At 68.7% G+C, this 57,671-nt stretch carries 43 protein-coding genes and 1 pseudogene (1 of these 44 running past the window's edge); 15 read left to right on the forward strand and 29 right to left on the reverse strand.

The window, feature by feature from the left end:
• The first annotated feature begins 359 nt into the window (after positions 1-359).
• Together AC5Y5V_RS23680 and AC5Y5V_RS23685 are read left to right on the forward strand one after the other, a co-directional pair.
• Positions 360-527, forward strand: coding sequence for a hypothetical protein (locus tag AC5Y5V_RS23680; protein ID WP_499940360.1), 168 nt, complete (start codon positions 360-362; stop codon positions 525-527).
• Positions 528-686: 159 nt separating this feature from the next.
• Complete coding sequence (locus tag AC5Y5V_RS23685; RefSeq protein ID WP_499940361.1) at positions 687-1,133, forward strand: lipoprotein LpqH; 447 nt, start codon at positions 687-689, stop codon at positions 1,131-1,133.
• Here AC5Y5V_RS23685 and AC5Y5V_RS23690 read toward each other — a convergent pair.
• From AC5Y5V_RS23690 to AC5Y5V_RS23775, 18 genes are all read right to left on the reverse strand, one after another.
• On the reverse strand, positions 1,120-2,223 hold the full coding sequence (locus AC5Y5V_RS23690; RefSeq protein WP_499940362.1) for a glycosyltransferase family 4 protein: 1,104 nt from the start codon (positions 2,221-2,223) through the stop codon (positions 1,120-1,122). The two genes, AC5Y5V_RS23685 and AC5Y5V_RS23690, sit on opposite strands and share 14 nt — an antisense overlap.
• Positions 2,220-3,686 carry an O-antigen ligase family protein gene (locus tag AC5Y5V_RS23695; protein ID WP_499940363.1) on the reverse strand — a complete coding sequence of 489 codons (1,467 nt, stop codon included), beginning with the start codon at positions 3,684-3,686 and terminating at the stop codon, positions 2,220-2,222. The genes AC5Y5V_RS23690 and AC5Y5V_RS23695 overlap by 4 nt, the downstream gene beginning before the upstream one ends.
• Positions 3,683-5,185 carry a tyrosine-protein kinase domain-containing protein gene (locus AC5Y5V_RS23700; RefSeq protein ID WP_499940364.1) on the reverse strand — a complete coding sequence of 501 codons (1,503 nt, stop codon included), beginning with the start codon at positions 5,183-5,185 and terminating at the stop codon, positions 3,683-3,685. Before AC5Y5V_RS23700 ends, AC5Y5V_RS23695 begins: the two co-directional genes overlap by 4 nt.
• 40 nt (positions 5,186-5,225) lie before the next feature.
• Positions 5,226-6,404, reverse strand: coding sequence for an acyltransferase family protein (locus AC5Y5V_RS23705; RefSeq protein ID WP_499940365.1), 1,179 nt, complete (start codon positions 6,402-6,404; stop codon positions 5,226-5,228).
• Positions 6,401-7,456, reverse strand: a complete 1,056-nt coding sequence (locus AC5Y5V_RS23710; RefSeq protein WP_499940415.1) for a glycosyltransferase family 4 protein — start codon at positions 7,454-7,456, stop codon at positions 6,401-6,403. Before AC5Y5V_RS23710 ends, AC5Y5V_RS23705 begins: the two co-directional genes overlap by 4 nt.
• A 226-nt stretch (positions 7,457-7,682) precedes the next feature.
• The gene (locus AC5Y5V_RS23715; protein ID WP_499940366.1) at positions 7,683-8,522 is read right to left on the reverse strand and encodes a class I SAM-dependent methyltransferase; all 840 of its coding nucleotides are present in this window, start codon (positions 8,520-8,522) and stop codon (positions 7,683-7,685) included.
• Between the two features lie 7 nt (positions 8,523-8,529).
• Positions 8,530-9,615, reverse strand: coding sequence for a class I SAM-dependent methyltransferase (locus AC5Y5V_RS23720; protein WP_499940367.1), 1,086 nt, complete (start codon positions 9,613-9,615; stop codon positions 8,530-8,532).
• Positions 9,612-10,841 carry a methyltransferase domain-containing protein gene (locus AC5Y5V_RS23725; protein WP_499940416.1) on the reverse strand — a complete coding sequence of 410 codons (1,230 nt, stop codon included), beginning with the start codon at positions 10,839-10,841 and terminating at the stop codon, positions 9,612-9,614. The genes AC5Y5V_RS23720 and AC5Y5V_RS23725 overlap by 4 nt, the downstream gene beginning before the upstream one ends.
• A gap of 62 nt (positions 10,842-10,903) precedes the next feature.
• Positions 10,904-12,898 (reverse strand): glycosyltransferase, encoded by a 1,995-nt coding sequence (locus tag AC5Y5V_RS23730; RefSeq protein WP_499940368.1) that lies wholly within the window; start codon positions 12,896-12,898, stop codon positions 10,904-10,906.
• On the reverse strand, positions 12,895-14,370 hold the full coding sequence (locus AC5Y5V_RS23735) for an oligosaccharide flippase family protein (RefSeq protein ID WP_499940369.1): 1,476 nt from the start codon (positions 14,368-14,370) through the stop codon (positions 12,895-12,897). Before AC5Y5V_RS23735 ends, AC5Y5V_RS23730 begins: the two co-directional genes overlap by 4 nt.
• A 12-nt stretch (positions 14,371-14,382) precedes the next feature.
• Positions 14,383-15,888 (reverse strand): sugar transferase, encoded by a 1,506-nt coding sequence (locus AC5Y5V_RS23740; protein WP_499940370.1) that lies wholly within the window; start codon positions 15,886-15,888, stop codon positions 14,383-14,385.
• A 17-nt stretch (positions 15,889-15,905) separates the two neighbouring features.
• Complete coding sequence (locus tag AC5Y5V_RS23745) at positions 15,906-16,748, reverse strand: WecB/TagA/CpsF family glycosyltransferase (RefSeq protein ID WP_499940371.1); 843 nt, start codon at positions 16,746-16,748, stop codon at positions 15,906-15,908.
• On the reverse strand, positions 16,745-17,332 hold the full coding sequence (rfbC, locus tag AC5Y5V_RS23750) for a dTDP-4-dehydrorhamnose 3,5-epimerase (protein ID WP_499940372.1): 588 nt from the start codon (positions 17,330-17,332) through the stop codon (positions 16,745-16,747). The genes AC5Y5V_RS23745 and rfbC overlap by 4 nt, the downstream gene beginning before the upstream one ends.
• On the reverse strand, positions 17,329-18,375 hold the full coding sequence (locus AC5Y5V_RS23755) for an NAD-dependent epimerase/dehydratase family protein (protein WP_499940373.1): 1,047 nt from the start codon (positions 18,373-18,375) through the stop codon (positions 17,329-17,331). Before AC5Y5V_RS23755 ends, rfbC begins: the two co-directional genes overlap by 4 nt.
• A 46-nt stretch (positions 18,376-18,421) precedes the next feature.
• Entirely contained in the window at positions 18,422-19,084 is a 663-nt protein-coding gene (locus tag AC5Y5V_RS23760) for a PIG-L deacetylase family protein (RefSeq protein ID WP_499940374.1), read from the reverse strand.
• The gene (locus AC5Y5V_RS23765; protein WP_499940375.1) at positions 19,081-19,875 is read right to left on the reverse strand and encodes a glycosyltransferase family protein; all 795 of its coding nucleotides are present in this window, start codon (positions 19,873-19,875) and stop codon (positions 19,081-19,083) included. Before AC5Y5V_RS23765 ends, AC5Y5V_RS23760 begins: the two co-directional genes overlap by 4 nt.
• Positions 19,876-20,051: 176 nt before the next feature.
• Positions 20,052-21,269: a PPE family protein gene (locus tag AC5Y5V_RS23770; protein ID WP_499940417.1), complete on the reverse strand. Its 1,218-nt coding sequence runs from the start codon at positions 21,267-21,269 to the stop codon at positions 20,052-20,054.
• A gap of 22 nt (positions 21,270-21,291) precedes the next feature.
• Positions 21,292-21,591 (reverse strand): PE family protein, encoded by a 300-nt coding sequence (locus AC5Y5V_RS23775; RefSeq protein WP_499940376.1) that lies wholly within the window; start codon positions 21,589-21,591, stop codon positions 21,292-21,294.
• A 376-nt stretch (positions 21,592-21,967) separates the two neighbouring features.
• Here AC5Y5V_RS23775 and AC5Y5V_RS23780 point away from each other — a divergent pair, with 376 nt between their 5' ends.
• Complete coding sequence (locus AC5Y5V_RS23780) at positions 21,968-22,645, forward strand: TetR family transcriptional regulator (RefSeq protein ID WP_499940377.1); 678 nt, start codon at positions 21,968-21,970, stop codon at positions 22,643-22,645.
• Between the two features lie 127 nt (positions 22,646-22,772).
• Positions 22,773-23,480, forward strand: a complete 708-nt coding sequence (locus tag AC5Y5V_RS23785) for a TetR family transcriptional regulator (protein WP_499940378.1) — start codon at positions 22,773-22,775, stop codon at positions 23,478-23,480.
• A gap of 84 nt (positions 23,481-23,564) precedes the next feature.
• Here the strand turns inward: AC5Y5V_RS23785 and AC5Y5V_RS23790 are convergent, their stop codons facing one another.
• A complete protein-coding gene (locus tag AC5Y5V_RS23790) occupies positions 23,565-23,927 on the reverse strand; it encodes a PAS domain S-box protein (protein ID WP_499940418.1) in 363 nt (120 codons plus the stop codon).
• A 359-nt stretch (positions 23,928-24,286) separates the two neighbouring features.
• Entirely contained in the window at positions 24,287-25,843 is a 1,557-nt protein-coding gene (gene metG / locus AC5Y5V_RS23795) for a methionine--tRNA ligase (RefSeq protein ID WP_499940379.1), read from the reverse strand.
• A gap of 25 nt (positions 25,844-25,868) precedes the next feature.
• Here metG and AC5Y5V_RS23800 point away from each other — a divergent pair, with 25 nt between their 5' ends.
• The 5 genes from AC5Y5V_RS23800 (at position 25,869) to AC5Y5V_RS23820 (ending at position 31,809) form a co-directional block, all read left to right on the forward strand.
• Complete coding sequence (locus AC5Y5V_RS23800; RefSeq protein WP_499940380.1) at positions 25,869-26,711, forward strand: TatD family hydrolase; 843 nt, start codon at positions 25,869-25,871, stop codon at positions 26,709-26,711.
• A gap of 160 nt (positions 26,712-26,871) precedes the next feature.
• Complete coding sequence (locus AC5Y5V_RS23805; protein ID WP_499940419.1) at positions 26,872-27,999, forward strand: resuscitation-promoting factor; 1,128 nt, start codon at positions 26,872-26,874, stop codon at positions 27,997-27,999.
• Complete coding sequence (rsmA, locus tag AC5Y5V_RS23810) at positions 27,963-28,895, forward strand: 16S rRNA (adenine(1518)-N(6)/adenine(1519)-N(6))-dimethyltransferase RsmA (RefSeq protein ID WP_499940381.1); 933 nt, start codon at positions 27,963-27,965, stop codon at positions 28,893-28,895. Before AC5Y5V_RS23805 ends, rsmA begins: the two co-directional genes overlap by 37 nt.
• A 62-nt stretch (positions 28,896-28,957) precedes the next feature.
• Complete coding sequence (locus AC5Y5V_RS23815; protein WP_499940382.1) at positions 28,958-29,914, forward strand: 4-(cytidine 5'-diphospho)-2-C-methyl-D-erythritol kinase; 957 nt, start codon at positions 28,958-28,960, stop codon at positions 29,912-29,914.
• Positions 29,915-30,174: 260 nt separating this feature from the next.
• A complete protein-coding gene (locus tag AC5Y5V_RS23820; protein ID WP_499940383.1) occupies positions 30,175-31,809 on the forward strand; it encodes a fatty acyl-AMP ligase in 1,635 nt (544 codons plus the stop codon).
• 70 nt (positions 31,810-31,879) lie between these two features.
• On the opposite strand, the gene pth is transcribed toward AC5Y5V_RS23820, so the two are convergent.
• The 4 genes from pth to AC5Y5V_RS23840 form a co-directional block, all read right to left on the reverse strand.
• Positions 31,880-32,455, reverse strand: coding sequence for an aminoacyl-tRNA hydrolase (pth, locus tag AC5Y5V_RS23825; RefSeq protein ID WP_499940384.1), 576 nt, complete (start codon positions 32,453-32,455; stop codon positions 31,880-31,882).
• 23 nt (positions 32,456-32,478) lie between these two features.
• Positions 32,479-33,144 carry a 50S ribosomal protein L25/general stress protein Ctc gene (locus tag AC5Y5V_RS23830; RefSeq protein WP_499940385.1) on the reverse strand — a complete coding sequence of 222 codons (666 nt, stop codon included), beginning with the start codon at positions 33,142-33,144 and terminating at the stop codon, positions 32,479-32,481.
• A 276-nt stretch (positions 33,145-33,420) separates the two neighbouring features.
• On the reverse strand, positions 33,421-34,290 hold the full coding sequence (locus AC5Y5V_RS23835; protein ID WP_499940386.1) for an oxidoreductase: 870 nt from the start codon (positions 34,288-34,290) through the stop codon (positions 33,421-33,423).
• A gap of 67 nt (positions 34,291-34,357) precedes the next feature.
• Entirely contained in the window at positions 34,358-35,590 is a 1,233-nt protein-coding gene (locus AC5Y5V_RS23840) for a cytochrome P450 (protein WP_499940387.1), read from the reverse strand.
• Between the two features lie 138 nt (positions 35,591-35,728).
• Here AC5Y5V_RS23840 and AC5Y5V_RS23845 point away from each other — a divergent pair.
• Positions 35,729-36,310, forward strand: a pseudogene (locus AC5Y5V_RS23845) (adenylate/guanylate cyclase domain-containing protein); the annotation flags it as partial.
• Between the two features lie 239 nt (positions 36,311-36,549).
• Positions 36,550-36,717 (forward strand): response regulator transcription factor, encoded by a 168-nt coding sequence (locus AC5Y5V_RS23850; protein WP_499940388.1) that lies wholly within the window; start codon positions 36,550-36,552, stop codon positions 36,715-36,717.
• Positions 36,718-36,785: 68 nt separating this feature from the next.
• Here the strand turns inward: AC5Y5V_RS23850 and AC5Y5V_RS23855 are convergent, their stop codons facing one another.
• The gene (locus tag AC5Y5V_RS23855) at positions 36,786-47,855 is read right to left on the reverse strand and encodes an SDR family NAD(P)-dependent oxidoreductase (RefSeq protein WP_499940389.1); all 11,070 of its coding nucleotides are present in this window, start codon (positions 47,853-47,855) and stop codon (positions 36,786-36,788) included.
• Between the two features lie 215 nt (positions 47,856-48,070).
• Between AC5Y5V_RS23855 and AC5Y5V_RS23860 the strand changes: the two genes are divergently transcribed.
• Genes AC5Y5V_RS23860 through AC5Y5V_RS23875 form a run of 4 tightly spaced genes read left to right on the forward strand, consistent with a single transcriptional unit; the run spans position 48,071 to position 55,492 of the window.
• Positions 48,071-49,492, forward strand: coding sequence for a condensation domain-containing protein (locus AC5Y5V_RS23860; RefSeq protein WP_499940390.1), 1,422 nt, complete (start codon positions 48,071-48,073; stop codon positions 49,490-49,492).
• Between the two features lie 54 nt (positions 49,493-49,546).
• Entirely contained in the window at positions 49,547-52,549 is a 3,003-nt protein-coding gene (locus AC5Y5V_RS23865) for an MMPL/RND family transporter (protein WP_499940391.1), read from the forward strand.
• Positions 52,550-52,588: 39 nt separating this feature from the next.
• Positions 52,589-53,722: an acyltransferase PE gene (gene pe / locus AC5Y5V_RS23870; RefSeq protein ID WP_499940420.1), complete on the forward strand. Its 1,134-nt coding sequence runs from the start codon at positions 52,589-52,591 to the stop codon at positions 53,720-53,722.
• Between the two features lie 15 nt (positions 53,723-53,737).
• Positions 53,738-55,492 carry an AMP-binding protein gene (locus AC5Y5V_RS23875; RefSeq protein ID WP_499940392.1) on the forward strand — a complete coding sequence of 585 codons (1,755 nt, stop codon included), beginning with the start codon at positions 53,738-53,740 and terminating at the stop codon, positions 55,490-55,492.
• Positions 55,493-55,501: 9 nt separating this feature from the next.
• On the opposite strand, the gene AC5Y5V_RS23880 is transcribed toward AC5Y5V_RS23875, so the two are convergent.
• From AC5Y5V_RS23880 to glmU, 4 genes are all read right to left on the reverse strand, one after another.
• Positions 55,502-56,161, reverse strand: coding sequence for an LpqN/LpqT family lipoprotein (locus AC5Y5V_RS23880; RefSeq protein ID WP_499940393.1), 660 nt, complete (start codon positions 56,159-56,161; stop codon positions 55,502-55,504).
• Positions 56,158-56,511 (reverse strand): arsenate reductase (glutaredoxin), encoded by a 354-nt coding sequence (arsC, locus tag AC5Y5V_RS23885; RefSeq protein WP_499940394.1) that lies wholly within the window; start codon positions 56,509-56,511, stop codon positions 56,158-56,160. Before arsC ends, AC5Y5V_RS23880 begins: the two co-directional genes overlap by 4 nt.
• Complete coding sequence (locus tag AC5Y5V_RS23890; protein ID WP_499940421.1) at positions 56,512-57,492, reverse strand: ribose-phosphate diphosphokinase; 981 nt, start codon at positions 57,490-57,492, stop codon at positions 56,512-56,514. It lies immediately after the preceding gene.
• Between the two features lie 70 nt (positions 57,493-57,562).
• Positions 57,563-57,671: the 3' end of a bifunctional UDP-N-acetylglucosamine diphosphorylase/glucosamine-1-phosphate N-acetyltransferase GlmU gene (gene glmU, locus AC5Y5V_RS23895; RefSeq protein ID WP_499940395.1), read on the reverse strand. It continues 1,376 nt past the right edge of the window; only the last 109 of its 1,485 coding nucleotides appear in the window; its start codon lies beyond the right edge, outside the window; the stop codon is at positions 57,563-57,565.

Raw genomic sequence — 57,671 nt, forward strand, 5'->3', positions numbered from 1 at the left:
CAGCGTGCCGCCGTACATCGGCGCACACTCGCGGGCGCGCGACCGCGGGCATGGGGCGGTTTGCCCGCCTTCGCGCGACACGTTGTCGCTGCGAGGCGGGCAAGACTCCCTATGCCGATTTTCTTGTGACGCCTGGGACTCGCGAGCGGCCCCAAATTCGCGGCCCCACCCGCAATGTCACGCAAATTTGAGCGCCCTCGCGGGCCAGCGGCGGGCTGGCGGGCGGCCATCCGGGTCCCCGCGACGGTGCACGACATGCCGGCCAGCGCAGCGTGCCGCCGTACGTCTGCGCGCACACCCGCGGGCACGCGACACGTTGTCGCTACGAGGCGGGCAAAAGGCCATATGCCAATTTCCTTGTGACGCCGCGACCGTTCGAGCCCGACGCGGCGGGCAACGGCACCACCATCGGCGGCACCGCCGACGATCTGATCGTCATCGATAGCACCGGACACACCCTGGGCAATGGCTCCCTCGCCCGACCGCCCAACGGGCAACCAAACTCGCTCGCGCGATCCGACCGATGAACCGAGTTGGGCGCGGTGGCGATCGTCGACGTGCTCGGCAGTGTGCAGGCAGCTCGGTCCTCCAAGATTTTTCCAAGTCGCGCGCCGCAATCTCCCGGACGACGGGCGACTCACTCCTGATCGCTCGACCACCCCTGATCAAGGATAGGAACCGGGAACATGAGGAATGTAACTCGCGTCGCAGCAACGGCCGTCACCGCGATGGCGGTGGCCAGTTTGGTTGGCTGCTCTAGCAATACGTCCGGCGCCAGCAGTGGCCCGGCAATTCCGAAAGTCACCGTCAATGGCCAGTGGCAGACCATCCAAGGCCCAGCGGTCTGCAAGCCGATACGAGGCGGAAGCGGATTCGAAGTCTCCATCGCCACCGACAAGGGCTCCCAGGACATCGGTGTCGAGCTGGCCAAGGATGCTTCGGCGGTATGGTTCGTTCGCATCAGCCATTTCGAGGGCACCAAGGAGTTGCACTGGCTGGAACATGTCACGACCGCCGGACACGCCTCCGCCGTCAAGACGGGCAACAGCTACAAGGTCACCGGCGACATCGCGCCCGCCTACGGCATTCGCGGCCGCACCTATCCCTTCGAGATCGACTTCACCTGCGCGTAGCGGCGCAGCGCCGCCCGGCCCCGGTCAGGTCGGTCCAGAGTCCCGTAAGGCGCTCATACCAGCGCTCCAGCGCGAAGTCGCCGGCACGGTCGCGGGCGGCAACCGCCAGCCGTACCCGCAACCCCTCGTCCACGACCAGCGCGGTCAGGGCGGCAGCGATCTCGTCGGGCCGGCCCGGGCTTACCACCAGCCCGTTGACTCCGTCGCTGACGGCCTCGCCGATGCTGCCGACCGTCGTCGTCACGGGCACCAGGCCGTGGGCCATCGCCTCCAGCAGCGCCATCGGCAGGCCCTCGTCGTAGCTGGGCAGCACGAAAACCTGTGCGGAGGAGAGCAATTCGTCGCGGGACGACGGGTCGAGCCAGCCCGCCACCCGGATCGTCGAATCCAGCCCGGCGGCGGTGACCGCGGCGCGCACCTCGTCCACCTCGCCGTCGCCGGCGAACGTCACGCGCAGCCGCCCACGGACAGCCACGTCCAGCGCCTCGACCGCCGCCAGAACGTCGTAACTGCCCTTGCGCGCGCCCAGGCGGCCGAGCGCGACGGCGTGCACAGGCAACGCACGGGTCTGGGCCACCGGAGCGGCTGGCATGCGTACTGCGTTGTGTAGCACGCTGATCCGCGCAGGCGGGACACCGAGCCGGCTGGCGTACTCGTCGACGTGACCCGTGCCGAGCACCACCCAGTGGTCGGCGACCAGCAGCCGTCGCACCAACGCCTGCACCACCGGAGGCTGGCGGTCGGACCAGCCGCCGAAGTCGTAGCTGTGCGCGTGCACCAGCGCGGGCACGCCGGCCAGCCGCGCCGCCCACAGCGGCACCGACTTGCGCAGCACGCTGCCGCCGTGCGCCAGGTGGACGTGCAGCACGTCGGCGTGGCTGCGCAGCAGCAGCCAGGCGGCGCGCAGCATCCCGCCGATGCCGATCAGTAGACGCTGCACCCGCGAGCCGTCCACGTAGGTCGGCACCACGGTGATGCCGATCCGATCGTCGGGGTGCGCGGCCATCAGGGCGGCTACCGTGGCCATGCCGCCGCGGCTGAGGGGACCGGCCGGCGCGGGACCGACCACCAGCACCCGCAGGCGACTCATGCCGCGACCTCCGCCGGTTCGGGCTCGAGGGCCTCCTCGTCCAACTCGTCGGCCTGCCGCGCGCGCTGCAGGCTGGCGTACGCCATCGCGGCGCCCAGCACCAGGCCGAGCGTCAGGCCGTTGGGCGACTCTTCGGGCAGCGGGTCGACGTTGCACATCACCAGCAGGCCGATGGCGACGGCGGCGCTGATCTTGGCCGGCGCCGATCCACACCGCAGCGCCCGGACCAGCGGCACCATCGCGAACACGATGAATGCCGCCATGCCCACCGCCCCGGCCTTGACCAGCCACCACAAGTAGAAGTTGTGCGCATAGGTCGTGCCCAGCGTCTCGGTGAATCCCGTCGGGTCGTTGCCGAACGGCAGCTGATACGCGTACCCCAGCCCGTGGCCGAATATCGGCGCCTTGGTGAAAGCCGGTATCAGATGGTCGTTTTCGGCCAACCTGTCCAGCGTCGACTGGTCCACCGCGAGCTTGCTGGCCGTCACACCGCCGAGCACCCGGTGGCTGTAGGCGGTGAGCTGCAAGCCCAGCCACGTCCCGGCCGCCGAACGCTGCAGCAGGAACAGCGCCCCGGGCAGCGTCACCGCCAGGATTCCGATGCCGATCGCGATGAAGCCGAACATGCGCCGGATGGCCGACCAGCCCAGGTTGGCCAGGAACGCGACGACGCCGGCGATCGTCGCCGCGATCAGCGTGTTCCGCGAAAATGCCAGCAGCGCAACGATCAACGCGGGCACACCCAGCATGAGATACGTCGAGCCCTTGACCCGCCCGACGACCGTCGCGGCCACCAGTGCGGTGAGCACGGCCACCGCGGGCGTCAGGGCGGTGGTGATGACGCGGGTCGCTGCGTCACCAGTCTCGACGGTTTCCTCGCGGCCGGCCAACCGGATGCCGCTCGCCGAACTCATCACGGCCATGCCCGCCGAAAACCACAGCATCGCCGCGATCGCGCCCATGGCGCCTTTAAGATAATCGCCGCTCACGATCAGCAGCGCCAACACGAACCCGATGACCATCTCCAGCAGGAACGTTGCCTCGCGGACCACGGCCACCGGGGCGTGCCCGGTCTCGAAGCCGACCGCGGTGAAGTACAGCACCACGAAGACGAACATCGCCGGCAGCAGGAAGTCCGTAAACCGCGGTCGCACAAAGGGAATGAGGTAGGCGATGGCCAGCAGCAGCGTCACGTGGTAGGCGTAGATCGACACCGGGCCGAACACCTTGCCGACGTGCAGGCCCTGCGGCAGCGACGCCATCGCGAGGAAGAGCGCGACCCACAGCATCGCCTCCGGCCGCGCCCAGTAGACGACCAGGCAGAATGTCGCGCCGACCAGCAGCGTGCCGTAGACGGTGGTGCGCACCGACATCACGCCGAACAGGAAGCACCCGAACAGGAACAGCCCCAGGATGGCCCCGTTCATGGCCAACCGCTGGCGGCTGCGGAAGTACAGGATCACGTCGAGCCGCTGACCTTGGACCGGTAGGTGCGGGCCGCGGCCTTGGTGTGGCGGGCGACCCGCGCGTCGGTCAGCACGGTCCCGACGATGTTGGCCCCGGCGGCGCGCAGCGCGATCAACGCGTCGGCGAGTTCGTCCTCGGTGGTGCGTCCCGCCCGTACGACCAGCACCGTGGCGTGCACGGCGCCGGCCAGCAGCCCCGAGTCGGCGGTGGCCAGCACCGGCGGCCCGTCGACCACCGTGCGGTCGAAGTGGGTGGAGACCTCCTGCAGCGCGCGGTCCAGGACCTCGGGCAGGTATGCGCTGACGGGCAGGGTCTCCCGGCGGGCCGCGCGCGCCGCCAGCACGAACAGCTTCGCGATCGGAGTGGACTTGACGGCGTCGTCGGCGATCTCCGGGTTGGCCAGCGCGTTGCCCAGGCCCTCGCCGGACTCGACCTTCAGCAGACCGGCGATCACGGGCCGTCGGGTGTCGCCCTCGACGAGCACCACGTCCTCGCCGAGTTCGGTGAACGCCCGGCTCAGGTTCAGCGCGGTCGTCGTCGTTCCCTCCCCGCCGAACGGCGCGACCAGCAGCACCCGACGGGCGTCGGGCCCCATCGCGCGCAGCAGTCGCGCGCGCAGGCCGCGCACCGCGTCGTCGAAGGAGATGTCAGTGCCGTAGCGCGGCGCGCTGCCGCGGTGTCCGGGCAGCTCGGCCAAAGTCCGCAGGCCCGAAAGCTCTTCGACCTTCTGGCGCGTGCGCAGGGTTCGGTCCATGGCCTCGCGGGTCAGCGTCACCCCGATGCCGAGCAGCACGCCGGCGACCAACCCCATCGCCATGTTGCGCATCGGCACCGGCTTGAACGGCGCATCGGGCACCCCGGCCTGCTCCACCACCGTTGCCCGGGCGATCGGCAGCGGCTGGGTCGCCGGCGTCGCGGGCTGGTTCGGGTCGCCGGTCGGCGTCGGGGTGGCAACCACCGTGGTTTCACCCGGCTGGCCTTCCGGGCTCGCCGGCTGGGACGTCTGCGTCGTCGGCGGCGCGCTCGTCTGCGCGCTCGGGCCGCCGGGTCCCTTCTGCTGACCGCCCAGCGTCCCGACGATCATGGTGAACTGCTCGGCCATCGCCTGCGCAAGCGCCGCAGCGCGTTTGGGGTCGGTGTCGGTGACGGTGATGGTGAACAGGGTCGACTTCGGGGTGAAGGTCACCTGGGTCTGGCTCGCGACGACGTCCGGGCTGATGGACAGGTGCAGCTGCTTGACGGCGCGCTCGGCGACGGCATGCCCGCCGGCCACGGCGGCGTACGACGACAACCGCTCCTGTGCGGCCTGGGTGCCCTGGAACACCTGGGTGAGGTCGGTTTCACCGGAGAACGAGATGAGCACGGTCGCCGACGACTGGTAGCTCTTGGTCTGGAACGCGGTGACCGCCGCGGCGCCGATCAGACAGGCCAGCAACGCACTGACGAACAGCTTCCAGTGCGACGCCAGGGTGCGGGCAAAAGTCCGGAAATCCACTAAAAGACCTCTCTAAGACGTCTTTGTGCGCGACTGCACATTATGACGCACGGCGGGACGAGGGCCGTGACGACAGCGCCGCGATGCGCGACAACTCGTCGCCGTCGTGCTCGGCGCTGGTCTCAAACCGGCGCTTGAGCTTCAGCACGGGCGTCTCGAAGAACCGGAAGCTGAGGTAGGCGGCGAGGACCACGACGACGAGGGTGACCGCGAAGAGCAGCAGGCCCTCATGCTCGTGGGTGGCGGCACGACCGACGTTGGCGCACAGGTTGTGCAGCAGGTAGACCCCGTAACTGATCACCCCGACGAACGCCAGCGGCCGCCAGCGCAGGATCGGGTGCAGCGGGGTCCAGTCGACGATGCAGGTGGCCACCACCAACACGACCATCAGCACTTCGACGACCTGCAGCGGGGTGTCCGCGACGATCGCGGCCGCCAACAGCACCGCGGCGACCGGGGCCGACCAGACGCGCCCGACGACCGGGCTGGCCACGACGAAGCCGCGCGCGGTGCTCAGCGTCAGCGCCGCGGCGGCACCCAGCAGGATCGGCAGCGACAGGCTCGCCATGATCCGCCACGGCAACACCTCGGCGTCGGCGACCAGACCGATGCCCTGCGAGACCGCGATCAACACCGCCAGTACGGCCAGTGACGGCCAGATCCGCTTGCCGCCGGTGATCATCAGCGTCGCCACCAGCAGCGGCGGCCACAACAGGTAGAACTGCTCCTCGGTCGCCAGCGACCAGGCGAAGTCGAACGTCTCCTGATGCCCGGACACGGAGAACCAGTTGAACGTGTAGGTCGCGAAGGCAGGCAGGTGATGGAAGAACTCGCTGCCCTCCGCGCTGTGCCGCCGGGTCACTGCGATCAGTGCGATGTAGGCCAGCAGCGTCAGGTAGTACAGCGGGAAGATCCGCAGCGCGCGGCGAGCGTAGAACTTGCGCAACGAGATTCCGCCCGCCGCGCCGCGCTCGCGCAGCAGCAGGCTGGTGATCAGGAAGCCGCTGATCGCGAAGAAGAAGTCCACTCCCAGAAACCCCTTCTGGGAGAACGACGGCCCGGGCGTGCCCGACGTGTGCTGCCACACCACGGCGATGACGCTCAGCGCGCGCAGACCGTCCAGCGCGGTGAACCGGCGCATCGCGGCGAACCGCTCGAAATTCGGCGGTGCCCAACGGGATTCGGGCGCTACTGTTTTCGGCTCTGCTTCCGTTGTCACCGCGCCCTCCCGACGACGCACAGCACGTCGGTGATGACGTCCAGCAACTTCTGGGCGCCGTGCTCGACGGCGAATCGCCGCGCGAAATGGCGCTGGGCTTCGGCGCCGCGCAGCGCCGCGGTCACCGGGTCGGCCAGCTCGTCGAATGCGGCGGCGAGCCCGGCGACGTCGTCGACGCCGATCGGCGGGCAGCCCGGCGGCTGGAACTCGGCCAGCCCGCCGGCGGTGGAGACGATCGGCGTGACGCCCAGCTGCATCGACACCACCTGCACGCCGCTCTGCGACGCGCGCCGGTAGTGCACGATCGAGCCCTTCGCGGTGGCCAGCGCGGGTGCGACGTCGACGTAGCGGTACTTGCCGGGCCGCCGCCGGGTGTGATCAGGCAGGTCGATCCCGTCCAACGGGCCGTCGCCGACGAGCACCAAGTCGTCGCCGCGCCATTGCGGTCCCGCGACGTGCCGCCGCCAGGCCTCGAGGACCACGTCGAGGTTCTTGTACGGGTGCAGCCGCCCGATCATCACGAAGTCGCGGCGGCCCTGCGGGTCGACGAACGGCGGTACCAGCTCGGCGGCGAGGTCGCTGCACAGCGGCAGCACATGACGCCGGGTGCCGCTGACGTCGCGGCGCTCGGCGATCGCGGCGGAGACATGGTCGCTGTAGGTGACGGTCGCGATTGAGCGCGCGCCCCAGCGGTCGAATACGGCCCGCTCGTAGGCCGGTCGGCGCTCGATGCTGTCCTTCGGGGCGTCGTCGTGCACCAGCTGGATGCGCGGCGCCGACCCGGCCAGAGCGATCCAGCGGGGGTCGTTGACCAGCTCGGCGATCACGACGTCGGGCCGGAAGTCGCGGATCCGGCGCCAGGCCGCGAAGCAGGCCGGCCAGGTGGCCGCGGTGCGCACGCGCGGGTCAAGCACCACTTCGTAGTCGCGGGCGGCGTCGGCCTCCGGGTGGTGATGGTCGGTCGTGATCAGCAGCACGTCCACGCCGCGTCGGCGCAGAGCCTCGGCCTGCACGCGCGCGAGAGGACGCATCCACGGCGAAAGCCACAGCACGCGAAGCGGGTCGCGATTGCGGATGCCATGCTGCCGTTCGAGCAGCTGCAGCGTGGTCCGGTCGCAGAGGCGTTCGTCGGCCGAATCGTCACCGCTCAGCACTGTCCCCCCTTAACTGGCGACGGCAAACGCGCATCCGGCGAATGGCTATCAATACATACTTTCAGAATGAACATACCCCCTATTCAGAACCTTCGGTATTGACGCTCGCCACACCAGAGCTGCGTCATCTCTCCGTTTGCTTCTCCGTTTCCACGACCGCGCTGAGCATGTGCCGGTAGAGCCAGCCCAGCAGGGGCAGCGCCGCCTTCGGGGCACCGGGCAGCCGAAGCGCGATCTTGTCGCGCGACGCCAGGCGCGCGTCGCAGTGCAGGCCGTGCCCGCGCATGGTCGCGAGGCTGCCGCGCAGCGAACGGTAGAACGTCTCGTCCTCGCTGAACCGGTGGAAGATCTCGACCCGGTCCCGCAGCGGCAGCTCCGTGAAGTACGGCGCGGCCAGCCCGGCCCGCAGCGACGCCTGCACCGCGCCGCGGCGTAGCGGCCCCTTGGGTAACCAATGGACCAGCGGCGACCGCAGGTGGCTTTCGACGGGGCGCCACTTGGCGTCCCAGATGTGCAGCCCGCTGCCGCCGGGCGCGGTAATCCGCGCCACCTCAGCGGCGAACACGTCGAGATCGGCCACGTGCTCGATCACCTGGTCGGACAACACAATGTCAAACATGTCGTCGGGGAACGGATAGGTGAAGTCGTCGTTCATCACTTGCAGGCGGGCCGGGTCGTCACCGGTGCGCGCCAGATACTCGCGGCCGCGTTCGATGTACTCCGGCGAGATGTCGAGGCCGTAGGCGTCCCAGCCCTCGGCGCGCAGCCACGCGACCGTGTCGCCGCGTCCGCAGCCGATGTCGATGATCCGCACCGATGCCCGGTCCCGCCGCCCGAGCTGCCGCGTCAGATAGCGCTGCACGTATTCCTGTGGCACGAGCGGGGTTTGGATGGCGTGGTTCTTAGTGTCCTCGGCGTGCTCGGCGAAATTGGGCAGCACCGGATTGTCCTGTAGTGCGGGCATAGTGACCTCAATTCACTCCGGTGTCGACCGACCAGCGTCCGTCGAGCTGTGGGTACTTGCGTTGCACCTCGTCGTAGAGGTCCGGAAGGGTGAGCAGCACGTGATCGGGGTCCGCCGCTACGAGTTGTTCCGGCGAGATGATCACCACTTCGGTACCCGGTATCCGGCGGCCCTGCTTGGCCGGTGACGCATCCGCGACCGCGCGTACGAGCTGCCGGTCCACCCCCGCGATGCTGAACAGTGCGACCACGCGTGAGCCGGCGCCGTATCCGTAGACCGTCTGTTGCTCACCGGCTTTCATCAGCAGCCAGTCGCGTAGCTGCGCGACGTGGTCCTGCGCGGCGTGCTGCAGGCGCTGCACGACGTCGGGGTCCGTGATGCCGAACTCCCGCTCGCGCAGCAAGATGTCCCGGACGCGTTCGTCGGGCTCGACCTGGCCGTGCACCGCGGCGATCAACACGGTTCCGCCGTACAGGTCGAACTCCCACGCCGAGGCCACGCTCATGCCGGCGCCGGCGAGCAGGGCGCTCAGCGCCGTCAGCGAGTAGTAGGCAAAGTGGCCGTGCCGCAACGCGTTCCACTGGCCATGGTCGACGATCGTCAACAGGGAGTGGAACTGCAGCAGCAGCACCCCGTCGCGGGCCGTCGTCGCTGCCCGCAGCGCGAAGGCGGCGCGCTGGTCCGGATCATGCATGATGCCAAAGGAATCCAGCACGACGTCAGCGGGTTCGGCCGCGAGTTCAGTGAAGCCCCGCTCGGCCAGCAGCGGCACCCACGTCCCACCGTGCGGGCTGCCGAACTCGCGTACCGTCGTGCCGCGCAACCAGCCCGCGTCGGCGACGCGCGCCACCGCGTCGGCCGCCTGGTCCCGCAGGGCCTGCGGCTCGACGCCGCGCGGCTCGGCGGCCACCGTATCGTCCTCGGCGAGTTGCGCCAGACCGCATTCGGTGCACAGGTCCATCGCCAACGGGTGCGACGACTCCGCAGCGCTCACCGGGTCGGTCGCCGGCGGAAAGTGGTCTCCCGCAGGCACCTTACCCAGATCGAGGACCCGACACAGTTCGGCGCTGCCGCACGCCCGGCAGGCGCTCATCGCAGTGACGCGGCGTGCAGGCTCGGCAGCGGGAAGACGAGCTGACCACCCCACTGCGCGATGTAGCCGAGTTGCTGGGTCAGTTCGGCTTCCAGGTTCCAGGGCAGCGCCAGCACCACGTCGGGGCGGTCCTTGGCGATGCGCTCCGGCTCGTAGATCGGGATCCGCGTGCCCGGCGTGAAGCGGCCGTGCTTGTAGGGATTGCGGTCGACGGTGTACTCCAGCAGATCGCTGCGGATGCCGCAGTAGTTGAGCAGGGTGTTGCCCTTGCCAGGTGCGCCGTAGCCGACGACGCGCTTGCCCTCGGCGCGGCACTGCAACAGGAACCGCAGCAGCGCGTGGCGGGTGGCCTCGGTCTGCGGACGCAGGTTCAGGTAGCCGTCGACCCGATGCAGCCCGGCCGCCTCCTCGGCGCGCAGCACCTTTTCCACCCGAGCGGTCGGCGGTCCGGCGAACTCGGCGTTGCGGGCCCACACCCGGATCGACCCGCCGTGGCTGGGCAGCAGTTCGACGTCGACCACGGCCAGCCCTGCCGTGGCGAGCGCGTTGATCGCCGAAAACAGTGTGTAGTACTGGAAATGCTCGTGGTAGATCGTGTCGAACTGGGCCTGCTTGACCAGGTGCAGCGCATGGTGCACCTCGATGCTGAGCCAGCCGTCGTCGGCGAGCAACCGGCGCAGAGAACGCGTGAAGCCGCGCAGGTCGGGGATGTGCGCGTACACGTTGTTCGCGACGACCAGGTCCGCCGGGCCGTGCTCTTCGCGGATCCGGAGCGCCAGCGCCTCGTCCAGAAACGCCGACACCGTGGGCACGTTGCGCTCGCGGGCGGCGGCGCCGACGTTGAGCGACGGCTCGATGCCCAGGCATGGCACGCCGGCGCCGACGACGTGCTGCAGCAGGTAGCCGTCGTTGCTGGCGACTTCGACCACCAGCGAGTCGCCGTTCAGCCCGAGCCGTGCGACGGCCTGGTCGACGAACGTCTTGGCCTGCTGCACCCAGCTGTCCGAAAACGAGGCGAAGTAGGCGTACTCGGTGAATGTGTCCTCCGGCGTGATGAGGGCCGGGATCTGCAGCAGCAGGCAGTCCTCACACAACCGCAGGTGCAGCGGGAACGTCGCCTCGGGCAGGTCGAGTTCATCTGCGGTGAGGAACTTTTCGCACGGCGGCGTCGCGCCCAGATCCAGCACGCTCAGCAGTCGGCTCGACTCGCAGAGCCGGCACTTCATGGCAGTGTCGTTCGCCGCCGGCGACCGGCGTTCGGGTGCCGGTGTCCGGATGTCGGTTGTACTCATAGGACCTCGTTGATCGCGTCGATGTAGGCGTCAGCCATTGCTTCCACGGTGTAGTGCTTGCTCATTCGCTCGAAGCCGCGCCGGCCGACCGACGGCAGCGCGGACGGGTCGGCCAGGATCGGGGCCAGGCAATCCCGCCAGCCCTGCGCCGAGATGTCGTCGACCAAGAACCCGGTCTTGCCGAAATCGAGCATCTCGGGGACGGCGCACACCGCCGACGACGCGACGGGGATGCCCCGGGCCATCGCCTCGAGGATCACCAGCGGGAACGTCTCGCAGCGGCTCGGCATGCAGAGCAGGTCGGCGTCGGCCAGCGCCGGCCCGGGGCCGTCGGACCAGCCGCGCCAGTGCACCCGCCCGAGCAGCTCGGGCGGGGTCGCGGCTTCCAGCCGCTCGCGGTCTGGGCCGTCGCCGAATATGGAGAGCTTCCAGGGCAATTCGGTCAGCCCGCCCAACGCCTCGATCAGCAGGTGGGGGTTCTTGAACTCCTCGATGCGCGTCAGCATCACCAGGTGCAGCGGGTCGCCGGCCGCGCGGGTGCGCGGCGTCGGGGGACCGGGCACGACGACGCCGTTGGGCGCCACGAAGTGCCGCCGGGTCAGGCGATGGTGCTCGGCCAGCATGTCCCAATGCCGTTGCGCCAGCATGATGAAGCCGTCGGAGCGGTTCATCGCGGCGACCAGGGGCCGCGAGTAGATCGGCATGTCCGGATGGGTGTGCGGCGCCACCAGCCAGCGCCGGTGAGCGCCCGCAGCCCGCCACACCGTGGCGAACCCTGTCTCGGTGTTGGTGTCGCCGCTGATCACCACCGCCGGACCGGCGGGCAGGTCGACGTGCGGTGCCCACCACGGCTGCCGCACCACGCGCACGTTGTGGGGAATCTCCTTGATCAGCGGGCCGAACCGCTGCACGCAGGCGATGGTGACCGGGTAGCCGCGGCGCGCCAATTCGGCTGCCAGCACCGACTTCTGGCGTTCGGCGCCACCGTAGACCAGCCGGTTGGTGGTGATGACGATCGCGGGCAGGTCGGTGCGCTGCTGGGCGCGCGCCGCGCGGCGGACGGCCCGCTTGGACCGCTGCAGCCGGTCCAGCAGCGTCGTCCCGGCGAGGTAGATGTCGCCGTGGTGCACGGTGGACTGGCGTTCGAGCATGAGCGCGGTGTTGGCGCGCAGCAGGTCCTTGTTCCGACGGCGCTCCTCTGGCGACACCTCGCCGCCGTGCGCGTTCGAGACATCGGCGGCATGGGCGTCCGGGGGATTGCCGTGGTCGACGCCGAGCTCGTCGGCCAGCACGATGCGCCAGCCGGCCGCGCGGGCGCGGGTCTGCCAGTCGACGTCCTCCCCGAACAGGAAGAACTCCTCGTCGAAACCGCCGATCGAGTCCCAGGCCGCGCGGCTGATCGCCAGGCAGGCGCCGGCGATGTAGCCGTCGATCTCGTGCGATTCGCCGGGCTGGTGGGCATAGAGCTGCGACAGCGGCGTGCCGCGCAGCGCGTCCGAGTACCCGCTGGCCGCCACCAGCGCGCGGACCAGCTTGGTGCGACGGCGCGCGACGTCCCACGTCACCTGGCGCGGCGCGGCGGCATCGGCCACGGTGGGCGACACGGCGGCGACGCCCGGTTGCTGCAGCACCTCGCGGGTGTGGGTCAACGGCCCGCGCAGCCGGGTGTCGGCGTTCATCAGCAGCAGATCGGTGTCCGGCGGTACGTGCTTGACCAACGCGTTGAACGCCGCGGCGAAGCCCAGATTCACCGGTCCCAGCACCCATTCCACGTCCGGGTAGCGGGCGGCCAGTTCCTTGCGCCCCGGATAGGAGTCGCCGCTGTTCTCGTAGACGTAGACCGGCAGGTAGGGCAGGTGCTCGGCGACGCTGGCCAGGCACTGCTCCACCAGGTCGTGGCTCTTGTAGGTCACGATCAGCACCGCGAGCGGCCGCTGCGTCAGCACGGTGTTCGCGTCGGCGGCAGTCGATTCCAGATACTCGGTTTTCATGTCACCACCTCTTTCCGGTAGAGCGAGGTCAGCGTCGACCAGTTGACGGGGCCGACCGCCAGGCTGACGGCCAGGTACGCCGCCGCGGCGGCGCCCAGGGCCACGACCACGTGCTGACCCGAAAGCAGCAGCGCCACAGCGGCGCTGGCGGCCGTGGGGACCAGCACCCGCAGTACGAACGGCACCGGCGTCCGGTAGCCGCTTTCGCGGCGCAGCCGCCGGCTGGCCAGCACCAGGCCGAACAGCTCCGTGCACACCAGCGCGGCTCCGGCGCCCACCGCGCCGAACCGGCTGTCCAGCAGCAGGTTCAAGGCGATGTTGAGCGCCAGCGCGACCAGGAACAGCCGGAAGAAGAACCGCTGCTGGTGGCTGGCGAACAGGCCCTGGCCCAGCGTCCCGGACACGAAGCGCAGGGCGACCGCGATGAACAGCAGGCCCAGCGTCGGCGCACCCCGATCGACGTACGCCTGGTCGCCGAACAGGCCGATCAGCGGGCCCGCCAGCAGCGCGCCGACGACGGCGACCGGTACCGCCACAAAGGACATCAGCTCGACGCTGCGGCGCATGAAGCGCGCGAAAGCCTCGACGTCACGGGCGAACAGCGTGGTGGCGCTCGACAGGGTGGACTTGAGGAAGAAGGTTGACAACGCCTCGGTGTTGAACGCGACCGTGTAGGCCAGCCCGTAGACGCCGACCTCGGCGTGCGAGCTCACCAGCGACAGGATCACGCCGTCGGTGCGCCAGTACAGGATGCCGACCACCATGACGCCCATCAGCGACAAGCTCTCCCGCAGCAGGTCTTTGGCCTCCCGCGGCGCGAAGACCGGGCGCAGCGAGATGTGCCGCGAGGCGGCGGTGCCCTGGATCAGCAGTTGCAGGACCGGCGGGATGAGCTGGGCGACGGCGAACCAGATGACGTCGGCGCGCTGGGTCACCAGCCAGGCGACGGCGGCCAGCGTGGCCACCCGGCCCGCGACGTCGGAAAAGGCCACCGCGGAGAACCGGACGGTGGAGACGAACACCGGGTCGAACCGGGTCCGCATGGTCAGCATCAACAGCTGACCCGACAGCACCACCAGCATGACGCGCACGTCGGCGTCCCGGTAGATCAGCAGCCCGCACAGCGCCGCGATGGTGGCCAGCGGCACGCAATACAGCAGGGACAAGCCACTATTGACGCGGACCAGCCGTTCGAGGTCGCCGCGGCCGGAGGTCACCCGGCGCACGATGACGGTGCCGATACCCAGGTCCGCGAGGCTGGTCCACATGCCGATGAAGGCGACGGCGATGGTCAACTGGCCGTATCGGCCGGGGCCCAGGTAGCGCGCGGTCATCGCCACCGAGATCACCGAGGCCAGCATGCCCAGCGCACGGCAGGCCAGCTGGATGATGACCGCGTGCGCGATCCGCGCCGGCGGCGCCTCGGGCCGCGGCCCGGTCTCCGTGGCGGTTTCGGTGGCGGACTCAGTCACGACTGCCCGCCATCAGTACGCCCCGTCCCTGGCGAGCACGGCCTTCAGCGTCCGGCCGATGATCACCAGATCGCCTGCCATCGACCAATTGTCGACGTAGGACAGGTCCAGCCGAACCGAGTCGTCCCAGGACAGGTCCGAACGGCCGCTGACCTGCCACAGCCCCGTGACGCCCGGCTTCACCAGCAGCCGCCGCTTGACCTCGCCGGCGTAGTTCTCCACTTCGCGGCGCAGCGGCGGGCGCGGCCCGACGACGCTCATGTCCCGCTTGAGCACGTTGATGAACTGCGGCAGCTCGTCGATGCTGAAGCGGCGCAACAACTTGCCGATGGGGGTGACCCGCGGGTCGTCGCGGATCTTGAACAGCATGCCGCCGGCGCTCTCGTTGAGCGGCATCAGCCGCTCGAGTTGGGCGTCGGCCCCGTCGACCATCGTGCGCAGCTTGAGCATGGTGAACGGCTCGCCGTCCAGGCCGATGCGTTCGGCGCGGTAGAAGACCGGGCCCCGGCTGGTCAGTTTGATCCAGATGGCGGCCGTGACGAGCAGCGGCGACGCGACGGCCAGCGCCGCCAGCGCGAAGCAGAAGTCGAATGCCCGCTTCTGGAACCGTTGCGTCCCTTCGTATTGCGGCTTGTCGACGTGCAGCAGCGGGAATCCCGCGATGGGCCGCAGCGTGAGTCGCGCTCCGGCGACGTCCATCACCCCCGGCGACACCACCAGGTCGATGTCCATGGTCTCCAGCTGCCACATCAGCTCGCGGATGCCCTGCACCCCAAAGTGTTCGGTGTGCGTGACGGCCACGGTGTCCGCGGCGCAGCTCTCGATCGCGGCCACCGCGGTGGTCTCGTCGCCCAGGATGGGGATTTCCTGGCCCTGGATCGTGAGCGTTTCGCCGCGGGGCGGTCCGTAACCCGGGATGCACACGCCGACGACGACATAACCGTCCTTCGGGTTGCGGATCAGCTCGTGGGTCAACTGCGAGACGCCGGTGCGGCTCCCGATCGCCAGCACCATGGTCTGGCAGTGGCCCTTGGCGCGTTTGCGCCACACGTACTTGCGCCACAGATTGCGGCTCGTCAGCAACCCGAGGGTGCCGACCGGAAGCGCGACGGCCAGGTAGCCGCGCGCCAGGTCGATCTTGGCCAGCAGGGTGACCATCGCGATGATCCCGAACGTCCAGAACGACGCGCTGGCCAGGCGCCGGTACTCGTCGATGCCCGAACCGATGATGCGGGGCGAGCGGGTGTGAAACACCGCGATCGACGAAAGCCACAGCGCCGCAAAGAGACACGAGAACAGCGTCATCACCGGGCCCGGGTAGCCGGACGCATTCGGCGCGTCGCCGAAGCGGACGTACTGGGCGAGCGCGACCGCCGCGCAGACGATGACCGTGTCGGTGATGCGCAGCCGGCCCGCGTACTGCTGCTGCCAGCGCGAGACGACTTTGACGCGCGGCTGCCGCGTCGGGTGCGCGTTGACCGGCGACAGGCCCTCCAGAGCCCATAGCGTCGTAATCATGCTGGCCGCCTTCTCGGTTACGCGGACGCCGCTTCGGCCGCGGCGCTGGCTATTTCGGCATGATCATGAACGGACGAGTCGGGCGCACCGACGTAGTAGACGCCGGGGTAGCAGATCAGCTGGGCGCGGGCCGCGCGCAGCAGGGCGAACGGACCCTGCAGCAGGTAGCGACGGGCCAGGCGGCGCGGTTCGCGCGTCAACCGGAAGAACCACTCCAGGCCGAACCGCTGCATCCACACCGGAGCCCGCTCGGTCATCCCGGCCAGGAAGTCGACGGCGCCGCCGCACGGCAGGAAAATCCGCGCGCCCGTCGCATGCCCGTGCCGGTCCACCCACTGCTCCTGGCGGGGCTTGCCGAGGCTGACGATCAGGATGTCGGTGCGCGCATCGCTGATCTCCGCTGCCAAAGCGTCGGAAGAGGTTTCGATGTCGTCGGGGTCCGGCGCCCACATTCCCGAGACATCCAGCGCGGGATACTGCTCGCGCACGTGCTGCGCCAGCAGTTGCTGGGTCGCCGCGCTGCCGCCGAAGAAGCCGACGCGCTGGCCGGTGTTCTCGGCCAACGCCAGCACGGCCGGCAACAGGTCGGCGCCGGTGACCCGGGGCCAGGGCTTGGCGGTGAGCAGTCGGCCGCGCCAGGCGATCGGCATGCCGTCCGCCAGCAACAGCCATTCCAGCCGCCCGGCGGGCGCGGCGCCCAGACTGCGGAAGTGGTGCAGGTGGTCCAGGTTCACCGAGCCGACGGCCAGGCCGGGGCCCTGGGATCGCAGGCGCGCGGCGATGATCGACAGCACCTCGGCAGTGTCGCAGCGCTCGACGATGCTCCCGCTGACGACCATGCGGACGGGGGTCGTCGTCATGACGCCGCGCTCTCGGCGGGCGCGCTGTCTGGAGCCTGAAGAGACGGCGTCAACCCGATTTTCGCGGCCGGCCAGCTGGCGTCCTTTTCGGACATCACGGTGACCGGAAGCGGCCACTTGATGCCGAATGCCGGGTCGTCCCACCGGAACCCTTCTTCGCCGGCCGGCTCGTAGGGACCGCTGACCTGGTAGAGGACCTCGGTGTCGTCGGTCAGGGTCTGGAAACCGTGGGCGACGTACGGCGGCAGGAACAGCGAGCGGCGGTTTTCAGCGCTCAGCTCCACCATCACGTGCTTGCCGTAGGTCTGCGACTCGGGGCGCACGTCCACCGCGACATCCATGATCGCGCCGCGCGTGCAGCGCACCAGCTTGGCCTCGGCGTGCGGCGGCACCTGGCGGTGCAGGCCGCGCACCGTGCCACGGGTGTAGTTGAAGCACATATTCGTCTGGGAGACTTCGGGTATCAGCCCGTACCGACCGAATTCCTCGGCGCAGAAGGACCGGGAGAAGAAGCCGCGGTGGTCCCGGTGCGGCTCCAGGTCGATGATGGTGACCCCCGCGACGGCAGTGGGCGTGTACTTCACGACGCGTCCTTCCAGAACAGTCGCTCGTCGACCTGTCCGGTCTTGAGCAGGTACTGGATTTGCTTGAGCCGGGTGTGCCCGCGGCCGTGAAAGGTTTCCGGGTCCATCGCGATGTTCTGGAAAACGCGGTGCAGTTGGGCGGCGCCGGCGGCCACGTCCCAGGCGGCGCGGAAGTCGCCGAATACCTCGTGGATCTTGCCGAATGCCACCCGGTAGCTGCGGTTATCGGCGCTGGGGGGCCCGAAAGTCAGTTCACAGCCGGGGAACTCGGCGCTGACCGCCTCCGCGATCTCGCGGACCGTGCGGTTGTTCTCGTCGCTGCCCACGTTGACCACCAGGGCGTGCACGGTCTGCCGGTCGGCGCGCAGCGTGCACCGGATCGCCTGTGCGATGTCCAGCGCGTGCACCAGCGGGCGCCAAGGCGTGCCGTCGCTGGTCATCGCGATGCGGTGCTCGGTCCACGCGAGGCCCGCGAGGTTGTTCAGGACGATGTCGAACCGCATCCGCGGCGACGCGCCGAAAGCCGTTGCGTTGCGCAGGAACGCGGGGGAGAAGTCGTCGTCGGCCATTGCGGTCAGGTCGCGCTCGACCAGCGCTTTGCACTTGGCGTAGGGCGTCAGCGGGTTGACCGGGCTGGTCTCGTCGACCGTGCCGTCGGCGATGCCGTAGACGCTGCACGACGACATGTAGACGAACCTGGTGACGCCGGCGCGCTTGGCGCACTCGGCCAAATGCACACTGCCCTGGTGGTTCACCTCGTACGTCACGTCGCCGATCAGGTCGCCGATCGGGTCGTTGCTCAGCTCGGCCATGTGCACGATCGCGTCGAAGCCGCGCAGGTCGTCGGCGGTCACGTCGCGAATGTCCTTGACCAGTGTCGCCGGAGTCGTGTCGTGCGTGCTACCGGCCAGCGGCCCGGGGCACAGCCAGCCGGCCTTGTAGTAGCCGGTGTCCAGCCCGACGACGTCGTGGCCGTCCTCCAGCAGCAGCGGCGCGAGAAGGCAACCCAAGTACCCGTCTGTGCCGGTGACCAGCACTCGCATGTGATGTCCCTTCGGTCGGTCTAGACGGGGTATGGCGGGCGACGGGCTAGTTCAGCGATGCGATGGCACTCGTTGACAGCACGGCCTTCTCGACGATGAACGCCTCGGCGTAACGCGCCCGGCACTGCACGCCGCGCACGCGCATCAGGCCCAGGAACGCCTCGTCGTCAAACCAGTCGTGGTCCGTCTGCGATACATAGGCCTGCGCGAGAAGTCGGGTCTTCTGCCGCGCCACCTCGTCCGGGATCGGCACGTAGACAGTGGGATTCGGCAGGTCCGACTCCCACTTGAGGATCTCGTAGCCCAGCACCAGGTGAGAGCGGAACTCGGTCGGGATGAGTTCGCCCAGCAGCCGGTGATCCTGGTGGAAGTCCTCGCGCTGCGGACCCAGCACCAGGTCGGGTTCGCAGGTGCGGCGGAACTGGGCCAGGTGGTGCTTGACCTGCCGCCAGTGTTCGGGCAGGTGGCCGTCGGGCAGGTTGAGCACCGTCAGGTGGACGTCGGTGTTGGGCAACAGCGCCGCGAAGGCGGCCTTCTCCTCGATCTCCCGCTCGGTGCCCGCGCCGGTCAGCACCAGCGCGTGCACGACGACGGACGGGTTGTTGCGCGCGATCTGCATCAACGTGGCACCGGCGCCGATGACGATGTCGTCGCAGTGTGCGCCCACGGCGGCAACGACATTGGTGGTGCCGGCGGTCAGGGGCATCATGATCGGCATCCCGCCAGCGACTGCTCCCACACCATCCACGGCCGGCTTCCCGAGTTGTAGTCGGCGTCGAGTTCGGCTCGCTCCTTGAAGGTGTCGGCCGGTTTCCAGAAGCCGCCGTGCTGGTAGCCCAGGAGTCGGCCGGTCCCGGCCAGTGCCATGCACGCGTCGCCGACGAGGTCGCCGTTCTCCGGGATCAGGTCGATGACTTCCTGTTTGAGCACGAAGTAGCCGCCGTTCACCCAGATCGGGAACTTGGTCACGGGCGCGATCTCCTTGATGTCGCCGTCGGTGCTGACGTCCACGCAGTGGAACGACGATTGCGGCGGCACCGTGAGCATGGAAGCCGCTGCGCCGCTGTCGATGAGCCGGTCGATCATGGTGTCCAGCGGGGCGTCGGTCAGCACGTCGGCGTAGTTGGCCAGGAAGTACTCGTCGTCGCCCAGGTACTTGCGGACCCGGCGGAGCCGCTCACCGATCGGCGACTCCAGCCCGGTGTCGACGAAGGTGATGGTCCAGTCCGACATGTCGGAGTCGAGCAGCTCGATCTCGCCGGCGCGCATCACGAAGTCGTTGGACTCCATCTCGCGGTAGTTGAGGAAGAAGTCCTTGATCATGGTCTGGCCGTAGCCGAGGCACAGGATGAAGTCCTTGTGCCCGTAGTGCGCGTAGTAGCGCATCACGTGCCACAGCAGCGGCCGGGGCCCGACCATCTGCAGCGGCTTGGGCACCAGATCGCCGTCGGTGCTGCGCATCCGCATGCCGTAGCCGCCGCAGAAAAGCACGACCTTCATGACACCCACCCCTTTACGCGACGGTCGCTCGCGGATGCGGGCAACATGATTCGAGAAGTCTGCATACCAGACATACTCATATCCACGATTCTACATACTTTTAGAATGAACAGAAGCACATCTTGCGGCGGTTGGTATCCGGGCTGCCGGATTTTGGTGGCCATCGTCATGCCTGGTCAGATGACTGCCGAGCCGTAGCCGCCGGACGGCGGCTGGGCCATCACGGTGGGCACCATCCCGTAGCGCGGGCCGGGGGCGGTGCCCCCTCCGTTGGCCGCCCGGGGCACCCCGCCCAGCATGCTGGGCGGCATCTGCGACAGCGGGCCCATGCCGCCGTTCTGCAACGCCGCGCCCGCGCTGGTCAGGTGCGCCGTGGGGATCACGCTGGTCCAGGCCGGCGGCACCGAGAGCGAGCCCAGCGTCGCTGCCTGACCCATGCTGCCCAGCGCGCCCAGGCCGGCGTCCGCGGCCAGCCCCGCCGCGCCGGCCGCCTGGGCCGCCCCCTCCGCCGCCGCCGCCGCGGCATCGCCCGCAGTCTGGGCCGCGGTGGAAGCCAAGCCCTGCAGCGTCTGGGCCATTCCCAGCACGCTGCTGAGTCCGAAGAGCGGCATGATGCCGATATTGGTCAGAGTCGAAATGAAGGTAAGCCCGTCCGTGCCGGAAAGGCCCGAGAGCATCGACGCGGGCGTCAAACCGCCGGTCAGACTGCTCAATACGGCCCCGAGGCCGCCGGTGCTGGCGGCCGGGGCCGCGAGGCCCTCCAGCGCGGCGGGCACGGAGGCCACCAGTTGCGACAGCGTCGACTGCGACGCCCCGGCCTCGGTGGCGGCCGCGGCGACCGCGGTGCTTTGCGAGGCCACCCCGGTGGGGTCGGTGACCTGCGGCGGCGACGTAAACGGGGTGAGCGTCGAGGCGGCCGCCGAGCTTCCGGCGTAGCCGTACATGGCCGCCGCGTCCTGGGCCCACATCTCGCTGTAAAGGGCCTCGGTGGCCGCGATCGCGGGGGAGTTCTGGCCGAAGAAGTTGGTGGCGGTCAGCATCGCCAGCAGGGCGCGGTTGGCCGCGATGACCGGCGGCGGCACCGTCATCGCGAAGGCCGACTCGTAGGCCGCGATGGCGGCCCTGGCCTGCGACGCGGCCTGCTCGGCCTGTCCTGCCGTCGCGCCCATCCAGAGCGCGTAGGGGGTGGCGGCGGACGCCGCGGCCACCGCGGCCGGACCGAGCCACGGCCCGCTGGTCAGGCCGGTAATCACCGACTGGTAGGCCGACGTCGCGAACTGCAGGTCGGCGGCGAGCTCGTCCCAGGCAACCGCGGCGGCCAGCAACGGGCCGGCGCCGGCACCCGCATACATCCGCGCGGAGTTGATCTCCGGCGGTAACGCCCCGAAATCCATCATTGATGGGCCCCCCAGCCCGCTAAAGCGCCGCGACCGCGTTCGCGGCCTCGGTGGCGGCGTACGAGCCGGAGCTGATGTTCAGGGCTTCGACCAAGAGCTGGTGAATCGCCGCGGCCTGGGCGCTTACCGCCTGGTACATCTGCGCGTGGGTCGCGAACTGCATGGCCGTCAGGGCCGACACCTCGTCTGCGGCGGCCGGCACGACACCGGTGGTGGGGGCTGCCGCGGCAGTGCTCCCGGCGTCGACGCTCGTCCCGATGCTCTGCAGGGTGGCGGCCGACGCCGCGAGGGCCTCTGGCTGTGCGGTCACGAACGACATGCGTTTCTCCTAACCCGAACCCATCGACCTAACCTGCCCGAACAAACCGGCAGCCACACGATTCAGGATTCTACATACTTTTAGGATGGCTTGCAGCCTGAGATATGACTCGGAGTATTTCGTTTCGTGGTTCTGGTTTCCTGGCGTCGGAACTCCGGGGGCGGGTGGCGTCCTGCTAACCTCAGAAGCGACCAAGACACGTCAGGACGTGCTGTTTCTTAACCGAAAGTGTGCCCCTGCGCGAGGAGGGCATCGTGAGCGTGAAGGCGATCCGACCGGCCCGGTATCCCGGTTTGGACACCCGCGTTTGCTGTCTCCGGGCCGTGATTAGTGACCGAAATCACCCCGGCGCCGCACGGGCGAGTCGCTAGCTCCGATGACGACCAATACGCCGGATGGCCGCGCCGATACGACGCGGCGCCAGATCTTGCGCGCGGCCTCGCATCAGTTCGCTCGTCGCGCGTACCACGACGTCGGCCTGGACGACATTCTCGCCGAGGCGGAACTCACCAAGGGCGCGATGTATTTCCATTTCCGGTCCAAGCACGCGCTGGCGGTGGCGATCATCGAGCGACAGACGACCGAAGGTGCCGTGACGTTGGAAGACGTTATGGCCCGCAAACTTTCGGGCCTGGAGACCCTGATCGACGTCTCCTACCTGATCGCCGTGCAGGACATCAAGACCGATGCCGTTCGCGCGGCCATGAACCTGCTCGAATCGGTCGGGCGGTCGGAAGGCCTGCAGGAGAGGCTATTCGACCAGTGGATCAAGGCGTTGGCCACGATCGCCGAGCACGCCATCGTCGAGGGCGACATCGACCAGCGTTGTGATCCCTTGGATCTGGGCCGACTGATCGTGTCGTTGCACATGGGACTGCGCCAGACCAGCGACCTGGACGAGCCGGAGCGGTTTCTGCTCGACCTCGAGAAGAGCTGGGTCGTGCTGCTCAAGGGCGTCCTGCAACCGGACCGGATCGACTACTTCCGCCAATTCGTCAGGCGTCGAACAGCACTCGCGATCAACACCACCTCGGTCGACTCCGAGGGTAATTGACTCAAACGGCAATTCCCCCATCGGAGCTGATAATGCCCTGTAGTCTTAGTCCTCTGTCCGGAAATCGAAGAAGCCGAGCTACGGACGTTCAGAGAGTTCGTTAGCAACGCCGGAGGTACAGCAACGGATGGCGCGTCAGCTTCGATCCGAAGCCACCCGGCGACGGATACTCGATGCTGCGATCGAGGTGTTCGGCGAGGTCGGCTACCCGGCCGCCGCGTGGGGAACGATCATCGAGCGCACCGGGATGACCAAGGGCGCCTTGTATCACCACTTCGATTCCAAGGAATCGCTCGCCTCGGCGATCATCGAAGAAGGCGCGGACACGATCCTGGCCGCGTTCCGCAACGTATGTGGCTCGTCGTCGCCGGCGCTGGAGAACATGATTCACGGCACGTTCACCATCGCCAACGTGCTCAGCTCCGACAAGATGGCCCGCGCCGCTGAGCAATTGACCGCTGCCCTGGGCGGATTCAACGAATCGGCCGCGCGCTTTTGCGCCGGCCTGGTTGCGCTGATGGCCGACCAGGCCCGCCGGGCGACGGTCGAGGGGGACCTGCGGCGCGACATCGACGCGACGGTGGTCAGCGAGTCGATCGTGGGGGCCATGCTGGGGATGCGGCTGCTTTCCAACGCGATCGCCGACAACCGGCTGGAAGGCGCCAGCGGGCGTGATCGCGACGGCGCCTTTGCCGGGCGGACCGGACAATTGTGGGCGCTGGTGCTCGACGGCATCACCACCGAGGCGTCGCTGCCGTATTTCCGTCAGTTTCTCGCCCGCGAGGCGCTCCGTCACGCGCCGCCGCCGCCCGTCGTGGCGGCCGACATGGACTAGCCGAGACTGGTTAACCGTACTGCCAATACGGCAAAACGCTGAAATACATACTTTTGGTCTACCGAGCGCCGGCGGGGTCCGCCCTCAGCGCTCCTCTTCCCACAACTGCTCGGTCAGGTCCTGAAACGCCGCGAGTGCGAACTGGTCGTCCGCGCGCATCACCGCCGACTTGCTCATCAGCGCCCGCACGACCGACCCGTCCTTATGGGCCAGTTCGACCACCATATTGGCCAACGCGTGGACCACGGACAGCAGCGAGTCCGACGCCGGAGCCTGGTGGAAGATCTCGTGGAACCGCAGCGAGAGCACCTCGTCCGCGTCGAAGCCAACCATCTCGGCGAACGCGCTGTTGGTGAACAGGATGCTGCCGTCGTGCCCGATGGCCAGCACGGGAACCGGGATACGCTCGAGCACCACCAGCGCGGGCAATTGCTTCAGCGTGGTCATCGGCGATTGGCTGTGCTGCCGGGTCTGACGTCGGTCCACGGGCGCAATTATTCCGCATGTCGGCAGTTAGTCGGGACGGTAATTTTTCGCCGGGGCGCCGACGGGTCTCGCGTGGCCGCCCTCAGGTGCACCGACGGCGCGCCCGCGGCAAGCCGGGAGAACACCGAATATTGCGGTGCTGCAGGGCAATTCGGCATTTCGAGTAGATGCCCTCACCCGGTGTCCGCGGCCCCGCGCCGCGCGGCCCGAATTCATAGCGTCCCCTTAAACCGCTCAAGACGTACAGGCGCCTAGGGCGTGTCCGGCCATGCCTCAGTCGCGGGCCATTCGCATCGCCGAGCGCGGGCGTGCGATCGCCACTACTCGCCCGGTGGCGCCGGCGGCTGATAGCGCGGAAAGACCCCGGTGGGCGGGGGCAGCGGCGTGCCGGGGACCAGCCGCGTCCCGATCTCGGCGAACGAACGCCGGCTTTGGTCCTGCCCGAGCAGGTCCAACAGCCTGCCGGCCGATTCCGGCACCACCGGCTGGGCCAGCAGCGCCGCGATGCGGACCACCTCGCAGGTCACGTAGAGCACCGTGCGGAACCTGTCCTGGTCGGCCTCGGCCTCGCTCTTGCGCAGCACCCACGGCTCCTGCGCCGAAAAGTACTTGTTGGCGTCGCCCAGCATCAGCCAGATCGCCTCTAGCGCCAGGTGCATCGCCTGGGCGTCGAAGTTGACGCGCACCCGCTCCAGCAGGCCGTCGGCCACGGCCAACAGCTCCGAATCCGCGGGGGTGAACTCGCCGGGTTCGGGCACCGTCCCGCCCAGGTTCTTGGCCACCATGGACAGCGAGCGTTGGGCCAGATTGCCCAGCTCGTTGGCCAGATCGGCGTTGATCCGGGCGATGATCGCGTCTTCGCTGTAGCTGCCGTCCTGCCCGAACGGGACTTCGCGCATGAGGAAGTACCGCACCTGGTCCACGCCGAATTGTTCGACCAGGGCGATCGGGTCGGCGGTGTTGCCCACGGACTTGCTCATCTTCTCGCCGCGGTTGAGCAGGAACCCGTGCGCGAAGACCCGGCGTGGCAGCTCGATTCCGGCCGACATCAAGAACGCCGGCCAGTACACGGCGTGGAACCGGATGATGTCCTTGCCGATGATGTGCAGGTCCGCGGGCCAGAAACGGCGAAACGACTCCGAATCGGTGTCCGGAAAGCCGACCCCGGTCAGGTAGTTGGTCAGCGCGTCGATCCAGACGTACATGACATGGTCGGGATGCCGGGGCACCTGCACACCCCAGTCGAACGAGGTCCGCGAGATGGACAGGTCCCGCAGCCCGCCGGATACGAAGCTGACCACCTCGTTGCGGCGAACGTCGGGTTGGATGAAGCCGGGGTTCGCCTCGTAGTGGGCCAGCAGCTTGTCGGCGTACGCCGAGAGCCGGAAGAAGAAGGTCTGCTCCTCGGTCCAGGTCACCGGGGTGCCGGTTTCCGTGGCCACGCGGACGCCGTCCACCACCGCGGTCTCCGATTCGACGAAGAACCTCTCGTCGCGCACCGAGTACCAGCCCGAATACGAGTCCAGGTAGAGGTCGCCGGCCGCCTCGATGCGCCGCCAGATCTCCTTGGCCGCCTCGTGGTGATCGGCGTCGGTGGTGCGGATGAAGCGGTCGAAGGAGATGTTCAACTTCTCCTGCAGCCGCTGGAACACGTCGGAGTTGCGACGGGCCAAGGCGGCGGTGGGCATGCCCTCGGCCTCCGCGGCCTGGGCCATCTTGAGGCCGTGCTCGTCGGTCCCGGTCAGGTAGCGCACGTCGAAGCCGTCGAGCCGCTTGAACCGCGCGATGACGTCGCTGGAGATGAACTCGTACGCGTGCCCCAGGTGCGGCGCCGCGTTGGGGTACGTGATCGCGTTGGTGACGTAGTAGGGCTTCATCGACAGCCACCTTATTGTGTGGCGGGTGAGTTCGAACCGCCCGCCACCGCCCGCTCCGGAGCCGTTGTCGCCTTTGGTCGACGCGCACACCCACCTGGATGCGTGCGGTGCCCGCGACGCCGATGACGTCCGGGCCATCCTTGACCGCGCCGCGGCCGTCGGCGTGCGGGCGGCGGTGACCATCGCCGACGACCTGGATTCCGCACGCTGGGTCACCGAGGCGGCCGGGTGGGACCCGCGGGTGTACGCCGCGGTGGCGTTGCACCCGACGCGCGCCGACGCGCTCACCGACGACGCCCGCGCCGAGATCGAGCGGCTGGTGGCTCATCCGCGGGTGGTGGCCGTCGGCGAGACCGGCATGGATCTGTACTGGCCGGGCCGCCTCGACGGGTGCGCCACGCCCGCGGTGCAGCGCGAGGCGTTCGCCTGGCACATCGACCTGGCCAAGCGGATCGGAAAACCGCTGATGATCCACAACCGGGACGCCGACGCGCAGGTGCTCGACGTGCTGGCCGCCGAGGGGGCCCCGAACTCGGTGATCTTTCACTGCTTCTCGTCCGACAGCGCGATGGCCCGTCGCTGCGTCGACGCGGGGTGGCTGCTCAGCCTGTCCGGAACGGCCACCTTTCGCAACGCTCGGGCGCTGCGGGAAGCGGTGCCGTTGATACCCGTCGAGCAGCTTCTGGTGGAGACGGACGCGCCATTTCTGACGCCGCATCCCTACCGGGGAGCAGCGAATGAACCGTACTGCCTGCCCTATACCGTGCGGGCCATCGCTGAGCTGGTGGATCGCGCTCCGCTAGAATTGGCGCGAATCACTGCGAGCAATGCCGCTCGGGTCTACGGGATTCGGGTGCCGACCGAATAGTTTTCTTCGGGTTTTGCAGGCATTCCGTTTCGGGAGTTGCTCAGCCTTGGCTGATTCGTTACCGTCTTGTGATCATACGGGTGGGCCTCTGGGCCCTTTTTGTCGTTAAGAGCTGGAAAAGGTCGTTGAAGTGGGTGCTGAGGTCGGGGACAGCCGGTCGTTGAGTGTGCTGGCGCGGTTGAGTCAAACGCCGTCGCCTACGTTGCGGTTCCTCGTCGGAGGGCTGCTGTTGGTGTTGGCCTTCGCGGGCGGGTACGCGATCTCGACCGCCAAGAAGGTGACATTGACGGTCGACGGGACCGTCCTGCGGGTGACGACCATGAAGTCGCGGGTCATCGACATCGTCCAGGAGAACGGCTTCGCCGTCGGCGAGCGGGACGACCTGTATCCCGCCGCGGATGTGAAGGTGCACAACGCCGACCAGATCGTGCTGCGCCGCAGTCGGCCGTTGCAGATCTCGCTGGACGGCAAGGAGCCCCGGCAGGTCTGGACGACGGCAGCCACCGTCGACGAGGCGCTCGCGCAGCTCTCGATGACCGACATGGCTCCGGCGGCGGCCTCCCGCGGCAGCCGGGTGCCGTTGGCCGGGATGGCGCTGCCGGTGGTGAGCGCGAAGACGGTGCAGATCAACGACGGTGGCGTGGTGCGCACGGTGCACCTGCCCGCGCCGAACGTGGCGGGGCTGCTGAACGCCGCCGGCGCGCCGCTGGTCGACAGCGATCAGGTGGTGCCCAGCGCGACGGCGCCGATCGTCGAGGGCATGCAGATCCAGGTGACCCGCAACCGCATCCAGCGGGTCACCGAGCGGATCCCGCTGCCGCCCGCCTCCCGTCGTATCGAGGACCCGGAGATGAACGTGAGCCGCCGGATCGTCGAGGACCCGGGCAGCCCGGGTGTGCAGGACGTGACGTTCGCGGTGGCGACGGTCAACGGCGTCGAGACCGGGCGACTGCCCATCGCCAACAGCGTCGTGACGCCGGCGCGCGAGGCTGTGTTGCGGGTCGGCACCAAGCCGGGCACGGAGGTCCCGCCGATCACCGACGGATCGATCTGGGACGCCCTGGCCAGCTGCGAGGCCGGCGGCAACTGGGCGATCAACACCGGTAACGGGTTCTTCGGCGGCGTGCAGTTCGACCAGAACACCTGGGAGCGCAGCGGCGGGCTGCAGTACGCCCCGCGCGCCGACCTGGCCACCCGCGAAGAGCAGATCGCCGTCGCGACCGTCACGCAGCAACGTCAGGGCTGGGGCGCGTGGCCCGTGTGCAGCGTGCGAGCGGGTGCGCACTGACGATCCAGCTCCTCGGGCGCACCGAAATCAGGCGGCTGGCCAAAGAACTCGAGCTCCGGCCACGCAAGTCGCTCGGCCAGAACTTCGTCCATGACGCCAACACGGTGCGACGGGTGGTTTCGACCGCCGGCGTCGGCCGGTCGGACGTGGTCCTGGAAGTCGGGCCCGGCCTCGGTTCGCTCACCCTGGCACTGCTCGACCGCGGCGCCGCCGTCACCGCCGTCGAGATCGACCCCGTGCTGGCCGAGCGGCTGCCCCAGACCGTTGCCGAACACTCGCACAGCGAGATTCACCGGCTGACCGTGCTCAACCGCGACGTCCTGACGCTGCGCAGCGACGAGCTCGACGTTCAGCCGACCGCGGTGGTCGCCAACCTGCCGTACAACGTCGCCGTTCCGGCCCTGCTGCATCTGCTCGCCGAATTCCCGTCCATCCGCACGGTGACGGTGATGGTGCAGGCCGAGGTCGCCGAGCGGCTGGCCGCCGAGCCGGGCGGCAAGGAGTACGGCGTGCCGAGCGTCAAGGTGCGCTTCTACGGGCAGGTTCGCCGCTGCGGCACGGTGTCGCCGACCGTGTTCTGGCCGATCCCGCGCGTCTACTCCGGGCTGGTCCGCATCGACCGGTACGAGACCTCGCCCTGGCCTGGCGGCGAGGCCTTCCGCCGGCAGGTGTTTGCGCTGGTGGACATCGCGTTCGGCCAGCGGCGCAAGACATCCCGCAACGCCTTCGTGGAGTGGGCGGGCTCGGGCAACGAATCGGCGAGCCGGCTGCTCGCCGCCAGCATCGACCCCGCCCGTCGCGGCGAGACGCTGTCGATCGACGACTTCGTGCGGCTCCTGCAGCGCTCCGGCGATACCAGCCCGCCGGCCGTTTCTGAGGCCGCTTCGGCTGGTTGACGGCGCCCTCAAAACAAATTTGCGGGTGACTCGCCGCCGGCAGCGATAGTCTGCTGCGGTGGTTGGGAATGTCTGACGGCAATACCGCCGAGTTGTGGGTGCCCACCGGATCCGTCACCGTGCGGGTGCCCGGCAAGGTCAACCTGTACCTGGCCGTGGGCGAGCGCCGCGAGGACGGCTACCACGAGCTGACGACGGTGTTCCACGCCGTCTCACTCGTCGACGAGGTGACCGTGCGTAATGCCGACGTGCTGTCGCTCGAGCTGGTCGGCGAGGGCGCGGACACGCTGCCCGCCGACGAACGCAACCTGGCCTGGAAGGCGGCCGAGCTGCTGGCCGAACATGTGGGTCGCGCGCCCGACGTGTCGATCATGATCGACAAGGCCATTCCGGTGGCCGGTGGAATGGCGGGCGGCAGCGCGGACGCGGCGGCCGTGCTGGTCGCGATGAACTCGCTGTGGGAACTCGCCCTGCCCCGCCGGGACCTGCGCGCGCTCGCCGCGCGGCTGGGCAGCGACGTGCCGTTCGCGCTGCACGGCGGCACCGCGTTGGGGACCGGCCGCGGCGAGGAGTTGGCTACCGTGCTGTCGCGCAACACCTTCCACTGGGTGCTGGGTTTTTCCGACAGCGGGCTATCGACGCCCAAGGTGTACGCCGAGCTCGACCGGCTGCGCGAGACGGGGGAACCGCCGCGCCTCGACGAACCCGGGCCGGTGCTGGCCGCCCTGGCCGCGGGCGACCCCGAGCAACTCGCGCCGCTGCTGGGCAACGAGATGCAGGCCGCCGCCGTCAGCCTGGACCCGGCGCTGCGGCGGGCGCTGAGCGCCGGCGTGGAAGCGGGCGCGCTGGCGGGCATCGTGTCCGGCTCCGGACCGACCTGCGCGTTCCTGTGCGCCTCTGAGGCGTCGGCGATCGACGTCGGCGCGCAGCTGTCCGGGGCGGGGGTATGCCGCACCGTGCGCGTCGCCACCGGGCCGGTGGCCGGCGCCCGTGTCGTGCCGGCGCCCGCTGACTGCTAGACGCCGGGTGTGAAATCGCACTCACCTTGCGTCAGAGTTTGGCGGTTCCTTAAGAGGAGTTTAAGATATTCCGCGGTGATGCATGGTGAAGAACAAGCGGGCTTGCGCGGGCGCTCAGCGCTCGCGTTCGCGCGTTCAACGCTGTTTCGAGACATAACCGCGCCCGAACTGTGTGCGCGCGCCTGCAACAATGTTGAGCCCGGCAGGCGGAGCATGAGATCCCGGACCCTGGGAAACGCGCCGGAACCGAGGAGTTTGTAGTGAGCAGATTTACCGAGAAGATGTTCCGCAACGCCCGTGAGAGCGCCAAGGGCATGGTGACCGGTGAACCGCACACCCCGGTTCGGCACACCTGGGGCGAGGTGCACGAACGCGCCCGTCAGATCGCCGGTGGGCTGGCCGCGGCCGGCGTCGGCCACGGCGACGCGGTCGGCGTGCTGGCCGGGGCCCCGGTGGAGATCGCCCCGACCGCGCAGGCCCTGTGGATGCGCGGCGCCAGCCTGACCATGCTGCATCAGCCCACCCCCCGCACCGACCTAGTCCTGTGGGCCGAGGACACCACCACCGTCATCGACATGATCGAGGCCAAGGTCGTCGTCATCTCCGACCCGTTCATGCCGGCGGTTCCCGTGCTCGAGGAGCGCGGCATCACGGTGCTCACCATCGAGAGCCTGCTGGCCAGCGACCCGATCGACCCCATCGATACCGATGAGGACGACATCGCGCTGATGCAGCTGACATCCGGATCGACCGGGTCTCCGAAGGCTGTCCAGATCACGCACCGCAACGTGTACTCCAACGCCGAGGCGATGTTCATCGGCGCCGAGTACGACGTCGACAAAGACGTGATGGTCAGCTGGCTGCCGTGCTTCCACGACATGGGCATGATCGGCTTCCTTACCGTGCCGATGTACTTCGGCGCGGAGCTGGTCAAGGTCACCCCGATGGACTTCCTGCGCGACACCCTGCTGTGGGCCAAGCTGATCGACAAGTACAAGGGCACGATGACGGCGGCGCCCAACTTCGCCTATTCGCTGTTCGCCAAGCGGCTGCGCAAGCAGGCCACGCCGGGCCAGTTCGATCTGTCCACACTGCGCTTCGCCCTGTCCGGCGCGGAGCCGGTGGAGCCCGCCGACGTCGAGGATCTGATCGACGCGGGCAAGCCGTTCGGGCTGCGGCCGAGCGCGATCCTGCCCGCCTACGGCATGGCCGAGACGACGCTGGCGGTGTCGTTCTCGCAGTGCAACGCGGGTTTGGTGGTTGACGAGGTGGATGCCGACCTGATGGCCGCGCTGGGCCGCGCGGTGCCGTCGTCGCGGGGCAACACCCGCCGGCTGGCGTCGCTCGGGCCGCTGCTGGAGGGCCTGGAGATCCGCGTCGTCGGCGAGGACGGCACGGTGCTCCCGCCGCGCGGCGTCGGGGTGATCGAGTTGCGCGGCGAGTCGGTAACGCCCGGCTACATCACGATGGGCGGATTCCTCGCGTCGCAGGACCAGCACGGCTGGTACGACACCGGCGACCTGGGCTACCAGATGGAGAACGGCCACGTCGTGGTGTGCGGCCGCGTCAAGGACGTCATCATCATGGCCGGTCGCAACATCTACCCGACCGACATCGAGCGGGCCGCGGGCCGCGTCGAGGGCGTCCGCCCGGGCTGCGCGGTGGCCGTGCGCCTGGACGCAGGGCACTCGCGGGAGACCTTCGCCGTCGCGGTCGAATCCAACGCCCACCAGGACCCCGCCGAGGTGCGGCGGATCGAGCACCAGGTGGCGCACGAGGTGCTGGCCGAGGTCGACATGCGACCGCGCAACGTCGTGGTCCTGGGTCCCGGGACTATCCCGAAGACGCCGTCGGGCAAGCTGCGTCGCTCCAACTCGCTCACGCTGGTCACCTAACTGCCGCGCCGCTTCCGGCGCCCGCACGTTGGGCGCCGAGCGTGACGCCAGCCGCACGCGGGGTGGTCAGCTACCAGGCGTGCACGCGGTTCTGCGCCGGCTCCAGGCCCAGCTCGATCAGCATCTCGGCGGCGTCGGCGGCCTGTTCGCAGATGGTGGGGACCTCGGCCCGCTCGGCGGCGCTGAAGTTCTCCAGCACATACGCGGCCGGATCCTTGCGGCCGGGCGGACGGCCGATGCCGATGCGGACCCGCTGGAAGTCCTTGGTGCCTACCGCCGACGCCACCGAACGCAGCCCGTTGTGCCCGCCCTCGCCGCCACCGAACTTCAGGCGGATGCAGCCGAAATCGAGATCGAGCTCGTCGTGGATGACGATGATGTCGGCCGGCGGCACCGAGTAGAACTTCGCCAGCGGCCCCACCTGCCGCCCGGATTCGTTCATGTAGCACCGCGGCTTGGCCAGCACCACCGCGCGCCCGGCCAGCCGGCCGGTGACGACCTCGGCGCCGGAACGCTTGTGCGCCTTGAACTTCGCGCCCAGCCTCGCGGCGAGCAGGTCGGCAACCATGAACCCGAGGTTGTGCCGGGTTCGGGCGTACGTTTCTCCCGGGTTCCCCAGGCCGACCACCAGGAGCGGTTCGGCCACTTTCGTCTCCGTGGGTGAGCCGCCTACTCGGACGCGTCTTCGGAGGCCGCCTCGGCGTCGCCGCCTTCTTCCTCGGCGCCCTCTTCGGCCTCTTCGCCCTCGGCTTCCTCGCCGGCGCCCTCTTCCTCGAGGTCCTCGGCCGTCGGCGCCGGGACGACGTTGACGACCAGCAGCTCGGGGTCGGAGATCAGGTTGACGCCGGCCGGCAGGGTGATCTGCCCGGCGGTGAACTGCGTACCAGCCGTCGCGCCCTCGACCGACACGGTCAGCTGCTCCGGAATCGACAGCGCCTCGGCTTCGATCTCGATGGCGTTGGTGTCCTGGGTGACCAGGGTGTCGGGCGCGGCGTCGCCCTCGACAATGACGTTGACCTCGACGACGACCTTCTCGCCGCGGCGCACGACCAGCAGGTCGGCGTGCTGGATGGTGCGACGGATCGGATGGATGTCGAGCGCCTTGGTCAGGGCCAGCTGTTCCTCGCCGGCGATGTCCAGGGTCAGCACCGCGTTCGTGCCCGAGTGCCGCAGCACGGCCGCGAAGTCGTGTCCGGGCAGTTCCAGGTGCTGGGGGTCGCTGCCGTGGCCGTACAGGACCGCGGGAATCCTGCCGTCGCGGCGCGCCCGACGGGACGCACCCTTGCCGGTCTCGGTACGGACCGTAGCCGTGAGTTGGTTGACTGTCTTTGCCATCGTGCGCTCCTGTAGTCCGGGCACGGCCAGGATCGCGACGGAATGTCGGTCTCCGTCGATAACGGTGCAGGCCAGTCGGCCGGCCACCCTCGCCGTGACGCCCGGTCAGGTTAGCAAATGTGCGGGTCTCGGCGGAAATCCTGCGCTGGGCTGCCCGGCTGCGACGGCCCGGCCCGCGTTGAGTCTGCGTTGAGCGAGGTGCCTACTCGTACTTTCGCGCGGTGTGCGCAGAGTCATCGTGGCGAGCCGGGACTTTTGCGTCTGCTCGGCACCGCGTCAGAGCGGGAACGTGGCGCCGGTGAGCTGCTCGGACAGCTCCCACAGCGCGGCGGCCGTAGCCGCGTCCCGAGCCGCCGGGCTGCGTCCGACGGCCTGCGTGCGGCCGACATAGCCGAATCGGGGCCCGACGAACGTGTTGCCCGGTATGTCCTGCGACGCCGCGTACAACGTCTGGCGGGCGCCGAAATCGGCGTCGGTGGCCACCACCCGGGTGGCGACGGAGATCACCGCATCGCTCAGCTTGCGGCCCGAGGCACCCTGCAGGTTGGTGTGCGAGTAGCCGGGATGGGCGGCCAGCGCCCGCAGCGGCGAACCGGCGGCGTCGAGACGCCGCTGCAGCTCGGCGGTGAACAGCAGGTTTGCGAGCTTGGACTGGGCGTAGGCCAGCCAGGGGGAGTAGCGGCGGTGCTGCCAGTTCAGGTCGTCGAGCCGGATCCGGCCGGGCCAGTGCGCCATCGACGACACCGTCACCACGCGATCGCTCAGCTTTGGCAGCAGCAGGTTGGTCAACGCGAAGTGGCCGAGGTGGTTGGTGCCGATCTGGCCCTCGAACCCGTCGGCCGTCACCGCGTACGGCGCGGCCATGATGCCCGCGTTGTTGATCAGGACATCCGCCGCGTCCAAGTCGTCGGCGAAGCGGCGCACCGACGCCAGATCCTGCAGGTCCAGCGCACGCACCTCGACGTCACCGGTGATCTGCCGGGCGGCTGCCTCGCCCTTGGCGGTGTTGCGGACGGCCATGACGATCTTGGCGCCCACGCGGGCCAGCTCGCGGGCCGTCACCGCCCCCAACCCGCTGTTGGCGCCCGTGATGACGACGGTGCGCCCGGCGAACGACGGCAGAGCTGCGGCGGTCCAGTCAGACATGCCTGGCAAGCCTAGGCGGCGATCGCGAGCGCGGCGTAGCCGGGCGAAGCGGGTCGCTGCCATCGGCCTAGGGTGTGTCGAACTCCAGCGGTACGGACAGGGGGCCGGTGATGCCGGCCATGCCCGGCCACGGGCCGGATCCCGCCAGGCGGGCGTTGGGCATCCGTCGGGTGATGACGCGCAGACCTTCGATCAGCTCGAGCCGGGCCAGATGCGCGCCGAGGCAGTAGTGCACGCCGCCGCCGAAGTTCAGGATCGCCGGCGGGTCCGCGCGGGTGATGTCGAGCCGCTGCGGATCCTCGACGACCGCGGGGTCGCGATTGGCCGACGCGGTGTTGGCGAACACGATCGTGCCGGCCGGAATGCGGACGCCGGCCAGCTCGATGTCCTCGGCCGCCTGCCGGATGGCACCGAAAATGATTGGGCTGTAACGCATCAGCTCGTGCACGGCGCCGGCCGCCAGCCCGGGGTCGCCGGCTACCAGCGCCCACTGCTCCGGATGCCGGCATAGCGTCTGCACCGCCGCGGCGAGCTGGTTGCGGGTGGTGTCGGTGCCGGCGCCGAGCAGGGTTCCGCACAGCATGATCAGCTCGTCGTGGGTGAGCCGATCGCCGTCGTCTTCGGCGCGGATCAGATCCGAGATCAGGTCGTCGGACAGCGACGCGCGTTTCCGGGCGATCAGCTCCTCGAGGTAGCTGTCCTGCTCGTCCCAGGCCTTCAGGATTGTCGGCTCGTCGTTGACGACATCGGTCTCGAAGAGCTTCTTGATGTCCTCGACCCAGCCGGAAAACAGCGGCCAGTCTTCGGCCGGCGCGCCCAGTAGCGCGCAGATCACCCGCGTGGGATAGCTCCGCACGACATCGGACACCAGGTCGCAGTGCCCGTCGGCGGTGAACGGTTCCACCAGTTCGGTGATGATGTCGACGATCACCGTGCGCAGCCGTTCGGCGGCGCGGGGCGAGAAGGCCTTCGATACCAGCCGTCGCAGCCGGTGATGCACCGCGCCGTCCAGACCGAGGATGTTGCTGGTCGCCCGGTCCCACAGGGGGCCGGAGGTGATGCCCTGCACGCTGAGCCCCAGCCCGTGTGCGGTGACGAATCGGCTATCGCGCAGCACCGTCCGGGCCAGTTCGTAGGTCAGCGCCTCGGGCCCGTACGGGCCGATCGCAAGCGGAGCCACGGCGCGTGCGTCGGCGATGACGCGGTGCGCCTCGTCGGGATCGGTGAGCTGCACCAAATCGACGCTGGGCAGTCGGGCGTCAAGGCCGCTGGGGCACTCAAGTGCGGTTTGGATCGTCATGGCGTCGACTATCCGGCGGCCGGCCCTCGGGAAGATCCGCCGCAGCGCGCATATTTGCGCGCACCCATGGCGTAATTGCGCACACGGCCCGCGCAGAACCGCGCGGTCTGGCGGATGTTCTGCCTGGTCGCGGCCCCGATGCTGACTACCATGAGCCAACACGCGGAGCTGACCTGGAGTGAGTTGGGTGTGAGCGAGTTGCTGCCGACCGGGACGGTCACGTTGCTGCTCGCCGATGTCGAGGGGTCGACGCGGTTGTGGGAGACCCAGCCCGCGCAGATCACGGCGGCGCTGGCGCTGCTGAATAGAACGGTCGACGAGACCGTCGCCGCGTACGACGGGGTGCGACCGGTCGAGCAGGGCGAGGGCGACAGCTTCGTGACCGCGTTCGCCCGCGCCAGCGACGCGGTGGCGTGCGAGCTGGCGCTGCAGCGTGCGCCGCTGGACCCGATCAAGCTGCGCGTCGGGGTGCACACCGGTGAGATTCAGCTGCGCGACGACTCGAACTACGCGGGCCCGACGATCAACCGCGCCGCCCGAGTGCGCGATCTGGCGCACGGCGGCCAGACGGTGCTGTCGGGCGTGACCGAGTCGCTGGTGGCGGATCGGCTGCCCGACGGTGTGTGGTTGACGGAGCTGGGTAGCTATGCGTTGCGGGGCGTGCCGCGGCCGGAGCGCGTGGTGCAGTTGTGCCATCCCGACTTGCGTAACGATATGCCGCGCGTCTTTCGGGTGCCGCGGACGCCATGCGGCAGCGCATGGGGAACCTCCGCTTCCCGATGTACCAGGAAGGGTACGACGCCGTCGTCGCCGCCATCCGGGAAGCGCTGGGGCAGAGCGACTTCGACGCGGCCTGGGCCGACGGCGCTGCGCTGTCCACCGAGGAGGCCATCGCCTACGCGCAGCGCGGCCGTGGTGAGCGCAAACGGCCGGCCAGCGGTTGGGATTCCCTGACGCCGATGGAGCTCGACGTGGTGCGGCTGGTCGCAGAAGGGCTGGGCAACAAGGAGGTCGGCGCGCGGCTGTTCATCTCGCCTCGCACCGTGCAGAGCCACCTCACGCACGTCTATGCCAAGCTCGGCCTGACGTCGCGGGTCCAACTCGTCCAGGAAGCGGGCCGCCACTAACGACGAGCAGACGCAGAATCGCACGCGGGACCCCTGAACAGTGCGATTCTGTGTCTGCTCGCGGATGGTTAGGAGGGCTGCTGCTCCTCCACGGCCGGAGCGTCCGCGTCGGCCGGAGCTTCCGCGTCGGGCAGCTGGTCCACGAGATACTGGGCGAGCCCGCCGATCGTCGGGTAGTCGAACACCGCCGTCGCGTTGATCGTGAACTTGCCGCCGAACTGGCTGTGCAGCCGGTTGCGGAGTTCGATCGCCATCAGCGAATCCGTGCCGAGGTCCAGGAACCGGCTCGTCGCGGCCGGCGGTTGCGCCAGTCGCAGGAAGTTCTGCACCTCACGCTGCAGGAACTCCGTCACGAAGCCGGCCCGCTGCTGCACCGGAATCTCCATGAGCTGCTTGAGCAATTCGCTGTCGCCGGTCACCTCACCCATGGCGCTCGGCAGCACGAGGTCCAGGATCGGCGGGCGTGAACTGCCCAACACCTTCGCGGCGCGCTGCCAGTTGGCCTTGAGGACGGTGGCCTGGCCGGTGCCGTTGGCGACGACCTCGGACAGCGCCGCGAGTGCCGCCGAGGGATCCAGCGGAATCAGGCCCTGCGCACTGATATTGGCTGTCGCGGCCTCCGACGAGGCCATGCCGCCCTGGGCCCACGGACCGAAGTTGATGCCGGTGGCCGGCAAGCCTCGTGACCTGCGCTGCGCGACCAGGCCGTCAAGCAACGCATTCGCGGTCGCGTAGTTGGCCTGCCCGGGAGAGCCGAACAAGCTGGACACCGAGGAGGACACGAGGAAGAAGTCCAGGTCGTCGTCCTTGGTCAACCTGTCCAAGTGGCAGGCGCCGAACGCCTTGGGCGCCAACGTCGTCCGGAACCGCTCCAGGCTCTGGTGACCCAGCAGCGCGTCGTCGAGCACGCCCGCCAGATGCGCCACACCGGCGAGCGGCGGCAGCTCCGCGCGAATCCGGTCAAGCAGCTTCGCCACCTCGGCCTCGTCGCCGACGTCGGCGGTGAAGACGTGGATGCGGGTCTTGTAGCGCTCGGTGATTTCCTCGATCGACCGCTGCGCCTCCGCAGCGGGCACACGGCGGCTGGTCAGCACGATGTCACCCGCACCGAGCTGGGCCAGGTACGACGCGGTGTGCAGACCGATCGCCCCGAGGCCGCCCGTGATCAGGTAGCTCCGATCAGGCCGGGGCTGCAGCGGATTCGGTATCTGCACGACGATCTTGCCGATGTGCCGCGCCTGCTGCATGCGGCGGAACGCGGCCCTCGCCTCGGTCAGTGGGTAGATCTCCGCGGGCAGCGGCGTCCACTCACCCTGGGCCAAGCCCTCCGACACCTCGGTGAGCAGGTCGCGAATGCGGTCTGGCTCGGTGAACATCACCGTGTCCAACGCGACGATCTCGTAGGCGATGTCGGGCCGGGCCTCGGCCATCCGCTCCGCTGACCAGATGTCGCGCTTGGCGATCTCGGCGAAGCGGCCGTTCTGGGCGGTGGCCCGCAGGGTCGCCTCGATGAACCCTTCGCTCGTCAGGGAGTTGAGGACCACGTCCACACCCTTGCCGTCGGTGTCCGCCAGGATCTGATCGGCGAAATCCGTTGTGCGCGAGTCGTAGACGTAGTCCACTCCCAGCTTGCGCAGCGTCGCGCGCTTGAAGGTGCTGGCCGTGGCGAACACCGTGGCGCCGCATCGCTGCGCCATCTGGACGGCCGCCAGGCCGACGCCACCGCTGGCCGCGTGGATGAGCACCTTGTCACCCGGCTTCAGCTGAGCCCAGTCGAACGACAGCCGCACCGTCAGCGCCGCGGCCGGGATGGTGGCCGCCTCGACGGCGCTCACCCCGTCGGGGATCGGCGCCAGGAACTGCGCAGGCACGTTGAATCGACTGGAGAACGCGCCCTGCATGGAGCCGTAGACGCGCTGGCCCACCTCGACCCCGCTGACGCCCTCGCCCAATTGCGTGACGACGCCCGCGAAGTCGCCGCCAATCGGCCCGGGGTCCCCCGGGTAGAGGCCCAGCACGTTGAGCACGTCCCGGAAGTTGAGGCCGGCCGCCTCCACCCGGACCTGCACGTAGCCCGCGTCCGGCGGCGGCACGTCCTTCTCGGTCAGCCGCAGGTTGTCGATCGCGCCGCGTTCGGTGGGCGCCAGGACGAAGTCGCCGCCGCGCGGCACCGTGAGGTGACCGCTGCGCGCCCACGGCAACAGCCTGGAGGCCAGCAACTTCCCTTGTCGCAGCGCGAGTTCCGGCTCGTCCACCGGGTTGGCCAACAGACCCGCCAGCGCCGCGACGGCCTCCGGCGATCCGTCGGAGTCGACGAGCCGAGGGCGAAGCGCCGGTTCCTCGTTGATCGTGGTTCGTCCGAAGCCCCACAGCGCCGCCTGCACCGGGTCGACGGGCTCGCCGGATTCGGTGGCCACCGCCCGTTCGGTGACGATCCACAGTCCGCCGGGCAGCTGCACCGAGCCCCCCTGCACCGTGTGCACCGCGCTGAGCAGGTTGGTGATCTCGGTCTCGAGCCGCGCGGCCCCGTTTTCCGAGCCGGCGCTCGACTCGTCGGCGCCCGGCGCCGCGGCGCGCCAGACCACACCGGAGAACGGCAGACCGCGCTCCTTGGCCTGTGACAGCACCTGACCCAGGGGTTCCGAGTCGGTCTTGTCGAACGGGATGCACCCCGGCACCTTGGCGGCCAGCTCGTCGAAACCGGCGATCAGCCATGTGCCGCCGGCCGTTTCGGATTCCTCGTCGACCGCCGGCATCGGCACCTCGTGCCAGCCGAGGGTGTAGAGCAGCCGGGTGGCGTCGCCTCCGAGCCCCCGCAGCAGCGCCTCGCGGGGGGCCCGTTTGACCGTGAACTCGCGAATCCCGCCCAGATAGCGGCCATCCCGATCGAGGTAATCGAGATCGAAGACCTGAGTCTCGCTGTCGAGGGCGCTCTCGTGCCACCTCGCGCGGCAGTAGAACCGCCGAGGCATCTTCTCCTTCAACGTCACCTGCCCGTACCGCAGCGGCAGGAACAGATCGTTGACGCCCTGCTCGGCAGCGAGCAGGGCCGGGAACGCCGGGAAGGCGACACCGGTGCACAGGTCCATCAGCACCGGGTGCATCGGCTCGGTGCCCAGCTGTTCGGCGAGTTCCGCGCCGACGAGGATGTCGCCGATCGCCTCTCCGGCGCCCAGCCACAACGACTTCAGGGACCCCGACCACGTCGGGCCCCACGCCAGCTCCAGATCGGCGAAGGTCTCGAACAACTCCTGCGGACGCATGCGCTCCATCCGTTCGAGGGCCGCGTCCACCGCGTCGTTTTCGTCGACGGGCTCGCTGCCCCCGTCCCCGACGCCGGCCACCACCGTGCCCTCGGCGTTCAACGACCACTCGGCGTCGCGTTCGCCGTACGGGCGGCTGTGCACCTGGAACTTCCGCGCGCCGCCGTCTTCCGGCGGATGCAGCGTCAATTGCACTTCGCGAGAGCTCTTCTCCGGCAGGATGATCGGCTCGTAGAAGAACACGTCCTTGGCATGTGCCGGGGTGCCGACCGCGGCCAGCGCCATCGCGGCATACGTTGCGCCGGGGACGACGACGGTGCCGTAGATGACGTGGTCGGAAAGCCACGGCTGCGATTTGACCGACAGCCGGCTGGTGTAGACGGAGTCGCCGGAGGCGAGATCCTTGGCACTACCCAGGATTCCGGAGACGGCGGGACCGTCGACCGTGATTGCGGACGACTTAGGCCAGAACCGCCGGCGCTGGAAGGGGTAGGTCGGCAATTCGAGGATGCGGCGGGACCGACGATGCAGCGCAGCGAAATTGGGCCGATGTCCGCCGACATAGGCCGCGGCGAGCGCGTCGGCGATCTGGCGCTGGTCGCCGACCCCCTTGCGCAGCGAGACGATTGCGCGCGGCGCCGCCAAGTGCTCCGGCCAGACCTGAACCGCGGCCCCGGTGAGCACCGGCTGCGGGCCGATCTCCACCAGCACCGAACAGCCCAGCGCCGCCACGGTGCGCACACTTTCGGCGAATTGCACCGGCTGGCGGGAATGCCGCCGCCAGTATTCGGCGTCGATCGGGGTCTGGGCGGTCAGCACGGCACCCGTGCGGTTGCAGACCAGCGGCAGCGTCGGGGCGGCGAACGGGACTTGCGCTGCGTAGGACTCGAATTCGTCGAGGACCGGATCCAGCAGCTCCGAGTGGAACGCGTGGCTCGTCTCCAGCCAGGTGCAGCGGATTCCCTCTTCTTCGAATCGCTCGACCGCCTGCTCCAGATCCTCACCCGGACCCGACAGCACGGTATTGGGTCCGTTGTAGGCGCCGATCGAGACTCGCGGGAAGTCCCCGGCCACCTCCTCGACGTGCTTGGCGTCGCTGAACACCGCCACCATCCGCCCGCCCTCGGGCAGGCTGCCGAACAGCCGGCCGCGCTCGGCGATCAGCCGCGCACCGTCCTCGAGGCTGAACACTCCGGCCACGCATGCCGCCGCGTACTGGCCGACGCTGTGCCCCAGCACCACATCGGGCTCGATGCCCCACGACTGCCACAGCCGAGCCAGGCCCATCTCGACGGCGAAGAGCGCCGGCTGCGCAAACGACGTGTGCCGCAAGGTGTCGCTGGCCTGACCCCCGGTCTCGCGATCGGTCGCGAAGAGCACCTCCAGCAACGGACGCGTGACGATGTCCTTCACAGCGTCCGCGCAGCGCGTCACGGTTTCGGCGAAAACCGGTTCCAGGTCGAACAATTCACGCGCCATCCCCGGATACTGGCTGCCCTGCCCGGTGAACAGCCACGCCGCCGTCGGGTGATTGGTGTGCTCACCGCGAACGACGCCGGGGCGCAGGCGGTTCTGGACCAGCTCGGCCAGGGCCTCGCGTGCGGACTCGACCGAATCCACGACCAGCGCCGCGCGGTGTTCGAAGTGCGACCGGCCCGTACCCGCGGTGCGGCAGACATCCTCGAGGTCCGCATCCGGATGGGCGGCGAACCAGGACTCGTAACGCTGCGCCACCGCGACCAGCGCCTCCGGTGACCTCGCCGACAGCGGAAGCACGCTCACCCTGTCGGCCTGCGCTTCGGTCGCCACGTCGGCTACTTCCGGGACCTCCGGGACCTCTGCATCCACGGGAGCCGACGGCGCGGGCGCCTCCTCGATCAGCACGTGCGCGTTGGTGCCGGTGAATCCGAATGAGCTCACCCCGGCGCGCCGTGGCCTTCCGTTGGCGTGCCACGGAATCGCCTTGTCCACGACCCGCACCGGCAGTGAGTCCCAGGGGATGTGCGGCGACGGCTTGTCGAAGTGCAGGCTCTGCGGCAGCTCCTCGTGTTGCAGCGACAGCACCACCTTGATCAGACCCGCTGCGCCAGAAGCCGATTCGGTGTGGCCGATGTTGGACTTCACGGAACCCATCAGCAGCGGCCGGTCCGCGTCCCGCGAGCCGCCGTAGGCCGCGGCGGCCGCCTGCACCTCGATCGGGTCGCCCAGCGGGGTCCCCGTCCCGTGCGCCTCCAGGTAGTCGACATCCCCGCCCGCCAGCCCGGCGCGCGCCAGCACCGTCCCGATGAGCCGTTGCTGCGCACCACCATTGGGGACGGTCAGCCCGCTGGACGCACCGTCCTGGTTCACGGCGCTGCCGGGAATGACGGCCAGGACCCGATCCTCGTCGCGCTCCGCGTCGCTCAGCCGCTTGAGCACGAGAATGCCGCAGCCTTCGCTGCGCACGTAGCCGTCGGCGGAGGCGTCGAAGGTCTTGCATCGCCCGACCGGCGAAAGCATGCGCGCGCGGGAGGCGGCGATCACCGTCACCGGGCTCAGCAACACGTTCACACCGCCGGCCAGCGCCAAGTCGCAATCCCCGGAATGCAGGGCCTGGCAGGCCTGATGGACCGCCACCAGCGCCGAGCTGCACGCGGTGTCGACGGCCACCGCGGGCCCCTCGAACCCGAGGGCGAAAGCGACGCGCCCGGAGATGGCGTTGAGCGCGTTGCCGGTGATGAAGTAGGGCTCGATCTTCTCGATCGACTCGGCGGACAGCAGGTGGGCGTACTCGTTGGCGCCCACGCCCGCGAAGATTCCGGTTCGGCTGCCCCGCAATTCGGCCGGCGCGTAGCCCGCCCGTTCGAGACCCTCCCATACCGTTTCGAGCATCAGCCGCTGCTGCGGCTCGATCCAGACGGCCTCGCGCGGCGAGATGCCGAAGAACTCGGGATCGAATCCCTCGATGCCGTCGAGGAATCCGCCGTAGCGCGTATAGGTCTTGCCCGCGGTCTCCGGATCCGGGTCGTAGAACTCGTCGATGTCGAAGCGGTCCTCGGGCACCTCCCGGATCGCGTCGACACCGCCGGACAGCAGCTCCCAGAACGCCTCCGGGTCGGGTGCGCCGGGGAAACGGCAGGACACCGCGACGATTGCGATCGGCTCGTCGGTGCGCGTGGTGACCACGGATGCCAGCTGCGGCTTGTCATCCTGCTCGCTGAGTCCCAGCACGTCGCCGAGCAGGTAGTCGGCCGCGTCGGACAGCCGGGGGTGGTCCATCACCAGGGTGACGGGTATCTGCTTGCCCAGGCCTTGCTCGATCAGGCGGCGAAGTTCGACCGCCATCAACGAATCCATGCCGAGATCGAAGAACCCCGCGTCCTCGCGGATCTCCGCGGCGTCGACGCGCGTCACCTCCGCGACGGCATTGCGCAGATAATCCGTCAGCAGCTTCTTGCGCTGCTGCACCGGGGCATTGCTGAGCCGCTCGACGAACTGGGTCTTGCCGGCTACCCCTGACACTCCAGATGCCGGGGCCGTAGCGGGCAGCTCTCGCTCCAGCTGCGCCAGGAAGGCTCGCCGACCGGCCTGCTCGTAGAGCGGCAGGAAGCGGGCCCAGTCGACGCGGGCGATGACGCCCTGCGCCGAAGGGGCCGCCGCGACGTCGGCCAGGCCGGCCAGCGCATCGGCGGGGGACAAGGTCTGTATTCCGCGCTTTTCCAGCCGTGCGCGCGACTCGGCGTCCGCCATGCCCGCCGACCAGGGACCGAAATTGACACTGGTCCCGGGGATCCCGTGCGCCCGCAGCCGCCACGCCAGGCCGTCGAGGAAGGCGTTGGCCGCGCTGTAGGCGGTCTGACCGAAGCCGCCCCATACCGCCGCGATCGAGGAGGTGCTGATGAAGAAGTCCAGTTGCAGGTCGGCGGTCGCCTCGCTCAAATTCCAGGCACCCCACACCTTTCCAGCGAAGACGCGATCCAATTCCGCTTCTTGCAGGGCGTCGTCCGGCTCGCTCAACGGGGTGGTGCTGTTCTCGCCGGCCGCGTGCACGATGCCGGCCAACGGCGGCAAGTCGGCATGCACCGTCGCCAACAGGCGCGTGACGTGCTGCGGGTCGGCGACATCGGCGGTGACGACGCGGAATTCGCAGCCGTATTGTGCGCCCAGCGCCTCGATGTGCCCGGCGGTGGCGCCGTCGGGCTCGCGGCGGCTGCTCAGCACCACATGCTTGGCGCCACGTGCGGCCAGGTATCCGGCGATTTCCAGGCCGATCGAACCCAGGCCCCCGGTCACCAAATACGTTGCGTCAGCGCGCACTTGCAGCGGTATCGCCTTCGGCAGTCCGGTGCGTCGAACCAGCCGGGGCACGTAGACGGCTTGGTCGCGCAGCGCGATCTGGTCCTCCCTGACGGCCGGGTCGCCCGACGCGCCGACCCGGTCGATCAGCTGCGACCACTCGTCGGCACCGGCACCGGCCAGGTCGGCGAGACCGCCCCACAACTGCGGGAGCTCAAGGGCTGCGGCGCGACCGAACCCCCACAGGGCGCTCTGCTCCGGCGCGACGGTGTCGGTGTCGGTGACGCGCTGCGCGGCCCGGGTCACCATCCAGATGGGCGTCCTGAGTTCGGCGGACGTCGCGGCGCGGAAGAGCCGCCGCGTTCCGGCCAGGACCTGGTGTTGCATCCGCGAGAGCGACCCCGTCGACGGTGGACCGTCGAAGTCCAGCGCCGCGAGATGCACGATGCGGAGCTCTTTTCCGAGCACCGCGCTATCCGATGCGGCGGCGCGCAGCTCGTCCGCGAGTTCCTCCTCGGCCGTATCGGAGGCCGGCAACCCGAGGATCTTATGCTCGTGCCCGCGTGCAGTCAGCGCGGCGACCAACGGCTCGACCGCCGCGGACTGCCCGCCGATGAGCAGCCAGCTGGATTCCTCGCCGCCCTGCGCTGGCGGCGCTGCGTTCGAGGATGTCTCCCAACGGAACTCGTAGCGGTCACGCGCGATGGACTGAGTCGTCTTTTGCTGGTTGTGTTGTGCCGCAAGCTTGGTCAGCACGGTCAGGGTCTGCTGGTCGTCGCTCCCGCCGCCGAGCAGGGCCGCGAGCTCTTCGAGGTGGCCGTCCTCTAGCAGGCGGACGGCCTCGGTACGCACCGTGCCGGGGCGCTCCAATTGGTCCGGGTATTCGCCGTTCGCGGTGAACCAATACTGCCGACGTTCGAATGGGTAGGTGGGCAGGTCCACCTTCCGCGCGTGCGCGCCCTGGAACGAGGCCTGGAACGAGGCGAAATCGGGCAGGTGACCCAAGACATACGCGTCGGCAACGGCTTCGGTGATCTGTCGGTCGTCGGCGGTGTTCTGCCGCAAGGACGCGATCGCCCGCGGCGTGGTGGCCGAGTCCGGCCACGCGCGCAGGGCCGCGGCGGTGAGCACCGGTTGCGGGCCGATCTCCAGCAGCACCTTGCAATTCAGGTCGGCGAGGGTCCGCACACTCTTGGCGAATTCGACAGGTTGGCGTGCATGGCGACGCCAGTAGGCGCCGTCGAGCTTCACGCTTCTGCCCAACGTGGCGCCGGTGCGGTTATCGATCAGAATCCGTTGTGGCGACTTGTAGGTGAACCCATCCGCATACGACTCGAATTCGTCGAGGATCGGGTCGAGCAGCGCCGAGTGGAACGCGTGGCTGGTGTCCAGGAAGTCGCACCGCACCCCGTCGGCGACCAGTCCCGCCACCGCGTTCTCCACATCCTCTGCGGGGCCTGACAATACGGTGTTGGCGCCGTTGTAGGCGGCAACCGACAGACGCGGGAACTGGTCGGTCAGGCTCTCCACGCGCTCGGCGGCGGCGAACACCGCGGCCATCCGGCCACCCGCGGGCAGACTGCCGAACAGGCGCCCGCGCTCGGCCATCAATCGCGCGCCGTCCTCCAGGCCGAACACGCCGGCGACACAGGCCGCCGAATACTGGCCGACGCTATGGCCCAGCACCACGTCCGGCTCGAAGCCCCACGACTGCCAGAGCCGGGCCAGGCCCATCTCCACCGCGAACAACGCGGGCTGCGCGTAGGTCGTCTGCCGCAAGGTCTCCTCGGCGTCCGGGCCCTCGATATCGAAAATCACGTCCAGCAACGGCTTTTCGAGAACATCGGCGAGCACCGTCGCGCAGCGGCGCAACGTCTCGGCGAAGACCGGCTGGGTATCGAACAGCTCGCGGGCCATGCCGGGGTACTGGCTGCCCTGGCCGGTGAACAGCCATGCCGTCTTCGGGGCGTCGTGGGACTCCCCGCGAACCAGGCCGGGGGCCGGGCGATCGTCGACGACCGCGCCGAGCAGGTCGACGGCGGCTTCCCTCGAGTTGACCACCAGCGCGGCCCGGTGCTCCAGGTGCGCCCGCCCGACGCCGGCGGTGAAGCACACGTCCGCCAAACCCGCCTCCGGGTGCGCGGTCAACCAGCCGCGGTATTGCTCGGCGAGCGCCACCAATGCCGCGGGAGTCCGCGCCGAGAGGGGCAGGATTTGCAACCGCTGGTCCCCGGACCGCTCGACCGGAGCCGGCGCCACCGAGGGCTCCGAGGCCGCTACGGGTGGCGCCTCCTCGAGGATGACGTGCGCGTTGGTGCCGGCGAAGCCGAACGAGCTGACTCCCGCAATGCGCGGGCGGTCGTTGCGCTCCCAGGGGGTGGCTTCCTTGACCACCTCGACCGCAAGCCGGTCCCAGGGGATGTGGGGCGACGGGTTCTGGAAGTGCAGGTGTTGGGGCAGCAACTCGTTCTCGAGCGACAAGACGACCTTGATCACCCCCGCGATGCCCGCGGCCGCCTCCAAGTGCCCGATGTTTGTCTTCGCCGAGCCGATCAATAGCGGCCGGTCCGCCTCGCGGCCGACACCGAACGCCGCACCGGCGGCCTGGGCTTCGATCGGATCGCCCAGCGATGTCCCCGTCCCGTGCGCCTCGAGGTATCCGACGTCACTGGGTGCGACGCCGGCGCGCTTCAGCGCATCGGTGATGACGCGCTGCTGAGCAACGCCGTTCGGCACGGTCAAGCCACCCGACGCGCCGTCCTGGTTGATCGCGCTGCCGCGGATCACCGCGCGAATCCTGTCGCCGTCGGCGAGCGCGTCCTCGAGGCGCTTGATGACGATGACGCCGCAACCCTCGCCGCGCACGTAGCCATCGGCGGCCGCGTCGAATGTCTTGCACTTGCCGTCGGGTGCCAGCATCTGTGCGCTGGCAAACGTGATCATGGTCGCGGGGGTGAGCAGGACGTTCGCGCCACCGGCCAGCGCGAGGTCGCATTCGCCCAGTTGTAGAGCCTGGCACGCCTGGTGGATGGCCACCAGCGACGAGCTGCACGCGGTGTCGACGGCAACCGCGGGGCCCTGCAGTCCCAGCCGGTAGCTGATCCGGCCGGCGGCCGCGGCGTTCGACGTCCCGATGGCCATGTAGGCCTCGATCTCGGGATAGGTCAGCAAAGCGGATGCCATGCCCAGGTAGTCGTGGGTGGCCAGACCGACGAAGACGCCCGAGTTGGTGTTGGCCAGAGCCGTCGGAGCGATGCCCGAATGCTCCACCGCGCGCCACGCCGTCTCCAGCAGGAGCCGGTGCTGCGGGTCCAGCAACCTGACCTCGCGCGTCGACATGCCGAAGAACGGCGCGTCGAAACCCGTCACGTCGTCGACGAAACCCGCACGGCGGGTCACGACCTTGCCGGGCGCACCGGGCTGCGGGTCGAAGAACTCGTCGACGTCCCAGCGGTCCGCAGGCACCTCCGATACCGCGTCGCGGCCTCCGCGCAGCACATCCCAGAACTCGTCCGCGTCGGCGGCGCCCGGGAAACGCGCTGCGTAGCCAATGATTGCGAAACGTTGGGTTGGCTCGATCGGATGTTCGACTGATCCCATGCGTTTGCCCCCACTTGGATCGGCGGTAAAATAACCTACGGTTTAGAAACCTACTCGGCGGTCAGAATCCCCTCGATCGACACTATGACACGGGTGGTTACGGCACGCGAGGTAGTCGGCGGGGGTCAGCCGGCTGGGGTCTAGCCAAGGTTGGTGTTCATTCCGCAACCGAGCGGTGCCGGCCCCGTGGGCGGCTGGGTGAGGGGGACAACGTTTTGCGCATCGGCACGTTTACTGTTGGCGCACTTGATGAATGGTCGGTGAGTCCGGGCTCGGTCATCTCTTGGCATCCGACCCCAGGGTCCGCTGAAAAAGCGCGGCGAGCGCCGGTCAGCCCCGTGCCGATCAGCTACATGCAGACCCAACATCTGCGGAATTTTTGCGCGCGGACGGATGCGGACCTCAACTTCTCCCGGCAGATCATCGCCAGCTGCGATGCGCCGGGGCAGTGTGACATTTCCGCGATGGACGTCGCCCTCAACGCGTACCTGCGTCGGCACGACACCTTCCGCAGCTGGTTCGAACGCACCGACGACGGAGAGTTCGTCCGGCACGCAATCAGCGATCCGGCGGACATCGAGTTCGAGCCGGTCGATCACGGTCACATGACGGTCGAAAAGATTCGCGCCCATGTCATCGACATACCGACTCCGCTGGAATGGGGATGCTTCACCTTCGGGATCATCCAGAACGAGGACCACTTCACGTTTTTCGCCGCCATGGACCACGTCCACGGGGATGCCACGCTGATCGGCACCACGATGATGGAAGCCAACAGCATGTACCAGGCGTTGAGCGGAGGCGGTGAGGCCCTGGCGCTTCCCGACGCCGGCAGCTTCGACGGCTTCTGCACCCGCGAGCGCGAGTTCACGTCGGCGTTGACCCTGGATTCGCCCGGGGTGCGCGCGTGGATCGAGTTCGCCGAGAACAACAACGCGGGCTTTCCCGAGTTCCCGCTGCCGCTCGGTAGTCCGTCGAAAACGACCAGCAGCACCATCACCCCGTTGGCGCTGATGACCGCAGGTCAGACCGATCGATTCGAGGCGGCCTGTTCGGCGGCCGGCGCGCGCTTCGTCGGCGGCCTGTTCGCCTGCCTCGGCCTGGTCGAGCACGAATTCACCGGCGCCCTCACTTATTACGGACTCACTCCGCGGGACTCGCGCACGGCCAGCGACAATTTCATGACGCAGGGCTGGTTCACCGGGCTGATCCCGATCACCATCCCGATCGCCGCGACCTCCTTCAACGACGCCGCGTACGCCGCTCAGGCCGCCTTCGATTCCAGCCTGGACATGGCCAGGGTGCCGTATTACCGGGTCTTGGAGTTGGCCCCGTGGCTGAAGTGGCCGGAGCCCAACTTTCCGGTGTCGAACTTCCTGCATGGCGGCGCCGCTCCGCTCAACGCCATCCTCGCGGCGGGCGAACTGGGCCTCGCCGACAACATCGGCATCTATCCCGACGGCCGATTCTCCTACCAGCTGACGATCTACATCTTCCGGTACAGCGAAGGCACCGTGATGGCGATCATGCATCCCGATAACCCGGTCGCCGAGAAATCGGCTCTGCGCTACATGGAGGCGACAAAGTCCGTCTGCGGGCGGGTCGCCGCGAGCGGGCACTGGGGACGCGTCGCGTAACTTGGGCGAACGTCAGACAGGTGAGACTGGGTCGGTACTGGGTTTAAGGACGATATGCGGCGGTTGATCGATTTCGTGGCGCGGTGGCCATGGGCGGTGATAGGGGTCTGGATCGCGCTGGCGATCGCCCTGCCGCTCTCCGTCCCGTCGCTCAACGACATGGCGGAGAAGCATCCGCTCGCGATCCTGCCGAGCGACGCGCCGTCGAGCATCGCCGCCAAGAAGATGACCGAGGCGTTCCACGAACCGGGCAACGACGACCTCCTGTTGGTCGCGTTCGTCAACGAGAACGGGCTGGGCCGCGCCGACGAGGCGGCCTACAGCAAGGTCGTCGACGCGCTTCGGCAGGACATGAAGGACGCTAAAAACGTCGTATCGGTGCAGGACTTCATCAACACCCCCGAACTCCGCAAGTTCCTGAGCAGCAAGGACAACAAAACCTGGGTGCTGCCGGTGGGCCTGGCGGGCGAACTGGGCACGCCGAGGGCCTACGAGTCTTACAACCGGGTGGCCCGCCTCATCCAGCACAGCGTCGCGGGCAGTCCCGTGACCGTGCACGTCACCGGACCCGCCGCCACCGTCGCGGACCTCACCGTCGCGGGCCAGCAGGATCGCCTGCCGATCGAGCTCGCGATCGGCATCCTGGTGCTCGCTGTGCTGCTGCTGGTCTACCGCAGCGCGGTGACGATGATGCTGCCGTTGGTGACCATCGGGTCGTCGGTGGTGATCGCGCAGGCGCTGGTGTCGGGCTACTCCCAGCTGACCGGCGCGGGCGTCTCCAACCAGTCCATCGTGTTCCTGAGCGCGATCCTGGCCGGCGCCGGAACGGACTACGCGGTCTTTCTCATCAGCCGCTATCACGACTATTTGCGGCTGGGCAAGGACTCCGATCAGGCGATCAGGGCGGCGATGGTGTCGATCGGGAAGGTCATCACCGCGTCCGCCGCGATGGTGGGTGTCACCTTCCTGCTCCTGAGCTTCACCAAGATGGGCGTGTTCAGGACGGCCGGGGTCTCGTCGGCGATCGGGATCGGTGTCGCCTACCTCTCCGGAATGACGCTGCTGCCCGCGATCATGGTGCTCGCCGGGCGCCGCGGTTGGGTCAAGCCGCGACGCGAACTGACCGCCCGGTCGTGGCGGCGGTCCGGCATCCGCATCGTCCGCCGGCCGATCACACATCTGGTGACCAGCCTGCTCGTGTTGGCCCTGCTGGCGACCTGCGCGATCCTCGCGCGCTACAACTATGACGACCGCAAGGCCGTTTCGGCGTCGGCGCCGAGTTCGATCGGTTACGCCGCGCTGGAACGCCACTTTCCCCTCAGCCAGTCCATCCCCGAGTACATCCTTGTCCAGTCACCGCGCGACCTGCGGACCCCGCAGGCCCTCGCCGACCTGGAGCAGATGGCCGCGCGCATCGCCCAACTGCCGAACGTCGGGCTGGTCAGCGGGATCACCCGGCCCCTCGGCGACGTGCCACCGGAGTTCAGGGCCACCTATCAGGCCGGCATCGTGGGTACCCGGCTGGCCGACGGCTCGGCCCAGATTGAGCAGCGCAGCAGCGACCTCAACCGGCTCACGGCCGGCGCGAACACCCTGGCCGGTACCCTGCACGACCTGCGCGCCCAGATCACAGCGCTCGTCCCCAGCCTGCAGAAGCTGCTCGACGCGTCGGCCACGCTGAAGACCAAGTCGGGTGGCGACGAGCTGGTACGCAACGTCGACATCGCCGCCAAGCTCGTCGACAACGTCAACGCCCTCGCCAACGAGATGGGCTGGAACTTCAGCGCCGGGAAGGACTTGTTCGCCTGGATCGGCCCAGTCCTGGCGGCGCTGCAGGGCAACCCGGTCTGCGACGCCGACGCCTCCTGCAGCAACACCCGCGGCCAGTTCGAGCGGCTCGTTCTGGCGCACGACCACGGCGAACTCGAACAGATCAATCAGCTCGCGCACCAACTCGGGGATCCGCACGGCAGGCAGGGCCTCAACGCGACGGTGACCAAGCTCAACGCCGCGCTCGCCAGCGTCGTCGGCGCGGTGCACGCCATGGGGCTGGACAAGCCCGGCGGCCCGCAGGCGGGTCTGAACGAGCTGCAGCAAGGCGCCGACCGCCTGGCCGGCGGAAGCCAGCAGGTGGCCGGCGGTGTCGATCAACTCGTCCAGCAAATGAAGGTGATCGTTGACGGGCTCAACGAGGCATCGGCGTTCCTGCTGACGATGAGGCACAACGCCGCGGAGCCGTCGCAGGCGGGATTCAACATCCCGAAAGAGGTGTTGCGGCTCGCGGAGTTCCAGAAGGCCGCCAAGGCATTCATCTCGCCCGACGGCCACTCCGTGCGGTACCTGATTCAAACCAAACTCAACCCGTTCAGCCCCGAGGCGATGAATCAGGTCAACGAGATCATCGACGTCGCCAAGAGCGCCCAGCCGAACACCACACTGGCCGGCGCCACGATATCCATGGGCGGTTTCCCCGTCGCGCTGCGGGACACCCGCGACTATTACCGGCACGATATTCAATACATCATCGCGGCGACGCTGATCGTCGTCCTGCTGACGCTGATGCTGCTGCTGCGCGCGGTCGTCGCACCCCTCTATCTCGTTGCCTCGGTGGTGGTTTCGTACTTCGCGGCGATCGGAATCGGAGTGCTGACCTTCCAGTTCCTCCTCGGTCAGCATTTGCATTGGACGGTGCCTCCGCTGGCCTTCGTGGTGCTGGTCGCGGTGGGCGCCGACTACAACATGCTCTTCGTGTCGCGGATGCGCGACGAGGCGGCGCACAGCACGCGGTACGGCATCATCCGGACCCTGGGCTCGACGGGCGGCGTCATCACCGCGGCCGGGCTGATTTTCGCCGCGTCGGTGGGCGGCCTGCTCTTCTCCAGCATCGGGATCGTGGTCCAGGGCGGGTTCGTGATCGGCGTGGGAATTCTGCTGGATACCTTCGTGGTGCGAACGATCACGGTCCCTGCCGTGGCCGCGTTGTTGGGGCGGGCCAATTGGTGGCCGGGGCGGCTGAGCCCGAAAGAACCTGAAGAAGCGATGAAGGGTCAGGATTAACCGGAAATGATGAAGCGGAAACTTCTCGCGGGATCAGCGGTGTTGGTAACCGCCTGTGTCACAGGTGCTTTCGGCGTAACGGGTGCGGACGCCGACCCACCGCTGCCCGGGCCGCCAATACCGGGGGTCACCGCCGACGGGACGCCGGTCGCCGCGCCGGTGTCGCCGGACCGGACGGCGTACGCCCTGGGTGGCGCCCACGTGCTCGGCATCCCGTACGACGAGTACATCCGGATGACCGGCAAGGACTGGTTCCCCGGCATGAAGCGGGAGAACGTCTGGTACCCCGCGGGCCAGGTGCAGGGCCACACCCTGGAGCGACTGTTTCCCGGCGTCGGCCAGTTGGACCGATTCTTTCCGGGCTTGGGGGTCGACGGTCCCAGCATCGGCGAATCGATCGACGTCGGAGAGCCGAGTCTGGAAAATTCGATTCGCCGGGGCGGTCCCGGGACGACGATGGGGTTGTCCGAGGGGGCGCTCGTGCTCAACGCCGTCAAGGCGCAACTGGCGCACGACCCGACCGCGCCGCCGCCCGACCAATTGACCTTCGCGACGTTCGGCGACCCGATCGCCAGGAGTCCCTTCAGTCAGAGCTTCCTGACCCAGAACTTCCCCGTCGGCAGCGTCGTGCCGTTCATGGACTACGCGATACCGGCCCCGGTGGAGAGCCAGTACCACACCGACCAGTTCGTCTCCGCCTACGACAGCATCGCCGACTGGCCGGACCGCCCGGACAACCTGTTCGCGCTCCTCAACGCGGTCGTGGGCCTGGCAACCGGTCACACGGCCGTGGCGTTCACCAAACCGAGCATGGTGCCGGCCCGCAACATCAGGACCGAAGTGAACTCCCGGGGCGGGACGACGACGACGTATTTCATCCCCGAACAGCACCTTCCGCTGGTGATGGGCTTCAAGTACCTCGGGGTGCCCGAGGACACGCTGAACAGGCTTGACGCGATTCTGAAGCCGCGGGTGGACGCGGGCTATTCGCGCAACGACGATCCGGCGACGGCGCCGATCACCGTGGACCCGGTACACGGCTTCGACCCCGCGGAGGTCACGGCGCCGGCTTCGCAGGCGACGTTCGGCGGCGGCGCCGATCCGATGTCGCAGCTGCTCAGCGGTGCCATATCGGTGCTGAACAACGCCACCCACCCGAACCCGCCCAGCTAGTACGGAGTTGAATCTGTGACGCCGTCTCCTCAATCCACGCTTCTTTCGATACTGCACGGACGCGCGAGCCTGCGCCCGGACGATCTGGCGTTCACCTTCACCGACTACACCCACGACCCGGCCGGCGTCCCGGAGAGCCTCACGTGGTCGCAGCTGTCCCGGCGCACCTTGAACGTGGCCCGCGAACTGACCCTGCATGCGTCGGTCGGCGACAGGGCCGTGATCCTGGCTCCGCAGAGCCTCGACTACATCCTGGCGTTCCTGGGATCCATGCAGGCCGGGCTGATCGCGGTGCCGCTCCCGCTGCCGCACCGCGGCTCGAGTTTCGACCGGGTGAGTTCCGTCTTCGACGACACGTCGCCGTCGCTGGTCCTCACGACGTCCGCGGTGGCCGAGGACATCGGCGACTATGTCGATCAGGCGCCCCTGGGCACCGCTCCCAAGATCGTCGAAATCGACTCCATGACGCTGGACGCCCCGCTGCCGGAAGGCGGACAGAGCTTCTCGGAAGTCGACGCACCCAGCACGGCGTACCTGCAGTACAGCTCCGGTTCGACGCGGCTGCCCACCGGAGTGATGATCTCGCACCGCAACCTGGCGGTGAACTTCGAGCAGTTGATGCGCAGGCTGTCCGCGGGTGTGCCCGCCGCGGCCGCCGCCAACCCCACGATCGTGTCGTGGCTGCCGTTCTATCACGACATGGGTTTGGTGCTGGGCGTCTGCGCGCCGATCCTGGGCGGCTATCGGGCCGACCTGACGAGCCCGGTGGCATTTCTGGAAAAACCGGCCAGGTGGATACGCGCACTGGCCCAGAATCCGCGTGCCTTTTCGGCGGCGCCCAACTTCGCCTTCGACCTGGCGGCTCGCAAGACCACCGACAACGACCTCGCCGGGCTCGACCTGGGCGGTGTCCTGGGCATCATCAACGGCGCCGAACGCGTCGACCCGAACACATTGGAGCGCTTCGCGGATCGCTTCGCGCACTTCAACTTCGCCGACCGCATGCTGCGTCCGTCGTACGGCATGGCCGAGGCGACCGTCTTCGTGACGAGCGGCACCTGGAATGATTCGGCGGGGGCCGCCCGTTTTGATGTCGACGACCTCGGCGCGGGACGCGCCCGGCGGTCCGCGGCTTCGGGTGGCTCACCGCTGGTGAGGTACGAGCTGCCGCAGTCACCCGCGCTGCGCATCGTGGATGTCGACACGCACCGGGAATGCCCGACCGACGTCGTCGGCGAGATCTGGGTGCATGGCGAGAACGTCGCGTCCGGCTACTGGAACAGGCCGCCGGAGGAGCAGCGGTGCTTCGGCGCGACGCTCGTTGACCCCGCGCCGGGCACCCCGGACGGGCCCTGGCTGAGAACCGGCGATCTGGGTTTCGTCTCTGAGGGCGAGCTGTTCATCGTCGGCCGCATCAAGGACCTGCTCATCATCCGCGGGAGAAACCATTGCCCCGAGGACATCGAGGCAACGGTCCAGGCGATCACCGGTGGTCGGGTCGCGGCCATCTCGGTCCCGTTCGACAGCACCGAGCAACTGGTCACCGTCATCGAGCTCAAGCAACGGGCGGACTCCACCGAGGCCATGCGCTGGGTCACCCAGGTCAAGAGCGACGTCACCTCCGCGATCTCCAATGCGCACGGCCTGAACGTCGGCGACCTCGTCGTCGTGCCGGCCGGATCGCTTCCCACGACGACGAGCGGCAAGATCCGGCGCCGCGCCTGCGTCGAGCAGTACCAGCGGCGCCAATTCACCCGGTTGGACGCCTAGTAGCGCCTCTTACTTGGCCGCGACGACGAACCCGTGGATGATCGACTCGATGTCGGTCGACTGCGCGACCGTCTCGCTGGCCAGGCTGGTGATCGTCAGCTGAACCAGGTACCGCTGCTTGTCCGGCCCCGACCCGGTCGGTATGACGATGCGGTTCCAGGTGTGCAGCCGCGCGCCCTCCATGTCGTCGTAGCTGCACTCGATCATCGACGACGGAAAACCGTTGTAGTCCGCCATCGAGGCGTTCAGCTGCTTGGAGTTTGCGAAGAGCAGGGCATCGTCGTTGCCGTGCTTGATGACCTCGGCGGCGTCGAAGTTGCCGCGCAAACGACCGACGACCAGTCGGGCCGTCGGAAACTTTCCGCCCTTGGACAGCATCACCGTCTGCGGCGCGATCTTCGGGTTGTGGGCGCGTTCCCAGCCGGGCGGCGTCGGGATGGTCACGGTCAGGTCCTTGAGGTCCTCCGGTGCCACCTGCTGCGCCGCGACGCCGATGCTCTCCAGGTACTTCGACAGGGGGACCGGCTTGGCGGTCAAGGTGGTCGTGGTCGCGGCGGCGCTGGTGGTCGTCGCCAGGACCGAACGGAAGTCGGGGGCTTTCGGTGCGCAGCCCACGACCAGGACCGCCGACGCGGCCACCGCGAGCAGGGCAAAAGCGCAGCGGTTCACAAAATCTCGCGGACCGCGTCGATCGGCCGGGCCAGCCGCGTGCCCTTGGGCGTGACGACGAACGGCCGCTCGATCAGGATCGGGTGCTGGGCCATGGCGTCGAGCAACTCGTCGTCGGTGGCGTCGGCAAGCCCGAGGTCGGCGTACAACGACTCCCGCTTGCGCACCGCGGTGCGCACGTCGATGCCGGCGTCGGAAATCATGCGCACCAACTCGGCGCGGGTCGGCGGGGTCTTCAGATACTGGACCACCGAGGGCTCAATGCCGTTGTCCCGCAACAGGTCCAGCGTCTTACGCGACGTGCTGCACTTCGGGTTGTGATAGATGACAGCGTCCGGACCGGAGCCCATCTAGGCGTCTCCATCGAAAAGCCCTGTGACCGAGCCATTTTCGAAGACGGCGCGAATCGTGCTGGCCAGCAACGGCGCGATCGACAGGACCGTCAACTGGGGGAACCGCTTCTCCTCGCCGATCGGCAGGGTGTTCGTCACGATCACCTCACGCGCCCCGCACGCGGCCAGCCGCTCCGCGGCCGGATCGGACAGCACGCCGTGGGTCGCCGCGATGATCACGTCCTTGGCGCCGTCGTCGCGCAGCAGCTTCACCGCGCCGGCGATCGTCCCGCCGGTGTCGATCATGTCGTCGATCAGCACGCAGCACTTGCCGGCGACCTCGCCGACGACGCGGTTGGACACCACCTGGTTGGGCACGCGGGGGTCGCGGGTCTTGTGGATGAAGGCCAGCGGAACGCCACCCAGCGAGTCGGCCCACTTCTCGGCGATGCGCACCCGGCCGGAGTCGGGGGACACCACGACCATGTTGCCGTCGGGGTAGTTGTCCCTGATGTAGCCGGTCAGCAGGTTCTGCCCGCGCATGTGGTCGACGGGCCCGTCGAAGAAGCCCTGGATCTGATCGGTGTGCAGGTCCACCGTCACGATCCGGTCGGCGCCCGCGGTCTTGAGCAGGTCCGCGACCAGCCGGGCAGAGATCGGCTCGCGGCCACGGTGCTTCTTGTCCTGCCGCGCGTACGGGTAGAACGGCAGGACGGCGGTGATCCGCTTGGCGCTGCCCCGCTTCAGCGCGTCGATCATGATCAGCTGTTCCATCAGCCAGGTGTTCACCGGCGCCGGGTTCGACTGCAGGACGAACGCGTCGCAGCCGCGCACCGACTCGTGGAACCGCACGAAGATCTCGCCGTTGGCGAACTCCCGCGCCGTCTGCGCGGTCACATGGACGTCGAGCTCCTTGGCCACCTGTTCGGCCAGCTCCGGATGCGCGCGGCCGGAGAACAGCATGAGATTCTTGCGATTATCGGTCCAGTCGTGGCTCAACGTGCTGCCCTCGCCGTATCGGGGGATGGAATGCGCCCCCATCGTACGTAGTGGTTACCGGCTAGTAAATTCACGGCGCTGTGTCGGCCTCGGGTGCATCGGCTGCACTCGAGGCGGCCAGGGCTGCCTCGGCGGCCGCAGTACCCGGCCGCTTGCGCTGCACCCAGTCCTCGATGTTG

The sequence above is a fragment of the Mycobacterium sp. NGS68 genome, from assembly GCF_059812195.1.

Coding starts and splice junctions, on each gene's coding strand:
- AC5Y5V_RS23770 (WP_499940417.1), bottom strand. CDS start 21,269: ATGGATTTCGGGGCGTTACCGCCGGAGATCAACTCCGCGCGGATGTAT.
- AC5Y5V_RS23830 (WP_499940385.1), bottom strand. CDS start 33,144: ATGGCAAAGACAGTCAACCAACTCACGGCTACGGTCCGTACCGAGACC.
- AC5Y5V_RS23720 (WP_499940367.1), bottom strand. CDS start 9,615: ATGAGCGCCTGCCGGGCGTGCGGCAGCGCCGAACTGTGTCGGGTCCTC.
- metG (WP_499940379.1), bottom strand. CDS start 25,843: ATGAAGCCCTACTACGTCACCAACGCGATCACGTACCCCAACGCGGCG.
- AC5Y5V_RS23785 (WP_499940378.1), top strand. CDS start 22,773: ATGGCGCGTCAGCTTCGATCCGAAGCCACCCGGCGACGGATACTCGAT.
- arsC (WP_499940394.1), bottom strand. CDS start 56,511: ATGGGCTCCGGTCCGGACGCTGTCATCTATCACAACCCGAAGTGCAGC.
- AC5Y5V_RS23835 (WP_499940386.1), bottom strand. CDS start 34,290: ATGTCTGACTGGACCGCCGCAGCTCTGCCGTCGTTCGCCGGGCGCACC.
- AC5Y5V_RS23760 (WP_499940374.1), bottom strand. CDS start 19,084: ATGATGCCCCTGACCGCCGGCACCACCAATGTCGTTGCCGCCGTGGGC.
- AC5Y5V_RS23780 (WP_499940377.1), top strand. CDS start 21,968: ATGACGACCAATACGCCGGATGGCCGCGCCGATACGACGCGGCGCCAG.
- AC5Y5V_RS23685 (WP_499940361.1), top strand. CDS start 687: ATGAGGAATGTAACTCGCGTCGCAGCAACGGCCGTCACCGCGATGGCG.
- AC5Y5V_RS23725 (WP_499940416.1), bottom strand. CDS start 10,841: ATGAAGTGCCGGCTCTGCGAGTCGAGCCGACTGCTGAGCGTGCTGGAT.
- AC5Y5V_RS23740 (WP_499940370.1), bottom strand. CDS start 15,888: ATGATTACGACGCTATGGGCTCTGGAGGGCCTGTCGCCGGTCAACGCG.
- AC5Y5V_RS23690 (WP_499940362.1), bottom strand. CDS start 2,223: ATGAGTCGCCTGCGGGTGCTGGTGGTCGGTCCCGCGCCGGCCGGTCCC.
- AC5Y5V_RS23840 (WP_499940387.1), bottom strand. CDS start 35,590: ATGACGATCCAAACCGCACTTGAGTGCCCCAGCGGCCTTGACGCCCGA.
- AC5Y5V_RS23775 (WP_499940376.1), bottom strand. CDS start 21,591: ATGTCGTTCGTGACCGCACAGCCAGAGGCCCTCGCGGCGTCGGCCGCC.
- AC5Y5V_RS23715 (WP_499940366.1), bottom strand. CDS start 8,522: ATGCCCGCACTACAGGACAATCCGGTGCTGCCCAATTTCGCCGAGCAC.
- AC5Y5V_RS23745 (WP_499940371.1), bottom strand. CDS start 16,748: ATGACGACGACCCCCGTCCGCATGGTCGTCAGCGGGAGCATCGTCGAG.
- AC5Y5V_RS23790 (WP_499940418.1), bottom strand. CDS start 23,927: ATGACCACGCTGAAGCAATTGCCCGCGCTGGTGGTGCTCGAGCGTATC.
- AC5Y5V_RS23755 (WP_499940373.1), bottom strand. CDS start 18,375: ATGCGAGTGCTGGTCACCGGCACAGACGGGTACTTGGGTTGCCTTCTC.
- AC5Y5V_RS23865 (WP_499940391.1), top strand. CDS start 49,547: ATGCGGCGGTTGATCGATTTCGTGGCGCGGTGGCCATGGGCGGTGATA.
- AC5Y5V_RS23765 (WP_499940375.1), bottom strand. CDS start 19,875: ATGAAGGTCGTGCTTTTCTGCGGCGGCTACGGCATGCGGATGCGCAGC.
- AC5Y5V_RS23855 (WP_499940389.1), bottom strand. CDS start 47,855: ATGGGATCAGTCGAACATCCGATCGAGCCAACCCAACGTTTCGCAATC.
- AC5Y5V_RS23730 (WP_499940368.1), bottom strand. CDS start 12,898: ATGAAAACCGAGTATCTGGAATCGACTGCCGCCGACGCGAACACCGTG.
- AC5Y5V_RS23850 (WP_499940388.1), top strand. CDS start 36,550: ATGGAGCTCGACGTGGTGCGGCTGGTCGCAGAAGGGCTGGGCAACAAG.